The sequence below is a fragment of the uncultured Xanthomarina sp. genome, assembly GCF_963971605.1.
In the GTDB taxonomy this organism is placed as follows: domain Bacteria; phylum Bacteroidota; class Bacteroidia; order Flavobacteriales; family Flavobacteriaceae; genus Xanthomarina; species Xanthomarina gelatinilytica.
Genome location: NZ_CAXATZ010000016.1, coordinates 1 through 57549 on the forward strand (window position 1 = coordinate 1; position 57549 = coordinate 57549).

General features: G+C 35.6%; 51 protein-coding genes and 1 tRNA gene. 28 read left to right on the plus strand and 24 right to left on the minus strand.

Going from position 1 to position 57549, the window contains the following annotated elements:
- Window positions 1–252 (plus strand): peptide-methionine (S)-S-oxide reductase (locus AACY93_RS07620; RefSeq protein WP_287006437.1); only part of this gene is annotated, 252 nt, incomplete at its 5' end.
- 78 nt (window positions 253–330) lie between these two features.
- On the opposite strand, the gene AACY93_RS07625 is transcribed toward AACY93_RS07620, so the two are convergent.
- Both AACY93_RS07625 and AACY93_RS07630 read right to left on the minus strand, forming a co-directional pair.
- The gene (locus AACY93_RS07625; RefSeq protein ID WP_287006439.1) at window positions 331–1131 is read right to left on the minus strand and encodes a class I SAM-dependent methyltransferase; all 801 of its coding nucleotides are present in this window, start codon (window positions 1129–1131) and stop codon (window positions 331–333) included.
- A gap of 139 nt (window positions 1132–1270) precedes the next feature.
- The gene (locus AACY93_RS07630) at window positions 1271–1690 is read right to left on the minus strand and encodes a (4Fe-4S)-binding protein (protein WP_287006441.1); all 420 of its coding nucleotides are present in this window, start codon (window positions 1688–1690) and stop codon (window positions 1271–1273) included.
- 115 nt (window positions 1691–1805) lie between these two features.
- Here AACY93_RS07630 and kynU point away from each other — a divergent pair, with 115 nt between their 5' ends.
- From kynU to AACY93_RS07670, 8 genes are all read left to right on the plus strand, one after another.
- Window positions 1806–3077, plus strand: a complete 1272-nt coding sequence (gene kynU / locus AACY93_RS07635; protein ID WP_287006443.1) for a kynureninase — start codon at window positions 1806–1808, stop codon at window positions 3075–3077.
- A gap of 67 nt (window positions 3078–3144) precedes the next feature.
- Window positions 3145–4563 carry an NAD(P)/FAD-dependent oxidoreductase gene (locus AACY93_RS07640; RefSeq protein WP_287006445.1) on the plus strand — a complete coding sequence of 473 codons (1419 nt, stop codon included), beginning with the start codon at window positions 3145–3147 and terminating at the stop codon, window positions 4561–4563.
- Between the two features lie 2 nt (window positions 4564–4565).
- Window positions 4566–4973 (plus strand): RidA family protein, encoded by a 408-nt coding sequence (locus tag AACY93_RS07645; protein WP_286852719.1) that lies wholly within the window; start codon window positions 4566–4568, stop codon window positions 4971–4973.
- A gap of 74 nt (window positions 4974–5047) precedes the next feature.
- Window positions 5048–6487 carry an aldehyde dehydrogenase gene (locus AACY93_RS07650; protein ID WP_287006447.1) on the plus strand — a complete coding sequence of 480 codons (1440 nt, stop codon included), beginning with the start codon at window positions 5048–5050 and terminating at the stop codon, window positions 6485–6487.
- A 78-nt stretch (window positions 6488–6565) separates the two neighbouring features.
- Window positions 6566–7348 (plus strand): SDR family oxidoreductase, encoded by a 783-nt coding sequence (locus AACY93_RS07655; RefSeq protein ID WP_286852721.1) that lies wholly within the window; start codon window positions 6566–6568, stop codon window positions 7346–7348.
- A 131-nt stretch (window positions 7349–7479) separates the two neighbouring features.
- Complete coding sequence (locus AACY93_RS07660; RefSeq protein ID WP_287006449.1) at window positions 7480–8016, plus strand: 3-hydroxyanthranilate 3,4-dioxygenase; 537 nt, start codon at window positions 7480–7482, stop codon at window positions 8014–8016.
- A 37-nt stretch (window positions 8017–8053) separates the two neighbouring features.
- Window positions 8054–9142 carry an amidohydrolase family protein gene (locus AACY93_RS07665; protein ID WP_287006450.1) on the plus strand — a complete coding sequence of 363 codons (1089 nt, stop codon included), beginning with the start codon at window positions 8054–8056 and terminating at the stop codon, window positions 9140–9142.
- Window positions 9143–9228: 86 nt separating this feature from the next.
- Window positions 9229–9873, plus strand: a complete 645-nt coding sequence (locus AACY93_RS07670) for an O-methyltransferase (RefSeq protein ID WP_287006452.1) — start codon at window positions 9229–9231, stop codon at window positions 9871–9873.
- Between the two features lie 265 nt (window positions 9874–10138).
- Here the strand turns inward: AACY93_RS07670 and AACY93_RS07675 are convergent, their stop codons facing one another.
- The 6 genes from AACY93_RS07675 to AACY93_RS07700 form a co-directional block, all read right to left on the minus strand.
- Window positions 10139–10621, minus strand: coding sequence for a hypothetical protein (locus tag AACY93_RS07675; protein ID WP_287006453.1), 483 nt, complete (start codon window positions 10619–10621; stop codon window positions 10139–10141).
- Between the two features lie 150 nt (window positions 10622–10771).
- Window positions 10772–11059 (minus strand): twin-arginine translocase TatA/TatE family subunit, encoded by a 288-nt coding sequence (locus tag AACY93_RS07680; RefSeq protein WP_040492225.1) that lies wholly within the window; start codon window positions 11057–11059, stop codon window positions 10772–10774.
- A gap of 85 nt (window positions 11060–11144) precedes the next feature.
- A complete protein-coding gene (locus AACY93_RS07685) occupies window positions 11145–13451 on the minus strand; it encodes a M1 family metallopeptidase (protein WP_287006454.1) in 2307 nt (768 codons plus the stop codon).
- Window positions 13452–13601: 150 nt separating this feature from the next.
- A complete protein-coding gene (locus AACY93_RS07690) occupies window positions 13602–14105 on the minus strand; it encodes a DUF6702 family protein (RefSeq protein ID WP_287006456.1) in 504 nt (167 codons plus the stop codon).
- Window positions 14106–14174: 69 nt separating this feature from the next.
- Complete coding sequence (locus AACY93_RS07695) at window positions 14175–14939, minus strand: hypothetical protein (protein ID WP_287006457.1); 765 nt, start codon at window positions 14937–14939, stop codon at window positions 14175–14177.
- A gap of 152 nt (window positions 14940–15091) precedes the next feature.
- A complete protein-coding gene (locus tag AACY93_RS07700; RefSeq protein ID WP_287006459.1) occupies window positions 15092–15895 on the minus strand; it encodes a hypothetical protein in 804 nt (267 codons plus the stop codon).
- Window positions 15896–15990: 95 nt separating this feature from the next.
- Here AACY93_RS07700 and pepE point away from each other — a divergent pair, with 95 nt between their 5' ends.
- Window positions 15991–16698 (plus strand): dipeptidase PepE, encoded by a 708-nt coding sequence (pepE, locus tag AACY93_RS07705; protein ID WP_287006460.1) that lies wholly within the window; start codon window positions 15991–15993, stop codon window positions 16696–16698.
- A 209-nt stretch (window positions 16699–16907) separates the two neighbouring features.
- On the opposite strand, the gene AACY93_RS07710 is transcribed toward pepE, so the two are convergent.
- Window positions 16908–16980, minus strand: a tRNA-Gly gene (locus AACY93_RS07710).
- Window positions 16981–17044: 64 nt separating this feature from the next.
- Here AACY93_RS07710 and AACY93_RS07715 point away from each other — a divergent pair.
- The 3 genes from AACY93_RS07715 (at window position 17045) to AACY93_RS07725 (ending at window position 20067) form a co-directional block, all read left to right on the plus strand.
- Window positions 17045–17989 (plus strand): GNAT family N-acetyltransferase, encoded by a 945-nt coding sequence (locus AACY93_RS07715; RefSeq protein ID WP_339611623.1) that lies wholly within the window; start codon window positions 17045–17047, stop codon window positions 17987–17989.
- Window positions 17990–18076: 87 nt separating this feature from the next.
- Window positions 18077–19594: a 2,3-bisphosphoglycerate-independent phosphoglycerate mutase gene (gene gpmI, locus AACY93_RS07720; protein WP_286852728.1), complete on the plus strand. Its 1518-nt coding sequence runs from the start codon at window positions 18077–18079 to the stop codon at window positions 19592–19594.
- 59 nt (window positions 19595–19653) lie between these two features.
- Window positions 19654–20067 (plus strand): hypothetical protein, encoded by a 414-nt coding sequence (locus AACY93_RS07725; protein WP_007648430.1) that lies wholly within the window; start codon window positions 19654–19656, stop codon window positions 20065–20067.
- A gap of 77 nt (window positions 20068–20144) precedes the next feature.
- Here AACY93_RS07725 and AACY93_RS07730 read toward each other — a convergent pair whose 3' ends face one another.
- Complete coding sequence (locus AACY93_RS07730) at window positions 20145–21416, minus strand: acetyl-CoA hydrolase/transferase C-terminal domain-containing protein (RefSeq protein WP_286852729.1); 1272 nt, start codon at window positions 21414–21416, stop codon at window positions 20145–20147.
- A gap of 119 nt (window positions 21417–21535) precedes the next feature.
- Here AACY93_RS07730 and map point away from each other — a divergent pair, with 119 nt between their 5' ends.
- Together map and AACY93_RS07740 are read left to right on the plus strand one after the other, a co-directional pair.
- Complete coding sequence (gene map / locus AACY93_RS07735) at window positions 21536–22354, plus strand: type I methionyl aminopeptidase (protein WP_286852730.1); 819 nt, start codon at window positions 21536–21538, stop codon at window positions 22352–22354.
- Window positions 22355–22395: 41 nt separating this feature from the next.
- The gene (locus tag AACY93_RS07740) at window positions 22396–23169 is read left to right on the plus strand and encodes a class I SAM-dependent methyltransferase (RefSeq protein WP_286852731.1); all 774 of its coding nucleotides are present in this window, start codon (window positions 22396–22398) and stop codon (window positions 23167–23169) included.
- Window positions 23170–23216: 47 nt separating this feature from the next.
- On the opposite strand, the gene AACY93_RS07745 is transcribed toward AACY93_RS07740, so the two are convergent.
- Together AACY93_RS07745 and AACY93_RS07750 are read right to left on the minus strand one after the other, a co-directional pair.
- Window positions 23217–24248: an FAD:protein FMN transferase gene (locus AACY93_RS07745; protein WP_286852732.1), complete on the minus strand. Its 1032-nt coding sequence runs from the start codon at window positions 24246–24248 to the stop codon at window positions 23217–23219.
- Window positions 24249–24255: 7 nt separating this feature from the next.
- Window positions 24256–24633, minus strand: a complete 378-nt coding sequence (locus tag AACY93_RS07750) for a hypothetical protein (RefSeq protein WP_007648411.1) — start codon at window positions 24631–24633, stop codon at window positions 24256–24258.
- Between the two features lie 175 nt (window positions 24634–24808).
- Between AACY93_RS07750 and AACY93_RS07755 the strand changes: the two genes are divergently transcribed.
- The 5 genes from AACY93_RS07755 to AACY93_RS07775 all read left to right on the plus strand — a co-directional run bounded on the left by AACY93_RS07755 (window position 24809) and on the right by AACY93_RS07775 (window position 31178).
- Window positions 24809–25267 (plus strand): Na(+)-translocating NADH-quinone reductase subunit F, encoded by a 459-nt coding sequence (locus AACY93_RS07755; RefSeq protein WP_286852733.1) that lies wholly within the window; start codon window positions 24809–24811, stop codon window positions 25265–25267.
- A 91-nt stretch (window positions 25268–25358) separates the two neighbouring features.
- Window positions 25359–26501, plus strand: coding sequence for a hypothetical protein (locus AACY93_RS07760; protein WP_286852734.1), 1143 nt, complete (start codon window positions 25359–25361; stop codon window positions 26499–26501).
- A 102-nt stretch (window positions 26502–26603) separates the two neighbouring features.
- The gene (locus AACY93_RS07765; protein ID WP_286852735.1) at window positions 26604–27179 is read left to right on the plus strand and encodes a sigma-70 family RNA polymerase sigma factor; all 576 of its coding nucleotides are present in this window, start codon (window positions 26604–26606) and stop codon (window positions 27177–27179) included.
- A 4-nt stretch (window positions 27180–27183) separates the two neighbouring features.
- The gene (locus AACY93_RS07770) at window positions 27184–27921 is read left to right on the plus strand and encodes a tetratricopeptide repeat protein (protein WP_007648403.1); all 738 of its coding nucleotides are present in this window, start codon (window positions 27184–27186) and stop codon (window positions 27919–27921) included.
- A gap of 11 nt (window positions 27922–27932) precedes the next feature.
- Window positions 27933–31178: a CHAT domain-containing tetratricopeptide repeat protein gene (locus tag AACY93_RS07775; protein WP_287006464.1), complete on the plus strand. Its 3246-nt coding sequence runs from the start codon at window positions 27933–27935 to the stop codon at window positions 31176–31178.
- Between the two features lie 293 nt (window positions 31179–31471).
- Here the strand turns inward: AACY93_RS07775 and AACY93_RS07780 are convergent, their stop codons facing one another.
- The 7 genes from AACY93_RS07780 to AACY93_RS07810 all read right to left on the minus strand — a co-directional run bounded on the left by AACY93_RS07780 (window position 31472) and on the right by AACY93_RS07810 (window position 41895).
- Complete coding sequence (locus AACY93_RS07780; protein ID WP_339611632.1) at window positions 31472–35497, minus strand: HYR domain-containing protein; 4026 nt, start codon at window positions 35495–35497, stop codon at window positions 31472–31474.
- 113 nt (window positions 35498–35610) lie between these two features.
- Window positions 35611–36918: an NADH:ubiquinone reductase (Na(+)-transporting) subunit F gene (gene nqrF / locus AACY93_RS07785; RefSeq protein ID WP_040491558.1), complete on the minus strand. Its 1308-nt coding sequence runs from the start codon at window positions 36916–36918 to the stop codon at window positions 35611–35613.
- A 4-nt stretch (window positions 36919–36922) separates the two neighbouring features.
- Complete coding sequence (gene nqrE, locus AACY93_RS07790; protein WP_286853626.1) at window positions 36923–37696, minus strand: NADH:ubiquinone reductase (Na(+)-transporting) subunit E; 774 nt, start codon at window positions 37694–37696, stop codon at window positions 36923–36925.
- A 73-nt stretch (window positions 37697–37769) separates the two neighbouring features.
- The gene (locus AACY93_RS07795) at window positions 37770–38420 is read right to left on the minus strand and encodes an NADH:ubiquinone reductase (Na(+)-transporting) subunit D (protein ID WP_007648383.1); all 651 of its coding nucleotides are present in this window, start codon (window positions 38418–38420) and stop codon (window positions 37770–37772) included.
- 3 nt (window positions 38421–38423) lie between these two features.
- Window positions 38424–39218: a Na(+)-translocating NADH-quinone reductase subunit C gene (locus AACY93_RS07800; RefSeq protein ID WP_007648382.1), complete on the minus strand. Its 795-nt coding sequence runs from the start codon at window positions 39216–39218 to the stop codon at window positions 38424–38426.
- A gap of 3 nt (window positions 39219–39221) precedes the next feature.
- Complete coding sequence (locus AACY93_RS07805; protein WP_287006469.1) at window positions 39222–40421, minus strand: NADH:ubiquinone reductase (Na(+)-transporting) subunit B; 1200 nt, start codon at window positions 40419–40421, stop codon at window positions 39222–39224.
- 118 nt (window positions 40422–40539) lie between these two features.
- Window positions 40540–41895 (minus strand): Na(+)-translocating NADH-quinone reductase subunit A, encoded by a 1356-nt coding sequence (locus tag AACY93_RS07810; protein ID WP_007648378.1) that lies wholly within the window; start codon window positions 41893–41895, stop codon window positions 40540–40542.
- 191 nt (window positions 41896–42086) lie between these two features.
- Between AACY93_RS07810 and AACY93_RS07815 the strand changes: the two genes are divergently transcribed.
- Window positions 42087–43337: a DUF5103 domain-containing protein gene (locus AACY93_RS07815; protein ID WP_287006471.1), complete on the plus strand. Its 1251-nt coding sequence runs from the start codon at window positions 42087–42089 to the stop codon at window positions 43335–43337.
- A 94-nt stretch (window positions 43338–43431) separates the two neighbouring features.
- Complete coding sequence (gene apaG, locus AACY93_RS07820) at window positions 43432–43818, plus strand: Co2+/Mg2+ efflux protein ApaG (protein WP_286853632.1); 387 nt, start codon at window positions 43432–43434, stop codon at window positions 43816–43818.
- A gap of 46 nt (window positions 43819–43864) precedes the next feature.
- Here apaG and AACY93_RS07825 read toward each other — a convergent pair whose 3' ends face one another.
- The gene (locus AACY93_RS07825) at window positions 43865–44584 is read right to left on the minus strand and encodes an NRDE family protein (RefSeq protein WP_287006472.1); all 720 of its coding nucleotides are present in this window, start codon (window positions 44582–44584) and stop codon (window positions 43865–43867) included.
- A 145-nt stretch (window positions 44585–44729) separates the two neighbouring features.
- On the opposite strand from AACY93_RS07825, the gene pruA reads away from it, so the two are divergent.
- Window positions 44730–46355, plus strand: a complete 1626-nt coding sequence (gene pruA, locus AACY93_RS07830) for an L-glutamate gamma-semialdehyde dehydrogenase (protein WP_287006474.1) — start codon at window positions 44730–44732, stop codon at window positions 46353–46355.
- Between the two features lie 129 nt (window positions 46356–46484).
- Window positions 46485–48860: a T9SS type A sorting domain-containing protein gene (locus tag AACY93_RS07835; RefSeq protein WP_286853635.1), complete on the plus strand. Its 2376-nt coding sequence runs from the start codon at window positions 46485–46487 to the stop codon at window positions 48858–48860.
- Between the two features lie 69 nt (window positions 48861–48929).
- Here AACY93_RS07835 and rsmG read toward each other — a convergent pair whose 3' ends face one another.
- Window positions 48930–49559 carry a 16S rRNA (guanine(527)-N(7))-methyltransferase RsmG gene (rsmG, locus tag AACY93_RS07840; RefSeq protein WP_007648366.1) on the minus strand — a complete coding sequence of 210 codons (630 nt, stop codon included), beginning with the start codon at window positions 49557–49559 and terminating at the stop codon, window positions 48930–48932.
- A gap of 237 nt (window positions 49560–49796) precedes the next feature.
- Here rsmG and AACY93_RS07845 point away from each other — a divergent pair, with 237 nt between their 5' ends.
- Both AACY93_RS07845 and AACY93_RS07850 read left to right on the plus strand, forming a co-directional pair.
- Window positions 49797–50891 (plus strand): acyl-CoA desaturase, encoded by a 1095-nt coding sequence (locus tag AACY93_RS07845; protein ID WP_007648364.1) that lies wholly within the window; start codon window positions 49797–49799, stop codon window positions 50889–50891.
- A 33-nt stretch (window positions 50892–50924) separates the two neighbouring features.
- On the plus strand, window positions 50925–52112 hold the full coding sequence (locus AACY93_RS07850; protein ID WP_007648362.1) for a pyridoxal phosphate-dependent aminotransferase: 1188 nt from the start codon (window positions 50925–50927) through the stop codon (window positions 52110–52112).
- Between the two features lie 509 nt (window positions 52113–52621).
- Here AACY93_RS07850 and AACY93_RS07855 read toward each other — a convergent pair.
- Both AACY93_RS07855 and trkA read right to left on the minus strand, forming a co-directional pair.
- Window positions 52622–54115: a potassium transporter TrkG gene (locus AACY93_RS07855; RefSeq protein ID WP_287006476.1), complete on the minus strand. Its 1494-nt coding sequence runs from the start codon at window positions 54113–54115 to the stop codon at window positions 52622–52624.
- 9 nt (window positions 54116–54124) lie between these two features.
- Entirely contained in the window at window positions 54125–55474 is a 1350-nt protein-coding gene (gene trkA, locus AACY93_RS07860; RefSeq protein WP_286853639.1) for a Trk system potassium transporter TrkA, read from the minus strand.
- A gap of 234 nt (window positions 55475–55708) precedes the next feature.
- On the opposite strand from trkA, the gene ubiE reads away from it, so the two are divergent.
- Window positions 55709–56437, plus strand: a complete 729-nt coding sequence (gene ubiE / locus AACY93_RS07865) for a bifunctional demethylmenaquinone methyltransferase/2-methoxy-6-polyprenyl-1,4-benzoquinol methylase UbiE (RefSeq protein ID WP_286853641.1) — start codon at window positions 55709–55711, stop codon at window positions 56435–56437.
- Between the two features lies 1 nt (window position 56438).
- Window positions 56439–57152: a porin family protein gene (locus tag AACY93_RS07870; RefSeq protein WP_007648351.1), complete on the plus strand. Its 714-nt coding sequence runs from the start codon at window positions 56439–56441 to the stop codon at window positions 57150–57152.
- Between the two features lie 48 nt (window positions 57153–57200).
- On the opposite strand, the gene AACY93_RS07875 is transcribed toward AACY93_RS07870, so the two are convergent.
- Window positions 57201–57549: TrmH family RNA methyltransferase (locus AACY93_RS07875; RefSeq protein WP_339611642.1), on the minus strand; the 349-nt coding region annotated here is incomplete at its 5' end.

A 57549-nucleotide genomic window follows, 5' to 3' on the forward strand; every position in this document is an offset into this window, starting at 1 on the left:
TCCATTATTTTTTATCAGAACGACGAACAAAAACAAATTATAGAATCTAAAAAAACGGCTTTGTCTAAAAAACTAAATGCCAATGTTGCTGCTGAAGTATATCCTTTCATTAAATTTTGGATAGCTGAAGATTACCACCAGAACTATGAAAAACGGCATCCTGAAGATCCATATGTGCAAAATGTGTCCATACCAAGACTCAATAGATTTAAAGCAAAGTTCCCAGAATTATTGAAGGACGCTAAAAACTAACACAATGGCATGTTGTACTTATTGCCCTAACAGTATCTCCCTAAAGATGCTTCAAAAAAGCTTAACATAACAAGTAACTTAAACTTTAGTCGCTTTTATCTCAAAAATCAAAGGATAGAGTTTGTCTTTTGTCACAAACATTCCAGATTCACTTTCAACCAAATTTGGCAACACGTTATACGGACTTTCATCGTATTCATTTAAGTAATCAATGTGCAATCCTGCTTCAGTAAGAGCATTAATAACTTCGCTTAACCCATGGTTCCAACCATACTCTTTACTTTTCATTTTAGAGTTTGTATTGGCATAAGTACCTTCATATTCCTCATAAATCACTTCGTCTTGCATGTAACCATATTTCATGACAGGAGTTTCCTCTAAATAATCGAACATCCAAACTATGGGATGAAATTCAACCATATAAAACGTGCCTCCTTTATTTAATCTTTCTGCAATCATTTGTCCCCAAGGTCTTAAATCTGGCAACCAACCAATCACGCCATAACTGGCAAAAACAATATCGAATTCTTTTTCAACATATTTAGACGTGTCCAATACATTACAACATACAAATTGAGCGTTTAATTTCAGCTCCGCATTAAGCGATTTAGCCAAAGCAATGCCAGCATCACTTATGTCAATCCCAACACAGGTAGCCCCCAACCTGCTCCAACTTAATGTATCTTGTCCAAAATGACATTGTAAATGCAACAGACTTTTGTCTTTAACATTTCCAAGGGCTTTTAGTTCGTATGACATTAAAGACAACTTTCCTTTTTTGAAAGCTTCTAATTGATACATGTCGCTTTTGGAATGGATTTTCACTTTCTCATTCCAGGTGGCTTTGTTAGTGTTAAAATAAAAATCGTGATTTTGCATAGTTTAAATTATTGTTCATAAAAATAAATTAAAAACATCCAATACACCTTAATTAGACGTATATAGTATATAAATATCCCGCTTTATGCGTCTATATATATTTAAAGTGCTTCACCTAACAAGTTGAAGCACTTTTTCTTTATCCAACAAAATCATTTTTCACGTGTGTACCATCACAATATGGTTTGTTTTTTGAAGAACCACACCTACAAAAAGCAGTTGTTTTATTCTTAATTTCCTGGTTTCCATCTTTATGGGTTACATGCAAAGTTCCATAAACCAATAAGGGACCATTTTCAAGAACCTCAACTTTTGTTTCTAAAGTTTCTTTGGTCTTATCTTCTTTGTCATTCATAAAATAACTCAAAGCACCAGAAGGACAAGCTTTTACTTGTTTAACCAAATCGTCAGTTGGAGCTGCATCAATTTTAATCCAAGGTTTTTCTTTAGGTTTAAAGACATCTCCCAAGCCTCTCACACAAATTCCAGAATGAATGCATTTTTCTGGCTCCCAAACTATCGTTACCTCATTGTTTGTATAATTTTTTGTTTTACTCATGTCCTGATATTTTAATAAATATACAAAAATTACCTATTGAAATTATCTATTACTTAAGGCTTCCTTCCTAAAATTATAATTCTTATTTTTGTTGGAAACCGAAAAAACACACACTTTGTCCAACTATAAACCAGGTCTAGACTACGCTAAGGAACAGGACCAAAACGATGCATTGTCGCATTATAGAAGTCAATTCCATATTCCCAAAGACAATCAAGGGAACAATTGGTTATATTTTACAGGAAACTCTTTAGGCTTACAACCAAAAAGCACCCAAAAATACATACAGCAAGAATTGGACGATTGGGCCAATTTAGGAGTAGAAGGTCATTTTGAAGCCAAAAACCCATGGATGCCATATCATGAATTTCTTACCGATTCCATGGCGAAAATTGTTGGTGCCAAACCAATTGAAGTGGTTACCATGAACACCTTAACAACCAATTTGCACTTGTTAATGGTATCGTTTTACCAACCAACAAAAACCAAATACAAAATAGTTATTGAAAGTGATGCCTTCCCATCTGATAGATATGCTGTTCAAACCCAATTGGAATTTCATGGATTTGATGCTAATGAAGGTTTAATTGAATGGAAACCAAGACAAGGTGAAGAACTTTTAAATTTAGATGACCTGAAAACTATTCTTGAAGAGCAAGGAGACGAGATTGCTTTACTGCTTATTGGTGGCGTTAATTATTATACTGGACAATATTTAGATCTTAAAAAAATAGCCGAGTTGGGCCATGCCAAAAACTGTATGGTTGGCATCGATTTGGCTCATGGAGCCGGAAACATCAAGCCAGAACTTCACGATTCCGGAGTAGACTTTGCTGCTTGGTGTACGTACAAGTATTTAAATTCCGGACCAGGAAGTTTGGGTGGTTTATTTGTACACGAAAAACATGCACACAATAAAAAACTGAAACGTTTTGCTGGATGGTGGAGCCATAACAAAGCTACCAGATTCAATATGCGTCAACCTTTAGATGTAATTCCTGGAGCAGAAGGTTGGCAACTCAGTAATCCTCCCATTTTATCCATGGCTGCAATAAAAGCGTCTTTAGATATGTTTAATGAAGTTGGCATGGATGCTTTAAGGGAAAAATCTGAAAAATTAACCGGTTATTTCGAGTTTTTGCTCAATGAACTAAATAATGATAAAGTTAAAATTATCACACCTTCCAATCCAAAAGAAAGAGGTTGTCAACTCTCAATTCAGGTAAGGGATGCTGATAAAAGTTTACATAAAAAATTAACCAAAGCACATATTATCACAGATTGGCGAGAACCAGACGTCATCCGTTGTGCGCCTGTACCTCTATACAATTCCTTTGAAGATGTGTATAGAATGGTTGACAAATTGAAGCAAATATTAAACACATAATAATGTCTCCTCGAGCAGTCGAGAGGTTAATTAGGTCTCGATAGCGCTCGACCAGACAAAAACAAAAATGAATAAACAACAAAACATCCTCATTATCGGAGCTGGTCTTTGTGGAAGCTTATTAGCTTTACGTTTAGGGCAACGTGGTTACCATGTAACCGTTATGGAAATGCGTCCAGACCTACGAAAAGTAAATATTTCTGCTGGTCGCTCCATTAATCTGGCCCTTTCAGATCGTGGTCTTAAAGCCATGAAACTTGTTGGGCTTGAAGAAAAAGTAAAACCTTTATGCATACCTATGAATGGACGCATGCTTCACGATTTGGAAGGCAATACCGTATTGGCTCCCTACAGTGGAAGAACACATGAGTTCATCAATTCCGTTTCTAGAGGTCAATTAAATGGATTGTTGTTGGACGAAGCCGAAAAACATGAAAATGTCGCCATTCATTTCAATAGAAAATGCAAATCGGTTGATTTTGAAAATACCACAGCTTTGTTTATGGATTGCGACACCAATACCGAGTTTGTAGAAGATGCCGATGTTATTTTTGCAACAGATGGTGCAGGCTCTGCATTGCGACAAAGCTATTATTTGGAAAAAAAATTTTTATTTAGTTTCTCTCAAGAGTACTTATCTCATGGCTATAAAGAGCTAAGCATCTTTCCTGCCGAAAATGGTGCTTATAAAACCTACAAAAACGCTTTGCATATTTGGGGAAGGGAAGCGTTTATGCTTATTGCACTTCCAAATCTGGACGGAAGTTTTACAGTCACCTTGTTTTTAAGTTATGATGAAGGCGAATACAATTTCAACAACTTAACAACCAAAGAACGGGTTTTGGAGTTCTTTGGAAAGTATTTTAAAGATGCCTTGGAACTCATGCCAAATTTGGTTGATGATTTTTTTGAAAACCCAACATCGCCTCTTGGAACAGTAAAATGTTCTCCTTGGCATTATAAAGGAAACACCCTTTTAATGGGAGATGCTGCACATGCTATTGTGCCTTTCTACGGACAAGGCATGAATGCTTCCTTTGAAGATGTTACGGAATTTGACAATATCTTAGATAAAGGATATGCAGATTGGGAAACGGTATTTAAAGCATATGAAAAGTCCCGTAAAAAAGATACAGATGCCATTGCTGATTTAGCAATCGATAATTTCCATGAAATGAAAGGACATGTAAACCATGCCAATTTCAGGGAAAAACGTACATTGGAAATGGCTTTTGAAAAAGAATTCCCAAACGACTATTCCTCAAAATATTCGTTGGTCACTTTTAACGAAGACATCAATTACAGAGAAGCCATGTTAAAAGGCCGAGCCCAAGACAAAGCTATTTTAAACATGTTGGCAGATGGTGAGGTCTCGACCAGTCTCGACCTGAAAGACAAGGAAGTCTTAAAACCAATTTTAGAAAAAGTAAAAAAAGCAACCGAAGCCATTTTAGAAGACGATAGAATTGCTGGATTAAAATATTAATTATGAGCGAAAAAACAGTAACACCAAGAGGAGCCTATCCACATACTAAGCGAGTTGGCGATTTTATTTTTGTTTCTGGAACAAGTTCCAGAAGAGCAGACAATACCATAGCTGGTGTTGATATAATTGACGAAATGGGAACTAAACATCTAAACATTGAAGTTCAAACCCGTGAGGTTTTATTAAACATAGAAAAGAACTTAGCAAAAGAAGGAGCCAGTTTAAAAGATGTTGTGGATGTGACTACCTTTTTAGTTAATATGAACGACTTTGCAGGTTACAATAAAGCTTATGCAGAGTTTTTTAACAAAGAAACTGGCCCAACCAGAACCACAGTAGCTGTACATCAATTACCACATCCAGATTTGGTGGTGGAAATTAAGGTGATGGCTTATAAGAAAAAAGACTAAAAGAACCAGGACAAGAGAACAAAGACCCAAGACGTCTCTTTTCTTTTATCTTTTGTCTATGACCTGTAAATAAAATGCACATTCAAAACTACATAAACGGCAACTTTCACGACCCAATTTCAAATGATTGGTTGGACAATTTTAATCCAGCCATTGGTGAAGTTTATGGACAAATCCCAAACTCATCAAAAGAAGATGTTGAGAATGCCTATATCGCTGCCAAATCGGCTTTTCCTAGCTGGAGTCAAACCACTTTGGAAGAACGTAGTCGCATCCTCATTAAAATTTCAGAATTATTGGAAGCCAACTTGCAACGTTTTTCAGAAGCCGAAAGCAAAGATAATGGCAAACCTGTAAGTTTAGCTAAAGCTGTAGATATTCCTAGAGCAGCAAGTAATTTTAGATTCTTTGGAAATGCCATTACGCAATTCTACAGTGAAAGTCATGAGAGTGTTGGTCAAGATGCCATAAATTACACCTTACGCCAACCTTTAGGAGTTGTTGGTTGTATTTCGCCATGGAACCTGCCACTCTATTTATTTACTTGGAAAATTGCTCCAGCTCTTGCAGCTGGAAATTGTGTGGTGGCTAAACCTAGTGAAGTCACACCTATGACTGCTTTTTTATTAGGTGATATTTGCAGTCAAGCTGGACTTCCAAAAGGTGTTTTAAATATAGTCCATGGTTTAGGTGCCACAACAGGACAAGCCATTATTGAGCATCCAGACATCAAAGCCATCTCCTTTACTGGAGGAACAGCCACTGGAGCTCATATTGCCAAAGTGGCTGCTCCTATGTTTAAAAAATTATCTTTGGAATTGGGTGGAAAAAACCCAAACATCATTTTCGCAGATTGCGATTATGAAGATATGCTGGAAACAACTGTTCGCTCTTCTTTTGCAAATCAAGGACAAATTTGTTTGTGTGGTAGCAGAATTTTTGTTGAAGCCTCGATTTATGATACATTCAAAAAAGATTTTGTAGAAAAGGTAAAAAACCTAAAAGTTGGGCATCCTTCAGAAGCAACAACAAATATTGGTGCTTTGGTTTCCAAACCTCATCTTGAAAAAGTGATGGATTACATCCATATTGCTAAAGAGGAAAATGGCAAAATTCTTTGTGGAGGAAATAAAGTCATTGTTGAAGGTTTTGAAAATGGTTATTATTTAGAACCAACAGTTATAGAAGTTCCTAACGACGATTGCCGTGTGAATCAAGAAGAAATTTTTGGACCTGTGGTTACTATCATGTCTTTCAATAGAGAGGATGAAGTCTTACAAATGGCAAACAAAGTAAAATATGGCTTATCAGCCACATTATGGACCAATAATTTAAAACGAACCATGCGAATGAGCCAACAATTACAAGCTGGAATTGTTTGGGTGAACACTTGGATGATGCGTGATTTAAGAACCCCTTTTGGAGGTGTAAAAGCTTCAGGAGTTGGTAGGGAAGGTGGTTTTGAAGCCTTGCGCTTTTTTACCGAAGCGAAGAATGTTTGTATAAAATACTAAAGAACCAAGACTATAGAACTAAGAACCAAGACCGAAACTATCTTGATTCTTGATTCTTGAATCTTTTATCTAAAAAAAATGAATCTAAACTTAAACAACAAATACGCTTTAGTTTGTGGTAGCACAGCAGGAATTGGAAAAGCCACAGCTATGTCTTTAGCTGCTGAAGGTGCAATTGTGACACTAATTGCAAGAAACGAAGACAAATTAAAAACTGTTCTGGCTGAATTACCTCAACATAGAAACCACGATTATATTGTAGCAGATTTTTCTAATCCTGAAGAATTAAAAGCAAAAGTATCAAAGTATGTTTCTAACAAGCATGGGTTTCATATTCTGGTAAACAATACTGGAGGCCCAAAAGGAGGTCCAGTTTTTACGGCTGAATTAAATGAATTTGAAAGTGCTTTTACGCAACATTTAAAGTGCAATCACGTGTTAGCACAAGCAGTTGTTCCTTTCATGAAAGAAGCTGGTTATGGACGTATTATCAATATCATTTCAACCTCTGTTAAACAGCCTCTGGATGGTTTAGGTGTAAGCAATACCATTCGTGGCGCTGTAGCAAACTGGAGTAAGACCTTGGCTAACGAACTGGGTTCTTTCGGAATTACAGTAAACAATGTCCTACCTGGAGCCACAGGAACCGAACGCTTAACAGAAATCATTAAAAACAAATCGGCTAAAACAGGAAACACGGAAGAAGAGGCTGCAAATGCCATGAAACAAGCCGTTCCTGCCAAACGCTTTGCGAAACCAGAAGAATTGGCTTATGCAGTCACTTTTTTAGCTAGTGAATGTGCTAGTTACATTAACGGAATTAACCTTCCTGTGGATGGTGGAAGAACAAAATCTTTGTAACTTTATGGTTCAATTTAAATAACCTGTCATTACGAGGAATCCTGATAGCAATCGGGAGAGGTGGAAATATCTAAAAAAGATTGACACAGCAAATAAAAATTTACTTCACAATGACATTTAAAAGTATAATTATGAGCAAACTAGTTTCTCCTATTAATTTCAAAGCTTGGATTGAAGAAAACAGACATCTTTTAAAACCACCTGTTGGTAATAAAGTGGTTTGGAAAGATGGCGATTTTATCGTGATGGTTGTTGGTGGACCCAATAGCAGGAAAGATTATCACTACAACGAAACTCCAGAGTTTTTCTATCAAATTGAAGGCGACATGGTGTTAAAAGTGATTGATGATGGCAAACCCAAAGACATTCATATTAAGGAAGGAGACATTTTTTTATTACCACCAAAAGTCCCTCATTCTCCACAACGTGGAGCCAACACTGTGGGATTGGTAATAGAATATCCTAGAGAGAAAGGGGTTCAGGACGCCCTACTTTGGTTCTGCGAAAATTGTACCACCAAACTGTATGAAGAAGATTTTACAGTTGAAAATATTGAAACCGACATGCCTGTAATTTTTGATAAATATTATGGCGACAAAGACAAACGCACATGTCCTAATTGTGGCGAAGTCATGCAACCACCTAAAAAAGTACAGATTGAAGAATAAAAAACAATGAGGTCCTAACAAGTTTAGGATGACAACTATGAAAGAAAAACGCAAACTTCGTATAAACGGTCATTCTCACCTACTTCCCTATCCAGAGGAAATACCTCAGTTTATGAAAGATAAAGGCATTTTTTGGGTAGATAAAGACCGGAAATTTATGCTTCAAAAAGACTGGAATCGACCAATAACCGATTCAAGTTTTTTTCTGGATGAAAAACTGGCATGGATGGAACGCTTTAAAATAGATCATGCAGTGGTACTTAATTTATCCCAATTATACGGAAACGGCCTACGTGTGGAAGAAATGAAACAAGCCTTACGTTTTCAAAACGATTTTAATGCTAAAATCCAACGTGAAAACCCCAGTAAATTTACCTGTGGTTTTGTTGTGCATCCTGGTTTTGTTCGTGGAGCCTGTTGGGAAATTGAACGATGTGTGGAAGAATTAGGAATGCAACTCTTATGCTTACCAACCCATTACATGGACACCATAGGAACTTGGCGTTGTATTTTTGATGAAGAAAACGAACCCATTTTTGAATTGGCAAACAAATATAATCTGGCAGTTGAAATCCATCCTTACGATGGCGAAAAATTCATTAAACTAGAAAACACCTCTTGGCGTTTTCATTTAATATGGATGTTGGCTCAATGTGCTGACGCTTATCATTTTCTAACCTTAAACGGATATCAAGACAAATATCCAAACATGCGTACCTGTTTTGCCCATGGAGGACAACTGGCACAAATTAACTTAGGAAGACGTATTCAAGGTTTTGATGGCAGACCGGATTTATTTGAAGGAAAGAGTCATCCAAGAAAAGCCGTTGGCCATAAAAACATCTTTTTTGACACTTTGGTCCATGATACAGGAGGCTTACATTTGCTTATAAAAAACCAAGGCTCCAAACAAGTATTGATGGGACTGGACGACCCTTATCCTTTAGGTGAAATGGAAAGTGAAAAACAATCTTCTTATCCTGGTAAAATATTGGATTTGGCTGTTGAACAAAATATTATAAACAGTGATGAACGGGATGCCATTTGGGAAGACAATGTCATCCAATGGTTATGTGGTGATGACCAGGAAGCGAAGCAAAAACTGGTAAAACGCATTTTAAGCTAAGATTATCATTCAGAACGAAGTGATGAAACCAATAAATAGAAAGATGCTTTAAATGCGCTCAACCTGACAATAAAATATCTAACTATATGCACTTTTTACCAGAGAAAATAGACGAATATGTAGTGGCTCATTCAGAAAATGAACCCCAATTATTACAACAGTTAACACGGGAAACCTATCAAAAAATATTGCAACCACGCATGCTTAGTGGTCACTACCAAGGTCGTGTGTTAAGCATGATCTCGAAATTGGCGCACCCAACTTGCATTCTTGAAATTGGCACTTATACAGGCTATTCTGCGCTATGTTTAGCTGAAGGGCTTAAAAAAAATGGCTCCTTACATACCATAGATGTGAATGAGGAATTGGTGGATTTTCAACGTAAATATTTTGACTTATCACCTTATGGCAATCAAATTCATCAGTATTTGGGAAATGCTTTGGAAATTATCCCACAATTGAAAGACACTTTTGATATTGTGTTTATTGATGCCGACAAAGAAAATTATGCAAGCTACTTTGAACTTGTTATAGACAAGTTAAACCCTGGAGGCATCATTTTATCTGATAATGTATTGTGGAGTGGTAAAATATTGGAAACAAAACTAAAAAAAGAAGATAAGGCCACATCAGCTCTTAAAGCCTACAATAAACTATTAAAGGAAAACAAACGGGTTGAAACCATTATATTACCCATTCGTGATGGGCTAACTATAAGTAGAAAAAAATAGGATTGATCAATGTAATTTCTTTCCTGTCCATGAACAAGTATCGCAAAATATTATATATGTAGGAACATCACATTTTTCGCCTAACAGAACCTGTAAAGTCCTCTAAATCGTCTTTTACCTTATTGAGTTCGTCTTGCACATCTTTGGTGATACTGTTTATCAATGCTACTTTTTCGGAACTCTATGTGACTTCAAGAGTTAAATATGTAAAAAAACCTCACAAATAAAAAAAAACGAGGTTTAAATTTATAGACTAGAATTTTGTTTAACCTCCAGTAGTTGTTCTTTTACAGTCTCCTTTCAATCCATTGCTTCCATAACACTCAGTACAATAGGATCCATTTGGTATGCAACCACCACCACTAGCACATGCTTTTGATGTACAAACAGTCTTATCAACTCTATAATTATTTTGGTTATCTAAAACTAAAGCAACAGTTGAAACATAATCATTTTTACTGTAGATACGCAGGTATTTTTTAGCGTCTATATCTATTATTTTTATAGATTGTGGTTCAATATCTAAATCAAAGGTATTTGAATATTCTTTAACTGCTTTTAAGATTGTATTTTCGGCAACTGTAAATTCGAACTGTCCGTTTTTATCAATACCTATATTAGAATTAATAAAACTGTCCATTTTTTCGTTAGTAACATCTGAAGATTCCTGAATATTATCAGTTTCATTATCACAAGAAACAATAAACATAGAAAAAACAAATGTAAGTAATAAGAATATTTTTTTCATAACGTATAGATTTTAAAGTGATTAACGTTATTAAAGTTAAAAAAAAAAAAAATCACAAAACAAAAGATACATGGGAAAAGCAGGAATTATTTACCTTACATTTATAATAAAATCACGTTGAATAAAGAGATTCTCCTGCCTACTGGAATTTTACATTTTTCGTCTTACAGAGCCTGTAAAATCTTCTAGGTCGTCTTTTACCTTATTGAGTTCGTCTTGCACATCTTTGGTAATGCTGGTATCAATGCCATTTTTTTCGGCACTTTTGGTGATTTCGGTCTTAATGTCGTTTGATGCATCTTTAAGCATGCGCATGCCTTTTCCCAAACCTCTTGCGATTTCAGGAATTTTATCTGCACCAAAAACCATGACAACTATAAATAGTATGAACATGATTTCGGTAGTCCCTATAAATAATAATATGCTTGCTTGTATCACAATGCAAATATAGTGAGTTGCTAGTTGAGAATAAAAAAAGCCGACTCATTTTTATGGTCGGCTTTTAAATATTTAACGTTTGGTGTTAATCTCTTACTTCATTTTTAAATTTATCGAAATCACTTTCAGAAACTTCTTTTGGCCAGGAATTGTTTGATGTGTCCACATCTGCTGTTTCCAGGTTTGGATCTACTGTTATTTTAACAATTTCCTTATCTGATGCAACCGACTTACTAACCTCTTTATCATTCAACCTCCAGATTTCTGCTGGATAATGATCTGTTTTAGTGGTACCATCTGCATAGGTATACTCTACAATAATTGGCATAACCAGTCCTCCTGGTTTATCAAATGTTACATTATAGAAATATTTAGGTGTTTTAATATTGGCACGTTCAGCCTCAGTAAAATTATCCATAACATATTCCTTTAAAGGGATTGAATTGTCTAAAAGAGACCCATTTTTCATGTCTTCTTTAAACTCTTCACTTCCTTCTTCAACCATAAAAACCAATGGAGGCAAATCAGACAGTTCCATACCATAACGTTTGGCCATCATTTTAGCGTACTCGTTAGGCTCTGAAGACACATAAAATTTCTTTACTTCTTTTACCCCTATATCTACATAATCGGTTGTATAGAACCAACCTCTCCAAAACCAATCCAAATCGAAGGCAGAGGCATCTTCCATGGTTCTAAAGAAATCTTCTGGAGTTGGGTGTTTAAACATCCAACGGTTGGCATATTCTTTAAACGCATAATCAAACAACTCGCGTCCCATAACGGTTTCGCGCAATATATTAAGAGCTGTTGCTGGTTTTCCGTATGCATTGTTACCAAATTGATAGGTGTTTAAACCTTTGGTCATTATTGGCGCAATAAAATCCTGATCGCCTCCCATATAAGGCACTATGTTTGCAGCTGGGCCACGTCTTGATGGGTATTTATCATGTCCTGGCGAAAGTGCATCTGGATGCCATTCTCCAAAATCCTGTTCTGCCACATACTGCATAAAGGTGTTCAATCCTTCATCCATCCAGGTCCATTGACGCTCGTCACTGTTTACAATCATTGGAAAATAGTTATGTCCAACTTCATGAATAATAACGCTAATCATTCCATACTTTGTTCTGTCACTATAATTTCCGTTTTCATCAGGACGACCATAATTCCAGCAAATCATTGGATATTCCATCCCTTGATTTTTTGCATGAACTGAAATGGCTTTGTGATATGGATATTCAAAAGTCATCCTTGAATATGTTTTTAAGGTGGCTGCTACTGCATAAGTTGACCATTCTTCCCAAAGTGGATTTCCTTCTTTTGGATACATGGAAACAGCCATGACATCTTTATCTCCAATTTTAACAGCCATCATGTCCCAAATAAATTTCCTTGAGGTTGCAAACCCAAAATCACGCACATTTTCTGCGTACAGTTTCCAAGTCTTTGTTTTATCTGAAAAGCCTTTTTCGGCTGCTTCGGCTTCTTCTTGCGATACAATAATTACTGGTTTATCATAAGATTTCTGAGCTTTTTCGTAACGCTTCATCATTTCTTTTGTAAACACTTCTTTTCTGTTCATTAATTTTCCGGTACCATCTAGAATATGGTCTGCAGGCACAGTAATATTCACTTCAAAATTTCCAAATGGCAAAGCAAATTCATCACGACCCCAAAATTGTGAGTTTTGCCATCCTTCCACATCGTTGTACACAGCCATTCTTGGATAGAATTGAGCAATTACATAGGCTCTGTTTCCATCTTCTGGGAAGTATTCGTAACCAGAACGTCCTCTCCCATTCACATGGTCGTTAATGTTATACCACCATTTAATGGAAAATGAAAATTTTTCGCCTGTGTTTAATGGTTTAGGCAGCTCCACACGCATCATGGTTTGGTTAATTGTGTATGGTAAATTATTACCATTGGTATCTTTTACTTCTTGAATATTAAAACCTCCATCAAAACCATCTGTCATATAAGTACTTGCAAAAGTTGAAGCCTGTTGTGCTGGAGCAAAGCCTCCTCCTTCAATTAAAGGGGATTTTGAATCTTTGGCTCTCACGTTTTGATCCAGTTGCACCCAAAGGTATTTTAATTGGTCTGGGGAATTGTTTGTATACGTAATGGTTTCGAATCCAGAAATTTTAGCGTTTTTATCGTCTAAAACAATGTCCATTTTATAATCTGCCTGTTGCTGATAGTATGCAGGTCCTGGAGCTCCAGAAGCTGTACGGAACATATTGGGAGTGGAAAACTCATCATAAAGTTGTTTGAACTTATTGTTGTTTGTGTGTCCTGGTTTACGGACTGGCTTTTCTTGTTCTTGGGCATACACATTTACCGAAAGAAACAAAACAGAAAGAAAAAGATACTTTAGTGTTTTCATGCGTTGGATATTACTGTTTTAATTGGTCTTGTAAAACATTCATTTTTAATTACTTTAATGGTTTTTTTTAAAAAAGAATGTTATATGTTAAAAATTAGTTAGAAAAAATTGAAGGGAAAAATAACGATATTTTTTTAGGATTAATTCACTTTATTTAAAGTTTAACAAACCTTTATCATTTTCTTTTATCAGGATGAAGCTTTTGTTTTTTGAATTGATTTTGGTTCTTACAATATTCTGTTGTTCAGCATATAAATCAAAAAGAACCGTGTTTTCTATTTCAAAAGTATCAATGTTTTTAACACCTTCTATTTCCAAGTAGCACACTACAATATCGTTTTCGTATGCTTTACCAATAAAGTTAAGTGTTTTTTCTTCACCATTTATTTTCATGATCATTTTGGTTTTCAGGTATCTTTCTATATAAAAATTGGCGTCTTCTGTTTCCATTTGTGGTCCTAAAAACAGTTTTTCGTTGTAACGTGCTTGGAGCACATCTTCAAAATCGTCCAGAAAGATCCTTGAAATGATTTGAACCGACTGTTGTTTCTTTACATATTCAATTTGGGTAACACTTACATAATATTTATGAAAGGTTGTAAAAGCCAACAATGGCAAGAGTAAAACAAGAATGGTTTTTTTTATAAACAGCATATCAAAAATGTCATGTATGGTTAAGCAAAGCTAATCATTTTTAAAAGGTCAAAAAGTGTTCCACAACCACTAATTGGTTTCGGTTTTTATATTGGCTTTATATTGAACGAGTTTTTCTTTTAAAAATTCCAATATTTCCAGGTCACTTTTTGCTTTACAACGTCTAATGAAATCGGGGTCATCGGAACAAAAATAGAAAAAATCGGTTCTTAAAGTTTCTGAAAGCCTTGCATTGGAAAACAAAATGGTTTCTGTTCTTTTTCTAACATCATCCAACAAATCGTCTTTACGCTCCAGTTTTATTTGGTTTTTTAATTGTTTGGTTCTTCCTGTTATGGCATTTATGATAGGAAACAGAGGAATAAATCCTCCACCTGTGGTAGCTTCATTTAGTTTCCGTTCGCTTTGTGTCTTTAATTTTCCTTGATAGCTTGGAATACCCAATTGTTTGGCAGTAACAGGAGAACCTTCTACATCTGCAATATCTTGCATTAAATCTCCTGAAAGCATACGGCCAACGACCACTTCGTCCAAAGCATAGGTGAGTTCTTCCAGATGCACTTCCAATGCTTTCTCTAAAATTATTGTGGCATTTACAACCACTTCTTTGATTTTATACTGAATGGACGTAAACTGCAAAGTATCGTTTAGTTTTGCTGAAATTTTAAAACTCCCAAAGGCATTGGTGCTTGTAAAAACCTGAGCTGTTTTGTTGATAACATGAATATTTTCTGCATCTGAAGTTGTAGTTACTTTTCCTGTAATTTCAACTGTTTGGGAGAATGCTGCTTGAAAGCTTGTCAATAAAAACAAGAAAAAAATGTGCTGCTTCAAATTGGTTCGGTTTAGTTTGATAAAGAAAGGATATCAAATCTTAAAATAAATACAACACCAAACTAAACTTATGTTAAAACCCTGAACCTCATCCAACCATTAATTTAAACATTTTTAAAATAGGCAAAGGATTTACTAGACCTTGACCTGAACTAATTTTTAGACATTTTTGTATTTAAATACAACTTACTTTGATCTACCAAATACTGAATTAATTCAATATCTTTTCCTTCTTCATAAAGCGACATATCAGTATTGTTAGCTTCAGCAAAAGCTATAAAATCGGTTACCTGATCTTCTGGAATATTAAAATTTGTGCTTATAAAATCTTTCGTGTAAGTATCCCTTAAAACAGCGTAATTGGTATCTTTTTTATTGGTTTCCTTAGATGTACTTCCCGAATTAAAAAGAGGTTTTACCAACCAATTGGTAATTTTCACCAAATCTACACCATTGTAGAACCTGCCTTGTCTTAGAATGGTATTTTCAACCTCTTGATATTGTATATCTGTGTATTGATTTTCATTAGACAACACATTCCCAAAGTAAATGGTTTCAAATTTTGGGTTAAAAGTTCTCACTTTGGTCAGGTCTGTTTCCAGGTCGCCTGTAAGGTTAAAAGGTAAAATAACCACTTCATCCAAGGCAGTTACATGTTCATCCAGAAATACGGTCAACTGTTTGGATTTTAAAATCTCATCGGTAACTATTACAAGAATGGTATTGTATTGTAAGGCAGAGATTTTTATCTTGTCGTTTAACGCAACATCAATACGGAACTCGCCATTAAAATCTGTAACGGCAATTCTATTTGAAGTGATGTTGGTAACCGTAAGCCCTTCCACATCGTTGGAATCCACAATTACTTTTCCGGAAATTTCAATTCTACTATCGTTTTGGGCCATGCCAAAAGACAAGAACATAAAAAAGGCAATTAAAGGCAAAAATAATTTCATAGCTTAATTTTTTGAAGGTTAGCAAGTTAAAACACAAACCCATTTAACTTTTGTTACAGGCAGTATTTACTTAAATTTACAACAAATTAATGGAAATGAAAAACTTAATTATAGCAAGTACCTCAACCGTTCATGGGAGTGGTTATTTAGAATATTTACTGGATGAATTGGCCCTGTTTTTTAAAGATGCAAATACCATTGTGTTTATTCCCTATGCCAGACCTAGTGGCATTTCGCATGAAGATTACACCATCAAGGCTAGAGAGGCTTTTAAAAAAATCCATAAAAACGTCATGGGCATTCATGAATTTGAAAACCCCATTGAAGCCATCCAAAACGCTGAAGCCATTTTTACTGGTGGAGGAAATACATTTGTACTCTTGTATCAACTTTATAAAAACAATTTGCTGGAACCATTAAAAAAAAGTGTTCTTAAAGGAACGCCCTACTTAGGCACAAGTGCTGGAAGTAATATTTGTGGCTTGACCATAAATACCACCAACGACATGCCCATTGTTTATCCTCCCAGCTTTAAGGCTTTGAGCTTTATGCCGTTTAATATCAACCCACATTATTTAGACCCTATTCCAAACAACAAACACATGGGGGAAACCAGGGAAACGAGAATTAAAGAATTTCATGCTTACCACACACAACCTGTTATTGGACTTAGGGAAGGCAGTTGGTTACAGGTTACTGAAACTTCCATAAAATTAAAAGGCCCTTTAACAGCAAGGGTTTTTGAGTACAACAAAACACCTTATGAGATAGAAAGTGGTACAGAACTTAAAGATTTAAGATAATACACATTGAAATTCAAACATTTAAAACACAAATAAAATTGTAACTTATTGATGAACATAAAAAAAGCCTCATCAAACAGACAAGGCTTTAGAGCGAGAGACCGGGTTTACTTCGGCTGCGCTCAGTATAAACTTCTCACCTTAAATCTTGTTCCAATTCTAAACATGAGAAAAATAAAAAAAGCCTCATCAAACAGACAAGGCTTTAGAGCGAGAGACCGGATTCGAACCGGCGACATTCAGCTTGGAAGGCTGACGCTCTACCAACTGAGCTACTCTCGCCTTTCCGATGCAAATATAAATAAGTATTTCATCTAATAAAAGAAAAAAATTATAAGTTTACCTTATGAACATCATCATTAAAACCAAACGTCTCTATTTGAGGGAATTCAACGTTCAGGACGCCATTCATTTTTATAAAATGAATAAGGATCCTGATGTTATTAAATACACTGGCGACACTGCTTTCAAGTCTTTAGTTAACGCTAAAAACTTTCTTGCAGAATATAAAGATTACAAGCTTCATAACATGGGTAGATGGGCAGTTTGTTTAAATGAAAATGATACGTTTTTAGGTTGGTGTGGCTTAAAATACCATACAAATGAAAAACTAGTTGAAGTTGGTTACCGTTTTTATAAAAAATATTGGAATAAAGGCTATGCAACCGAAAGTGCCAAAGCTTCCATAACTTATGGGTTTGAAACCTTAAAACTGAAAGATATTTATGCACATGCTCACATTAAAAACACAGCTTCACATAAAGTCATTGAAAAGTGTGGTTTGCATGTTGTCAATGAATTCATTTACGATGGCATGCCTGCAAAACTTTATAAAATTGAAAATCCCCATTATGAAATCAAACAAATTTCTGCCGAAGAAACGTATTTAGTAAGACAACCTGTTTTACGTGAAGGAAAACCTATTGAGGCTTGCGTTTTTGATGGGGACACAGAGGAAGACACCTTTCATTTAGGTATATTCTTTAAATCCCATTTAATTGGTGTGGCTTCTTTTATGAAAAACAATTCGCCTATATTTTCTGAACCTCGTCAATACCAACTTCGTGGCATGGCCATTTTAAAAGAATTTCAACAAAAAGGTTTGGGAAAACAATTGATAGATGAAGGAGAAAACATATTAATTCAGAAAAAAGTGGATTTACTTTGGTTTAATGCTCGTGAAATTGCTGTAGAATTCTATAAAAGCAAAGGGTTTTTAATATCTGGCGATGCTTTTACAATCCCAAATATCGGCATTCATTATGTCATGCTTAAAAGATTCCAGTCCTAGTTATTTCAAGGACAAAGTCATTTTTTTTCTTCATTTCAAACCTAAAGCAGTTTAAACTTTTATCTTTGACTTATAAAGTAAATTACCATGAATAAAAAAGTTATTTTAATGATTTTAGATGGTTGGGGGAAATCTCCAGACCCTAAAGTTTCAGCCATAGATCATGCTCATACACCTTTTATAGACTCACTTTACGCAAAGTATCCAAATGCAAACCTGCGAACGGATGGTTTGCATGTTGGGCTTCCAGAAGGTCAAATGGGAAACAGCGAAGTTGGCCACATGAATTTAGGTGCTGGACGTATAGTATATCAAGACTTGGTTAAAATTAACTTGGCTGTAAAAAACAACACATTGGCTCAAGAACCTGCTTTAATTGCAGCTTTTAATCATGCCAAAACACATAACAAACCCATACATTTTTTAGGTTTGGTAAGCGATGGCGGTGTGCATTCACACATTAATCATTTAAAAGGTTTGGTTACTGCAGCTGAAACCTCTGGAGTAAAAGAATCATATATTCATGCGTTCACAGATGGTCGTGATGTAGATCCAAAATCTGGTTATGGTTTCATTACTGAATTGGAGGAGTTTATCGTGAACAAGCCTACCAAAATTGCCACCATTACTGGCCGTTATTACGCTATGGATCGGGACAAACGTTGGGATCGTGTTAAATTGGCTTATGACGCTTTGGTAAAAGGAATTGGTGAAGCTTCAAAAAATGCTTTAAAATCCATACAAAGAAGTTACGATAACAATGTCACAGACGAATTTATCAAACCTATTGTAATGGTTGATAAAAACAATCAGCCCTTAGCTAAGATTTCAGAGGGAGATGTGGTCATTTTTTTCAATTTTAGAACAGATCGTGGAAGACAACTTACCGAAGCGTTGTCCCAACAAGACTTCCATGAGCAAAACATGCATAAATTGAATTTGTATTATGTTACCATGACCAATTATGATGAAACATTTAATAACATTCATGTTGTGTATAACAAAGATAATTTAACAGATACCTTAGGGGAAGTACTGGAAAAAAACCATAAAACACAAATTAGAATAGCTGAAACAGAAAAATATCCACATGTCACTTTCTTCTTTTCTGGAGGGAGGGAAACTGTTTTTAATGGCGAAACACGAATCTTAAGACATTCCCCAAAAGTGGCCACTTACGATTTAAAACCAGAAATGAGTGCTTATGAATTGACAGATGCCTTAATTCCCGAAATAAAAAAAGCAGAAGTGGATTTTGTATGCCTAAATTTTGCAAATGGCGATATGGTTGGGCATACAGGTGTCATGGAAGCCGCCATAAAAGCATGTGAAGCTGTGGATATTTGTGTCAATAAAATTGTGACTACAGCTTTGGAACATAATTATACCACCATTTTAATTGCAGATCACGGTAATTGTGAAACCATGATAAACCCTGATGGCTCACCAAATACAGCGCATACCACAAATCCGGTTCCTATAATATTAATAGACAAAGATTTAAAAGCCATTAAAGATGGGGTTTTAGGGGATATTGCTCCAACTATTTTAAAACTTATGGGTATTGAACAGCCAGAAAAAATGACGCGACATGCGTTAATCTAAACTTAAAGGAAATAAAGATTACATTTTAATTTGCTTATTTTTGCCTGTAACTAAAACGTATGAATTTTAACGACAAACTTATTATAGCTGTAGATTTTGATGGAACTATCGTAGAGGATAATTATCCAAAAATTGGTAGACCCAAACTTTTTGCTTTCGAAACCTTAAAACGACTGCAGAAAGATGGTCACAGATTGATATTATGGACCTATAGAAGTGACATTAGACTGGAAGAAGCCGTTAATTTTTGCAAAGAAAACGGTTTAACCTTTTATGCTGTGAACAAAAGCTTTCCGGAAGAGCAATTTGATTATACCAAAAGCCGTAAAATTCATGCCGATTTATTTATAGACGATCGAAATATTGGTGGTTTTATTGGTTGGGGAGAAGTTTACCAAAGACTATCCAATCCAAATTACAGTCCACTTAAAAAAGAAAAAAAGAAAGGGTTCTTTTCGTTTTTTAAAAGGTAACAACCATAAATTCTTACCAATCTAAGCAAAAACTTATGTTTGTTGTTATATAAATAAGCTTCAATAAATTTCTTTGTTTAATATCCTATCAATTCAAAATATTGTTTGTCTATGGCTTCCCTATGATCTGGATGTGCTATGTTCACAAGTGCTTTTACACGTTCTTTAATGGTTTTTCCATATAAGTTGGCAATACCATACTCGGTAACAACATAATGCACATGCGCACGTGTTGTTACAACTCCAGCACCTGGTTTTAAAGTAGGTACAATTCTACTGATACCAGATTTTGTGGTAGATGGCAATGCAATGATAGCTTTACCACCTTCGCTTAAGAAAGCGCCACGAATAAAATCCATTTGACCTCCAACTCCAGAATACATATGAGCTGCAATTGAATCTGCACAAACCTGTCCAGTAACATCTACCTCAATGGCAGAATTTATAGCAACCATTTTTGGGTTTTGTCTAATTATGGACACATCGTTTGTGTAGTTAGATGCACGCATTTCTATAAAAGGGTTGTCGTCCACATAATCATACAAGCGTTTAGAGCCCATTAAAAAAGTGGTTAAAGCCCTTCCTCTATTTATGCCCTTATAATTACCATTAATGACGTCTTTTAATATCAAGTCAATAACACCATCAGAAAACATTTCGGTATGCAACCCCAAATCTTTATGATTGGTTAGCCTGGTCAACACAGCATTTGGAATATTACCTATACCCATTTGCAAAGTGCTTCTGTCTTCAATTAAGCCAGCCACATGGTTCCCTATTTTGTTTTCTATTTCAGAAGGTTCAACCATATCATGTGTAGGCAAAGGCACATCGCACTCCACAAACGCATTGATTTCTGAAATATGAATAATCCCTGCACCATGTGTTCTTGGCATTTGCTTATTTACTTGGGCAATCACATAATCGGCATTATCAATAGCCGCCAAGGTTGCCTCTACGGAAACTCCCAAAGAACAATACCCATGTTTATCAGGAACGGACACATGTATTAAAGCCACTTGCAAATCGACAATATTTCTTTTGAACAACAAAGGCAATTCACTTAAAAAAACAGGTGTATATGACCCATTTCCTGCTTTTAAAGTGTGTCTTACATTTTTTCCAATAAAAAAGGAATTCACATGAAAACTGTCTCTTAATTCCGGATTGGCATAAGGCGCTTCACCTTCGGTGTGTAGTTGACAAATTTCGACATTTCTTAACTCTTCATGTCTTGCTGTCATGGCATTTATCAACACTTGAGGTGCGGCTGCTGCTGCTTGAATATATACTTTACTGTTGGATTTAATGACTTTTACGGCTTCTTCGGCACTAATGGATTTGTACATGGTGTTTATTTTAGAGTACAAAAATATTCAATATTTACTAACTAAAAACTGTCTAAAGTCATGTTTCATAAAAAAGAATTCCATTTAATTTTAAGTATCTTTGCCCATATTTTTTTAAAATGATTAAAGTAAAAACAAAAGAAGAAATAGAATTGATGCGTGAAAGCGCTTTGGTTGTTTCACGAACTTTGGGCATGTTGGCCAAAGAAGTGAAACCTGGAGTCACTACCTTACAACTGGATAAATTAGCAGAAGAATACATAAGGGAGCAAGGAGCTATTCCTGGTTTTTTGGGCTTATACGATTTTCCGAACACCTTGTGCATGAGTCCCAACTCACAAGTAGTTCACGGATTTCCTACCAACGACCCTTTACAGGAAGGCGATATCATCTCCATAGATTGTGGTGCCATTAAAAACGAGTTTTATGGAGATCACGCATATACCTTTGCCGTGGGTGAAATTGATCCTGAAATCAAAAAATTATTGGATGTCACTAAAGAATCTTTGTATGTTGGTATTAGGGAGTTTAAATTAGGCAATCGTGTTGGTGATGTAGGCTTTGCCATTCAAAAATATTGTGAAGCTCATGGTTATGGTGTTGTAAGGGAACTTGTAGGTCATGGATTGGGACGAAAAATGCATGAAGATCCAGAAATGCCAAATTACGGAAAACGTGGTCGTGGGAAAAAGTTTATTGAAGGGATGGTTGTTGCCATAGAACCTATGATAAACATGGGAACCCATAGAATTAAACAACATAGGGATGGATGGACCATAACCACCTTAGATAACAAACCAAGTGCTCATTTTGAACACAATGTGGCCCTTGTAGATGGCAAACCAGAACTGCTTTCTACTTTTGCTTACATCTATGAAGCCTTAGGGATTGTTTCCAATGAAGAAGATGAGTTTAGACAAAAAGCCTTAGTGCTTTAAATTATTACACGGAACTTTTTGAGTCTCTCTGTGTATCAACCATGAAAAAACTATTCAAATTCATCCTAAACACCATTCCAAGACCCATACTTATCAGGTTAAGTTATGTGGCAAGACCTGTTTTAGCTTGGTTTTTAAAAGGCAACACATATTTAGATCCCATAGATGGTAAAAGCTTTAAAATGTTTTTGCCTTATGGTTACGGTAACCAACGCAACAATGTGCTTTCGCCTTCAACCTTGAGTTTGGAACGTCATAGACTTTTATGGTTGTATTTGAAAAACGACACAGAATTCTTTTCCAAAAATCTAAAAGTCCTTCATTTTGCACCAGAACAAGCTTTTTACAAACGCTTTAGAAAAATGAAAAACCTGGAATATGTGACAACCGATTTAAACTCGCCATTGGCTGATGTAAAAGCAGATATTTGCAAACTTCCGTTCAAGGATAATGAATTTGATGTCATTCTCTGTAACCATGTATTGGAACATATTCCAGACGACACCAAAGCCATGCAGGAACTATACAGAATTTTAAAACCAGGTGGTTTTGGTGTGTTTCAAATCCCTCAAGATCTATCCAGGGCAAAAACTTTTGAAGACAATACCATAACCAATAAAAAAGAGCGAGCTAAAATCTTTGGACAGTACGACCATGTTAGGATTTATGGTCGGGATTATTTTGATAAACTTAGAAGCATTGGTTTTAAAGTTGAAGAAGTGGATTACACAGCAACCCTTTCCAAAAGCGACATCATTAAATATTGTTTAGCCAAAGGCGAAATTATTCCTGTGGTATTTAAATTGTCATTCTAAATGAAATAACTAATGCTTCGACAAGCCCTGCACAGCATGATTAGATACTAATTTTCCGGAAACCCATTTAAGGACAAGGTTTCCAATTCCTTGCTGTCGTTTTCAAAAATTAAAAACACCTTTAATTCTGGATGTGTTTTTAAAAAATCCTTAACGGCATCAATTCCCATGGCCTTAAAAGCTGTGGCATAAGCATCTGCTGTCATACAATCCTTGGCAATAACCGAAACACTCAATAAATTGGTTTTGCTGGGATAACCTGTTTGCGTATCTATAATATGAGAGTATTTATGGCCATTGGCATCGGTTTTAAACTTTCTGTAAGTCCCAGAAGTCGCCATGGCTTCATTGTGAATGGAAATAGCTTTTAAAACAGATTGTGATCCATCAAAATGCGGTTCTTCCACACCTACTTTCCAAGCAGACTGTTTATCCACATTTTTTCCTCGAGCCCTAATTTCACCACCTATTTCCACCAAATAATTAGAAATGTTTTTACTTTCCAAAAACAGGCCTATAACATCCACGCCATACCCTTTGGCAATGGCGTTAAAATCAATAAATGTTTTGGGGTTTTGTTTTTTTACGCTTAGACCTTGCCTGTTTACCTTGTCCAGGCCAACACTAAGCATCAAGCTATCTATCTTTATACTATCCAAACGTTCTATATGTCCTTCAGGACCAAAATCCCAAGCATTGACCACTGCACCAATGGTTGGATCAAAAACACCATGGGTTTGCTTGTAAATGTCTTTTGAAGCATCAAATACCTTTGCAAAATGCTCATCTATCGCAAAAGCTTCATTCCTATTTACTTTTGAAATGTCTGAATTGGCCTGATATGTTGACATGGATTTGTTGATGACATAAAACAAACTATCAAATTGTTTTTGGTAATTTATTCCTGAATCGTAAATCACAGAATAGGATGTCCCAAAAACAGCTCCGGACAACTTGGTGTTTTTTGGTTCTTTATTACAGGAAACCAATAAAAAGAATGCCAGTAATACTAATGTGAAATAAGAAGATTTCTCGCTATGAGCGAAACAACAACGAGTCCCTAATCTTTCATTGTTCATCTTAAAGCTAATTTAAATTTGTTTCTACTACTTGAATGCCATTGTATTCAATCAAGTATTCTTCGTTTAAATAAATTGGCAAGTCTTCGCCTTGAGGGTTTCCCAGTCCTACACCTGCATACAAGACCTTGGCGTCTTTTTCCATGGCGTGTTTTTTAAAGGATTCCATCCAAACCACGTCATAATTATTAGGGTTTTCAGGTAAAATCACTGCACGAACAATTACAAAATAATATTGTTTGGTCTTGTCCATACATACAAATTGCGGGTGTTTTTTTAATTTACTGTTTACAGCTATAAATTCAAAACCACGAGCTTCCAATTCCTTCCCAACGTGGTTCATGGCCAGATAATGTAATTCCTGTGCTGAAAGTGCTTTTTTCATACCACAAAATTACTATTAAAAAATTTGTCTTCAGCAGATTTAAAAATAGTTTAACTCAAAATATTCATAAATTTCAAACGCTTTTTTCAATTACTTCTAGTTAAAGTTGTATTTAAACCGTTTCCTTTTCCATCAAAATTTGTATCTTATTGTTCCAAACTTTAAAGCTAAAACTATGACAACAACAAAAAGATTAGACTTAGCCATACAAAAACTATACACAGCTTTCCACAACAACACCTTAAATCCAGAGTGTTGCAAACAATGTGCCGTTGGGAATATTTTGGACCATACAGATGCTTGGAAACACCTTTCAGACAATCATGGTTCCACCACATTAAATTACATAGGAATGGTAAATCAAAAATTCGGCAAAACCTTCAATGGCTATTCCCCATTGGAATTGTTGCATATAGAAGCCCAATTTTTAAAAGCTTGTGGCTATCAATTGCCTCTTCATCATAATAACAAAAAACCTAAAAACCCTACAGATAAAGAGATTTTGTTTTTAGGGCTTTCGGCTGTAGTACAATTCCTGTGTAAACTAGACAACATGCCAGATGTTATGGATTGTAACCAATTATTTCAATTTCAACCTCAAATCAAAACTTCTAAAGCCTTGATGTTGTCATAAATTCTTAATTTGAAAAATATTTGTAAAATTTAAACTTCTTTTGTGATGACATTTGTAACGTGTTTCGATATGTTTATATAACACGAACATTATGAAACGCTTTAACTTCCTTTGGTTACTTTTTATCCTTATTTTACTAAATTCCTGTGGCGAAGATAAAGAGAACACCATACTGCAAGAATACAGTTTTGATACCGAAAACAAACTGAACGACCAAGCAGCCATTTCCGAACAAAACAACACTGGAAACCAAGGTTTGAAACCTTATTACGTGATGAACAAACAATTTGGGATGCCCATTGGAGTCATGCCAATTCCAAGCACCTGGATAAAACAAGAAGCAAATGCCGAAAACATTTTATTTGAAGCGCCCAATGGTGTGAAAGTTTACAACGAGATTTTCAATTCGTTCTTTTATTCAAACAGTCCACAAAGGAATCAATTTACCTTGCAAAGTGGAGGCAATGTAAAACCAATAAAAAGTTTACAGCTACTTATAAATGAAGAATTAAAACCCTTTATAGAATCTCAAGGAGGTAGATACATCAATCAATTTCCATTACCTCAACTGGCTCAATTTGACAAACAATTTAACAGTTATTTGTTTAAATCCACACCAGAACAAAGACAAACAGATTGTGTGGTTACAGAGTGGGAAGGTCCAGATGGCAAGTTATCCATGGTAATTGTTCGTTATTTCATAGCGCAATATACCAGCATTGGTGGATTGGATTGGGGCTACACCCTAAACAGTTTGGAAGCGCCAAAAGCTGAATACGAGAGTGCCAAAAACACCTATATAAATGCCTTGCTAAACTTCCAGATAAATCCGCAATGGGTCCAGACAAACAATCAATATTATGCGCAAGCAGCTCAACAAAGCAATGCTGCACACCAACAACGCATGGCAAGCATCCAGGCACAAGGACAGCAAATCCTGGCGGCAGGAAGAGCCAGAAGTCAGGCTATGGACAACCAATACAATGCTTGGAGAAGCAATCAGGCAGCATCTGATGCTGGTCATGCAAAATATATAGATGGTATTTACGAAAGAAGAAACATGACAGATGCCTCTGGAAACATTTATAAAGTAGATGGCTATGAAAACAATGTATGGATGAACCATAATAACGAATATATAGCAACAGACAATTCGTTATGGAATCCAAATACAGACAACACTACCAACAACTATAATTGGCAACACTTGGAAGAAACTGATAATGGTTATTAAAAATTTCATTTTAACTTAATAAAATACAGTTCGTCAAAAATGATGTGACATATTGCAACTTTCTACTATCTTTAATACAAGATACAGAAAATTGAAAATCACTTGAATACACTTACAGATATAAACAGCTCGCAAATTATAGAGCTCATAAAAAACAATGATGAGCGTGTTTTAAAACCACTGTATCAAAGCAATTTTCATAAAGTGGAAGCTTTTGTTTTAAAAAACAGTGGCACTAAGGAACATGCAAAGGATGTTTATCAAGAAGCTTTTATAACAGTTTGGAACAATGTAAAAACCAACAAGTTCATACCACAAAACAATCATTCCTTAAACGGTTATTTATACACCATTTCCAAAAACAAGTGGATGGACCATTTACGCTCTAAACATTATAAAAAAACAGTGGTTGCCTCTAAATTAAATCATTTTGAAATTTCAAACAAAGAAACCCAAGAATCTCATGATGACATTTTAAAAGAAAACCGATTACAAGGTGTCATGCAAGCCTTTAAAGATTTAGGCTTGCCTTGCAAAGATTTATTGACAAAATTTTATTTTGAAAAAAAATCCATGAACACCATTGCAGAAGAGCTGCAATTGGACGCAGCATCTACCAGAAACAAAAAATATAGATGCATGCAAAAATTAAGAGAATTGGCCTTGAAAAAGAGATAATAGCATGAACCCAAATTACAACATAACCCAAGAGGAATTAGAATACATTGAGCGTTATATCAATAATAATATGACACCTGATGAACTAGCCGGTTTTGAAGAAAAACTTAACAATAATCCCGATTTTAAAAATCAGGTGGAAGATATCAAAACTTTGCTTTTAGGGATAGAAACACAAGCTCTAACAGAGAAAATTGAGACATTCCATAACGAACTCCCAGATACCAAAAGCCCTATGGAACAACCTTCAAAAGTAAGACATTTGGACTTTAGGAAGTGGGTAGCAGCTGCAGCAGTAATAATTGCTGTTGGAAGTTTCTGGTTTTTCAACGGAAATTCCAACTCTAAATTATACAGCAAATATTACGCTCCAGATCCAGGTTTACCAACTACCATGAGCACTCAAGACAATTTTGTGTTTTATGATGCCATGGTAAATTACAAAAGACAGGACTACCAATTGGCCATTAACAAATGGCAACCCTTGTTAACAAACAAACCTGAAAACGATACGCTTAATTATTTTATGGGTTCGGCTTATTTGGCCAAGGGAGAAACAACCACAGCCATTAGCTACTTGGAAAAAGTAACGGAACTTAAAGAAAGTGCTTTTAAAAATGATGCTTTTTATTACTTGGGATTAGCCTATTTGAAAAATAACAAAATAGAACTTGCAAAAGAAACCCTTAAACAAAGCAATATGGCTGATAGCAAAACCATACTTTCTGAGTTAGAGGATTAACCTTACCTATTATGAAAACAATTTTTAAAGACGTAGTAACCATCTTTGTTGTTTTGCTATTTATAGGTAGTTTTCATACCACTTGGTCCCAAGGGTCAGACATTCAAAACATTGCTTATATTCAAAAACTTTTGGACAAAGAGGCAATGACAGAAGCTAGAATTGAGTTAGAGAAACAACTTGATAGGTATCGCACGGAAAAAAATACAGACAGTTTAATAAAATACATCGCTCTGGTAGGCAGTTTAAAATTGGCCAATGGAAATCACGATGTGGCCATAAAACGAGCCGAAACCTTTGGAAAAGAATTAAACCAGTATCAAATTCCTTTTGTGGATAAAGAGGTCCTCTTGGAATTGGCCTGGATTTATGATGATGCAGGTTATACCAAAAGAGCCTACACAACTGTTGAAAAAGCCCTTGAAATTGCCAAACAGATTGAAGACCCAAGGAAAGCTGACATTAGTGGCATATATCATAATCTTGGTTATTTGGCATCCAATCTTGGAGATATGGCAATGGCCAAAGCACTGTATACCATGTCCATTAAAACCATGGAAAAAGAGCAAACAAAAGACTATGAATCACTACATAAAACCTATAATGCACTTGGAGGCATGATGTGGTATTCGGCTAAACTGGATAGTAGTCTGTACTATTTTAACCAAGCATACAAAATGCTGGAACAGGTTGAAAAAAACCCTATGAATTCCTATTATCGTCCTGCATTGGTAAAAATGAACATGGCTGTTTTAAACCATGCCTTAGGCCATGTAGATGATGCCATTCAAGCATCAAAAGAAGTCATTGCCAGCTTTCAAACATTTATAGAAATTTCTACAGACGAATCCAAAAAATTAAGGGCTTTAAAGCATCAATTGGCTGCAATTGACAATTTAGGTTCCTTTTATCATTCCATTGGGGAATTTGAAAGAGCCGACGAGCTTATTTCCTACTCCTATCGAAAAAAACTGAAAACCTTAGCTCCTGAAGACAATAACATTACCATTTCACAAATTATTTCGGCACAGGCAAAAATGGGTTTAAGGGATTTTAATGCTGCAAACAATTTAATAGACCAGGCTCTATATAGAATTAACACGAGCAAAAACACTCAGTTTTATTGGCATGCCAGCGCCTTATCCACCAAAGCCACCATAAGTGATGAGCTAGGTGATTTTAAAAATGCCGACAAGTATTTTGTAGAAGCCGATTCCTTATACAGACAATCTTTGGGAAAAAACGAATATACAAGGGATTATTTGGACGAATTGATAGACATGTCCTTATTTTACGCCAAAATACAGGATACCGAAAAAGCCATATCTTTAGCTGAAGAATGCTACCATTTTATAAAAACAAGCGATTTCAACAACACATTGCAAGGTTTTCATCACATTCTAAATTTGGCCGAAGTTCATTTTAAACTAAAGCATTACAAAGATGCACAAGCGTACAGCAATGAAGCTTTAAACATGCTAAACAACAAAAATCTTACTACCACCAATTTTACGGATTCCATACAAATACAATACAGAAAACCCAAAGCGTTACTAATAAATGCCAAATCCAGTTATTATTTAAATACAAACAAAACCGACACTTTTTTAAAAGAACTGTTAAACCAATTAAATGATGGCATTGCGATATTAAATCAACGAAAAGAAATTATTAAATCTTACGACGATTTAAGTTTGCTGATAACTGAAAACAATGAGCTTTTTGATTTTTCCAAACAAATTTTATTGGACTTGTTCAACCTAACAGACAACCAAGCCTACCTTTCAAAGTTTTTAACCCTTCATGAGTCCAGTGTTTACAATCGTATAAGGTCCAGGTTGAACCTTAAAAACAATTTGGCTTTTGCTAACATCCCAAAAGAAATAATAGCTAGGGAAACTTATTTAAAAAGCAAAATGAATGCTTCCATTGAAAGTGCAACCGATGGTAGTTTTGAAACTTTCTTTAATACTAATTCCAATTGGAACTCTTTTTTGGATAGCCTGAAGAACAACTACCCTAAATACTATAAAATGCGATATGCCTCTATTGAGGAACCTTTGAATAAACTGCATAAACACATTCCAGAAAACACAACGGTTGTCCGCTATGTATTTAATGACAACAATCTATGTGCCATTGTTTTAACTGAAAACGGAAAACAAATTTTTAAACTAAACTACGAGACTGCAAAAAACAATATTTTAAAATTGACTGAAAATCCATTTCAGATAAAATCCAATGGCATACATCTATACAATCTATATAAAACACTATGGAAGCCTTTAGAACCTGCTATCGCAACCAAAAAAGTGATTATCATTCCAGATGGCGAATTATTTAACCTAAGTTTTGAAATGTTAACAGACAAAGCCATACAGTCCTATTCAGAATTTACCACTAACAGCTTGTTGGCTAAACACATAGTATCATATAATTACAGTTTGTTCCTGTTGGGCAACGAAACCAAAACCATAGGTTATAAAGAAAATTTTATTGCATTTGTGCCTGAATTCAACGATAAAATGAAAGAAGAGTATCAAATTAAAATCAAGGATTCTATAGATTTGGACAAAGCGTATTTAACCCTTTTGCCACAACCTTTTACCAAAGATTTGGCAGAAAAATCTTCACACCTGTTTAATGGCGACTCTTTTTTAAATGAAAACTCTACCGAACATATTTTTAAAAACAGTGCAAAAGAGCACAAAATCATCCATATTGGCACACATGCAGAATCCAATAACTTATCTCCTGAACTTTCAAGACTGGTTTTTGCCAAATCAACAGACGCGTCATCCAAAGAAGATGGTTATTTATATACCTACGAAATTTACAATATTAATTTATCATCTAATTTGGCGATACTTACGGCTTGTGAAACTGGAAAACCATCATATCAGGCTGGTGAAGGAATGATATCTTTAGCTCACGCTTTTAATTATGCCGGAAGCGAAAGCATTTTAACCAGCTTATGGAAAGTGGATGAGCAATCCAGTGCCGAAATTATTGAACTGTTTTACAAGAACATCAAAAATGGTATGGATAAAGACCTAGCTTTGCAACAGGCCAAATTAAGTTATTTAACTACAGCAAAAGGACGAACCATGAATCCACAATATTGGGCTGGATTGGTTCTAATTGGCGATACGTCACCCATCAATCTAACTACTTCCAACAATTATCTATATTGGATCCTTGGTTTCGCAATACTATCAATATTGCTAATAATCCTTAAAAGACAAGATAACAAATAATACAAATGACAATTTTACTTTTACTCAGTGCCTGAAAATATCCACGAATGTCTTAATTATGACTTGTGAGCATAGAAAAGGGCTGTCTTTTAAAACAGCCCTTTTCACCAAAAACTAAAAATAATTAAGAAATCCCTCATTAATAATTAATAGCTATAACAACATCGGAAAATTTAAAAAATGTGAGCATGGATATATTTTATATCCTCTTCATCAAATAATTTAATATAAAAGAGGCTATCACATACATGAACAGCCTCTTTCTGTAAACAAAGAACATGAAACGAACTTGTTTATTGTTTGATCAATCGTTTAACTATGGAAGAGGTTTCGGAGTAAATCTTTACAAAATAAACGCCACTTGCATAATCCTGCAACGAAATGGTTTGTTTTAGTCCCATAGCTTCCAAATTGATTTTTTGAATGACACTTCCTTTGACATCAATAATTGTAGCTGATTTTAAATTCACATGGCTATTGTTTTTTAGGGTTACCATATTTGTTGCCGGATTTGGATACAATACAATGTGGGATTCTGTTAATTCAAAGGCATTGACATTTAGGGTAAGGTCTTCAACTTTTATTTGAAACATACAACTTTTTGAGTTCCCAAAAATATCTGTAACAATAAAATCTATATCATAATATCCATCAGGTAAAATAGATCCTGCAGATGGTGTTTGAACCACACTACTAATACCACAGTTGTCGTCAACTGTAACGAGACCATCTAAATAATAATCAGGTAAAGTGAAATCTCCATTAGATTCTACTGTAATTCCAGAAGGACAATTTATGGTTGGAGCTATGTTATCCTCAACCGTCACTGTTGCTGAAGCTGAAGCACTATTGCCACTTTGGTCTGTAATTGTTAAAGTAACTGTATTTGCCCCTAAATTGGCACAGGTAAAATCGGTAACATCCAAGTCCAAACTTGCTATGGAGCAATTATCACTTGAGCCATTATCCACTTGTGCTGCCGTAATGCTTGCATTTCCCAAAGCATCCAATTGCACTGTTAGATCCTGAGTGGCCACAGAAGGAGACATACTATCCTCAACCGTCACTGTTGCTGAAGCTGAAGCACTATTGCCACTTTGGTCCATAATTGTTAAAGTAACTGTATTTGCCCCTAAATTGGCACAGGTAAAATCGGTAACATCCAAGTCCAAACTTGCTATGGAGCAATTATCACTTGAGCCATTATCCACTTGTGCTGCCGTAATGCTTGCATTCCCCAAAGCATCCAATTGCACTGTTAAATCCTGAGTAACAACCAATGGCAATATATTATCCACTACTGTAACTATTGCAGTGTTATTAGCTACATTCCCATTAACATCTGTAACTGTCAAGGTTACTGTATTAGCTCCTAAATTGTTACAGGTAAAGGTTGCCATGTCCAAGCTCATCGTGTCTATACCACAATTATCTGTCGATCCATTATCTATATCGTTTGTAGTAATACTGGCATTTCCAGTAGCATCAAGAGTTAAAGTTATATCTTGAGTTATAACAACAGGATTGTGTACATCTGCTTCATCTGAAACAGTTAACAAAACACTATCGTTATTTGGATAACTCACATCAAATGTATATTGCAAACAATCGTATTCTGCATAAATTGGAGATACAAGATTTCCTGTAGCGATTGTACCACTTACTGTTGCAATTGTAAATGTATCTCCTATACTTGGTTGAAATCCTAAGGTAACATCAACCATACCTTCAAAAATCACGTTTGTCCCTGAAATAGCAAGTACGTCATGCTGTGTATCAGGTGTAAGTCCGTTAAGTTCCATTTCTAAAACCGAATTGCTTGAAGACAAATAATTCCCTGAAAGCGTTAAGGTTCCTGGTGACAAACCTGGAGATACATTTCCATCGTTGGTTAAGTTAGCAATTGATGGTAGGTTAATAGTTCCAACTCCTGATAGTCTTCCTCCAATTTGATTGTCCAATGACGTAGAGATGCTCAATACACCTGATGTAGCTTCAATAGTACCCGAGTTTTCAGTTTCGGCACTAATAGTCACATTTCCTCCTGATGTGTTTTTTACCAATCCTTGGTTATTTAGTAGGTTAATTCCATTACCTGATGGTGTAATACCAGAACCATTTGTCTGAAAATCGATAAGACCTGAGGCATTATTTCTTAATTCAGCATCTGTATCAATATAAATATCTCCAGTTCCTATAAACTGTAATAAAGAATTATTTAATAGCAAGGACATATCGTATATAAATACGTTGCCAGTCAACAGATTAATTGTGGAGTTATTGACCAATGTACCTCCACCAACTAATGCCCCAGACACCCAACTAACGGTTGCATTTCCAGAAAAGTCAAAGGATGCCGTATCACTAGAGGCTACATGGGTATTGCCTCGCCAATTTAATGTACCGTCTAAAGTTCCTGATAGGCTTCCGCTTAAGGTGATGTTATTATCAAAATCTATCGTTCCTGTTGCTGCCACATTATAAATTCCATCGGTCAATACTTGAGCTGCTGTTATGCCATGGCTAAAATTCAAGATACCATTATTGACTTGAATGGTGCCATCATTATTTTGAAACTCGGTATTGATATAAACTTGGTCATTAACAACTGGAAGGTCAACAACAATGAGTCCATGGTTGGTCAATAAGTTTGTGCCATTTCCCGATTCTGAAAAATTACCACCATCCGCCAAAAATGAAATAATCCCCAAAGCTGTGTTGTTAACCAAGGCATCAACACTTATGTAGATATCACCTGTTCCCGTAAATCGTAAATCTGAATTATTTTCTAGGGATGATGCATCAAAAATAAACACGTTACTTGCCAAAACATCAATTGTGGAGTTATTGGTCAACGTACCTCCACCTACTAATGCTCCAGAAACCCAACTTACGGTTGCATTTCCTGTAAAGTCAAAAAATGCCGTATCAGCTACTGCTACATTGGTATTGCCTCGCCAATTTAAGGTACCGTCTATTGTTCCCGTTAAACTTCCGCTTAAAGTGATGGCACTATCAAAATCTATAGTACCTGTTGATGTTATATTATAAATACCATCTGTTAATACTTGGGCTTCTAAAACACTATGACTAAAATTCAAGATACCATTATCAACTTGCATGGTTCCATCATTGTTTTGAAACTCAGTATAAATATAGACTTGGTCGTTAGCATCAGGAAGATCAACAACAATTAGTCCGTCGTTTGTTAAAATGTTCGTACCATTTCCTGATTCTACAAAATTACCTGCATGTGCCAAAAATGAAATGGTACCTAACGAAGTGTTGTTAACTACGCCATCAGTACCAATGTAAATATCGCCTGTTCCCGTAAACCGAATCTCTGAATTATTCTCCAATATTGAAGCATCATTTATAAAAACATTTCCTGTCAACAGATTGATTATGGAATTGTTGGTTAAAGTGCCTCCACCAACCAATGCTCCAGATGTCCAATTTATGGTTGCATTTCCAGTAAAATTAAAATATGCATTATTTCCTAAAGCTACATTGGTATTATTTCGCCAATTTATAGTACCGTTCAAAGCCCCAGATAAACTTCCATTTAAGGTGATGGCATTATCAAAATCTATGATGCCTGTTGATGCCACATTATAAATCCCATCAGTCAATACTTGAGCATCCAGACTTCCATTGCTAAAATTCAAGATACCATTGTTGACTTGAATGGTTCCATCATTGTTTTGGAACTCGGCATTAATAAAGACTTCGTCGTTAACATCAGGAAGGTTAACCACAATAAGACCATAGTTAGTTAATAGGTTGGTACCATTCCCAGATTCTGAAAATCTACCTCCATCTGCCAAAAATGAAATGGTACCAGTAGTGGCATTGTTCAAAACGGCATCTGTTACAATGTAAATATCGCCTGTTCCAATAAAGTTTATTTGTCCATTATTAATAAGTGTTGTCAAGCTGCCTAGAAAAACATTGCTATTGAATACAGCTATTGTTCCATTGTTGGTAAGCGAAGTAGAAGTTCCTGTTATATAACCTGAATTCCAATTAATTGTTGTGCCACCAGCAAAATTTGAAGCCTGAGTAAACGTTAAATTATTTCCAATATTTAACGTTGAATTTTCTTGTAACTGAATGGATTTAATGGAGGCTGATACATTAACATCAACTGTAAATCCTGCTGGAATAATCACATCATCAGTAACCGTAGGGACAATATTGGTGTCCCAGTTATCTGTATTGTTCCAATTAGTGTTGGTTCCTAGCCCTGACCATGTGGTTTGAGCCATTGCTAATGTGCTTGCCAGCAACAATAGCGTGAGTAGTAAAAATCGTTTCATGATTAATAGCTTTTTAAGTTAATATACTATGTCATCGAAACAATTATAAAATGTGAGCATAAAAAAACCCAACACTTTCGTATTGGGTTTATGGTTATTATAGATTGGAAGCTTTATCCTCCAAAATCATCAAATCTGATATTCTCGTCTGGGATTCCAAAATCTTCACCCATTTTTTGAACAGCTTTGTTCATTAATGGTGGGCCACAGAAATATAATTCAATATCTTCTGGTGTTTCATGATGATTCAAATAATTATCAATAACACAATTATGAATAAACCCAACAAAACCATCTCCAGGAGCATCAATACTTTCTTTCACTTTCCAGTTATCTTCTGGTAATGGTTCTGAGAGTGCCAAATAGAATTTAAAGTTTGGAAAATCTCTTTCCAACTCACGGAAATGTTCTAAGTAGAACAACTCACGTTTTGAACGTCCACCATACCAATAGGTTACTTTTCTACCTGTTTTTAAGGTTTTGAATAAATGATATAAGTGAGAACGCATAGGTGCCATTCCTGCTCCTCCTCCAACATAAAGCATTTCAGCTTCAGATTCGTTTATAAAGAACTCACCATAAGGACCAGATATGGTTACTTTATCTCCTGGTTTTTGAGCAAAGATATATGATGAAGCTACACCTGGATTTACATCCATCCATCCGTTTTTATTTCTATCCCAAGGTGGTGTAGCGATACGAACGTTAAGCATAATTTCTCTTCCTTCTGCTGGATAAGAAGCCATAGAGTATGCTCTTTCTACTGTTTCATCGTTTTTCATAACAAGTGGCCAAAGACCAAATTTATCCCATTCTGCTTGAAACTTGTCTGGTGTATCGTGCTCTTCTGGATGAGCTGTAATATCAATATCTTCATATTTAATAGTACATGGTGGGATTTCAATTTGAATATATCCACCTGCCTTATAACCCATGTCTTCCGGAATCTCCACTACAAACTCTTTAATGAAAGACGCCACGTTATAATTACGTACAACGGTTGCTTCCCATTTCTTGATTCCAAAAACTTCTTCTGGAATGGTGATTTCCATGTCCTGTTTCACCTTTACCTGACAAGATAAACGTGCTCCTTGCTGTAATTCTTTACGTGTAAAATGAGGTGTCTCTGTTGGTAACGCTTCGCCTCCTCCAGATAAAACATGACACTCACATTGAATACATGTTCCACCACCACCACAAGCAGATGGTAAGAATATTTTTTCTGAACCTAGAGTTGATAATAAACTACCTCCAGATGCTACTTCAATTGTTTTTTCTCCATTGATAGTGATTTTTACTGGACCTGATGGAGATAATTTTTGTTTTACCACTAATAACAACGCAACTAATAACAATGTAATTATTAAGAAAGCGACTACTGTTATAATGATTGTTCCTAATGTACCTGCTGCTAATACTATCATGTTACTCATTTATTGTGTTGTTGGCTAAAGTTTTTTGTTCCATATCAGACATGCCATTTTCCTCTGTATTGTTCTCTTCTTCTACAAGGGAAACATCTTTTGTTTCAGGTTGATCCTGTACTTGAACCGTTTCTGTTTCCGGTTGGGCAGCATCGTCTCCTCCTGTTAACATACCACCAAAGCTCATGAAACCTATTGCCATTAATCCAGTGATTATAAAGGTAATCCCTAGGCCTCTTAATGGCGCTGGAACATTTGAATACCTGATTTTTTCACGAATGGCAGCAATGGCAAGAATGGCTAAGAACCATCCTATTCCAGATCCTATTCCGTAGGTTGTTGCTAATCCTAAAGTAGCTATCTCTCTAGATTGCATAAATAAGGAGCCTCCTAAAATAGCACAGTTTACTGCAATTAGTGGTAAAAAGATACCTAGTGAATTATATAATGAAGGTGAAAATTTCTCTACTATTATTTCTACTAACTGTACCATGGTTGCTATGGTAGCAATAAACATAATAAACGATAAGAAACTTAAATCATAATCGGCATATTCTGCGCCCAACCAAGTTAAGGCTCCAGGCTGTAAAAGGAATTGATCCAATAACCAGTTTAAAGGCACTGTAATTGCCAATACAAAAATTACTGCAGCTCCTAAACCTACAGCCGTTTTTACTTTTTTAGATACAGCCAGATACGAACACATTCCTAAGAACGTAGCAAATACCATGTTATCTATAAATATCGATTTGAAAAATAATTCTATATGTTCCATATTCTTTTAGTTTTCAGTCTCAGTCTTAGTGAACAGTTTGTGCTGTAAACTGTGACTGTACACTGTTTCCTTATTAATCTTCTATTAATGCTTTATTTTTGCTACGTTGTACCCAAATGATGATTCCAACAACAATCAAGGCCATTGGAGATAATAACATAAATCCATTGTTTTCATAGCCTAATGCATATAGCCCAGAAAGTTCTCCTGGAATTGGATTCCCCAATACTGGATATCCCAATAAGGTTCCAGATCCCAGTAACTCCCTAAAAAATCCTACAATAATCAATATAACACCATAACCTAGTGCGTTACCAATTCCATCCAAGAAAGATCGCCATGGACCGTTTCCTAAAGCAAAAGCTTCAAAACGTCCCATAATGATACAGTTTGTAATAATAAGTCCTACGAATACAGACAAGGTTTTACTTAATTCGTAAGCAAAGGCCTTAAGGACTTGATCTACAATAATTACCAAAGCTGCAACTACAACAAGTTGCACAATAATTCTAATTTTTGAAGGGATAATGTTTCTTATTAAAGAAATAACCACGTTCCCAACTCCTAATACAAATATTACAGAAATAGACATCACAATTGAAGCTTTTAACTCTGCTGTAATTGCCAAAGCTGAGCAGATACCAAGTACCTGTATGGTAATTGGGTTGTTATCTGCTAATGGATCTGTAATTAATTTCGTATCTTTTTTTGATAAAAGTCCCATAGGTTAATTGTTTTTTAAATTATCAAAATAAGGCTTGTAAAGCTTTAAATCGCTTTTTATCATTGCTGTTACACCATCACCTGTAATGGTTGCACCTGCAATGGCATCTACCTCATTATCGGTTTTGTCTACGTTTTTAGGATCGGCATTACCTTTGGCAACGGTTATCCCTTTAAAAACACCTGCTTCATTTAACAAATGCTCTCCATAAAAATCATCCATAAAGTAACGCTGTTTAATGTTTGCACCTAAACCTGGTGTTTCTCCCTTGTGATCAAAATAAGCACCTTGAACTACCATGTTTTCATCCATGGCCACGTAACCCCAAATGGCATCCCAAAGACCTTTGCCGTAAATTGGCGCTACATAAACGGTTTTACCTTCCGTATTTTGACCAACAAATAAAGGTAATTTTCTTGGCTCACCTTTCTTTGCATTTGCTTTTTGTTTTTTAACATCAATTAAGTAAGGCTCTTGTTTGGTTTCGTTAAAATATTCATCACGTGTTTGTGTTTTCAATATTTTCCCACTACCATCTACAGTAATGACCAATTGATCTGTAACATTATTTTTAAAAGCTTCAGGGGCTTTATCTGTAGAGATAAACACAGCACTGGACTCGTCGTTATCGTTAATACCCATAGCATACAAAATATTTTGTTGCTTTTCCAAACGTTGGTTTTCTATAATGTTTGGTTTTAAAGATGACGCTGTAAATGCCAATAATGCACCAACAACCAACACCATTCCAATGGCAAAAATAATGGTATATGAATTTTTATCTGTTCTCTTTTCCATTTCTTATGCGTTTTTAACTTTAAGACGTTTCATTCTTTGTTTCACGTTACCTTGAACCACATAATGATCGATGGTTGGCGCAAACACGTTCATTAATAAGATCGCTAACATAACACCTTCTGGATACGCAGGATTGAATACACGAATCATGATAGAAATAAAACCTATTAAGAATCCATAAATCCATTTTCCTTTATTTGTTTGAGATGCTGTTACAGGATCTGTTGCCATAAATACAGTACCAAAAGCAAAACCTCCAATTAACAGGTGTTCCCAATATGGAGTACTCATCAACCCGTAAAATTTACTTCCTTGCGATATAACCTCTGCATTTACAAGACCATTAAAAATTAGTCCCATGACAATGGCTCCTAACACTGAAGACAACATGATTCTCCAGCTACCTATTTTTGTGAATATTAGGAATAAACCTCCCAATAGTATCAATAAAGTAGAGGTTTCCCCTACTGAACCTGGAATAAATCCATAAAACATATCTGCAACGGAATAGACTGTTTCTTTACCTTGAGCCAAAGCTCCCAAAATGGTTTCACCAGAAATAGCATCTAAATTTTCTCCTGCCGCAATGGCTTTATCTCTTGCAACTGCACCATGAACCCATACTTTATCTCCAGACATCCAGGTTGGATATGCAAAGAACAAAAAGGCGCGAATGGTTAAGGCAGGATTTAGGATATTCATCCCTGTTCCTCCAAAAATTTCTTTCCCAATAACAACCCCAAAAACTACTGCCACTGCAAGCATCCATAGAGGCGTGTCTATAGGCACAATTAAAGGCACTAGCATTCCAGTTACCAAATAGCCTTCTTCAACTTCATGACCCTTGATAATTGCAAATAAAAATTCTATTCCCAATCCAACCCCATAAGATACAATTACCAGTGGCAACACTTTAATCAATCCTATATAAAAAGCGTCCCAGGACAAGAAATCCACAGGAGTTCCTAGAGCTGCGAAATGTTGATATCCAGCATTAAAAATTCCAAAAATCAAACAAGGAATCATTGCCATGATTACCGTATTCATGGTACGTTTTAAATCGTCTGCCACTTTTATATGAGTTCCGTTATGCGTGGTCTCATTTGGCAAGTATAAAAAAGTATGTAGCGCATTGAACGCTGGAGCCATTTTGGTTCCCTTATACTTTTCTTTTAAGTTATGTAATGTGCTTTTTAAACCCATGGTTCTTTTTTTAAAAATTTTTCATTTCGTAACACAAAATGAATAAAGTTGTATTTTTCATTTCGCTACACGAAATGAATAAAGTTGTATTTTTCATTTCGCTACACGAAATGAATAATTATCCAATTTCTTTAATCATTACGTCTAAACCCTTTCTTATAATCTCTTGATGAGGTTGTTTAGATACACAAACAAATTCTGTTAAGGCAAAATCTTCAGGAGCTACTTCGTACATACCCAAAGCTTCCATTTCATCTAAATCTGTATACATGCAAGCTTTTAAGATTTGTAACGGATAAATATCCAACGGAAATACTTCTTCGTAATTTCCTGTTAGCACAAAAGCTCTATGCTCCCCATTTGTATTGGTATCCAACTCATATTCTTTGTTTGGTGTCATCCAAGAGAACGTAAGGGCTCTAGAGGTGGAAACCTTATTGAATACGGGTTTGTTCCATCCAAAAAACTCATAATCATCTCCTTCAGGGATTACAGTGATTATATTGCTGTAATAATCCAAACACCCATCTGGACTAACTTGTTTTCCAGTTAAAACATTGCCGGAAATAATCCTATCATTGCTGTCTTTATCAATACCATTATCATAAACCATGGTTGCTATTTCGCTACCTATTTTGGTTTTAAAGTATCTTGGCTTTTTTATGGAAGATCCTGCCAAAGCAACAATACGTTCAGCATTGAATGTTCCGGTTAAAAGCAATTCCCCTATAATAACCAGGTCTTGAGCATTTACAGTCCAAACCACTTCGCCTTTATTAACTGGATCAATTTTATTGATTTGGGTTCCAACATTTCCAGAAGGATGTGGCCCAGAAACTTTATGTAAAGTAATTCCAGACAAACCAGCTAAAGGTGAAGTGCTATTTTTGCCTACAGATACATGCACCTTACCTTCGGTTAATTTCCCTAAGGCAGTGACTGCTGCTTGCAACTCTGCTTCTTTTCCTTTTAAGGTGTAATCCAAATCTGCTGCCAATGGTGCAGAAGCATAACCCGAAATAAAAATGGCTTTAGGCGTTCTGTTTGGCTTAGCAATAATATCGTAAGGACGTTGTTTTATAAATGGCCAACAACCAGAAGCCAACAAATGTGCTTTAACAGCTTCACCATTTGCCGATTGGACATCAAATTTTCCAAAATCTTGGTAAACCTGCTCCTTGTCTGCTTGAAGTTTTATAGCTAATATCCTTCTTTTTTCTCCACGTAAAATCTCTATAACTTCTCCAGAAACAGGCGAAGCAAATTTAACAGCTTCGTTGGATTTATCGTAAAAAACAGCTTCTCCTGCTTTCACTTTGGCACCAACTTTTACTAACAATTTAGGGATAACTCCATGGAAATCTTCTGGCCTTAAGGTACAGTAGTTGCTAACAATAGCGTTTTCAGTCGCTTTTTCAGCTTCACCTTTAAGTTTAATGTCCAGACCTTTTTTAATCTTAATGTCGTTTGACATGTTTATAAATCTATTTGTTAATAGTAAATGTGATTAAGATATTTGATCTACTCAAAAATCCGTGCAAATTTACGAATTTCTATATGAAAAAATACTACAGTTACACGAAGTTTGTTATTTATATCAATTCTAAATAGTTAAAAATGCTTAGGCATAAAAATTGTTTATATTTACAGAAGAAATAAAACATTATGACAAGAATCCACAAATATTTCCTGCTTATTGCTTTCATACCTTGTTTGTTTTTTGGACAAGCTGTAGAAGTGGCTCCTCCTGATTACATTAAAACCATCATCTTTACAGGGGAAACACCTGAAAGCCAACTTCCCATAATTAAATTGGGAGACAGGATTGCTTTAGGTTTTGATGCTTTAAATGGCAACGAAGAAGATTTCTATTATAAAATTGAACACTACGATTATGATTGGACCCCTTCAAACCTTACCAAAGCCGAATACATGAATGGCTATGACAACCAACGTATAAGAAACTACGAAAACTCTTTTAACACCTATCAAATTTATTCTCATTACAATTTAATTATTCCAAATGATAGGACTCGTGGACTCAAAAAATCAGGGAATTATATGATTCATATTTATAACGAATATGATGAAATAGTTTTTTCAAGAAAGTTTATGCTCTACGAAAATAGTGCAAATGTAGGTGTGTTTATAAGGAAAGCAAGAGACGTTAAATATCTGGATGAAAAACAAACTGTGGATATAAACATCAGTTCTTCAAGTATCATGTTCAACAACCCAACTGAAACGGTTAAGGCATTAATTATCCAAAACAACAATTTAAACACCGCCATTTCCAATGTAAAACCACAGTACACCTTGGGCAATGAGCTTATTTACAAATACACTTCTGAAACCACTTTTTGGGGAGGCAACGAATATTTGTCTTTTGAAAATAAAGATGTAAAAGGTGCCAACGTTGCCATAGAGCATATTCAATTGGACGACCTGTACAATAATTACCTGTTTACTGATGTGGTAAGGGCAAACAAACCTTACACTTACAACCCAGATATTAATGGAAATTTTGTAATAAATGCGTTATACACCGAAAAACCTTGGATTGAAGCAGATTATGTTTGGATACACTTTTCGTTATTACCCACACCAGAGCTATTAAACAAATCCATTTATGTCTATGGGAATTTCAATAATTATGAATTGACACAAACCAATAAAATGTATTTTAATGAGGCTAGAGGCGTTTACGAAGTTCCAATATTATTAAAACAAGGGTTCTACAGTTATAAATACGTGTTGGTAGATGAAAACAACCAACTACAGGAAGGAGCCATTAGTGGCAATCACGATGAAACGGAAAACAACTATAAAGTACTGGTTTACTATAGGGATCTAGGAGCCAGATACGACAGACTTATAGGTGTTGGCGAGTCGAGTTCTATAGATATTACCAATTAAACCCTGTTAAACATGCACATGGTCTAATATTTTGTGATACTAAGCGTTTAATTTTTTATTTTAGCACTTTCCAATTAATAGAAACCCAATAAAAATGGTTCAACAGGTTACACAAGGGATTAAAATTTCGGCAGAGACCAATTTTGAAGGCACTTTTTATAAAAATTATAAGATCCAATTTGCCTTTGGTTACAAAATCACTATCGAAAACCAGAGCAAAGACTCTGTACAGTTGTATGCAAGACATTGGACCATATTGGATGCCTTGAACAATTTAGAAACAGTTTCTGGAGAAGGTGTTATTGGGAAAAAACCTGTTATAAAACCTGGAGAATCGCATACCTATACATCAGGATGCTTGCTGTCTTCACCTTTTGGAGCCATGTATGGATTTTATAGCATGATCAATCTTAACACATCCAAAAAATTTGAAGTCACAATTCCAAGGTTTAAATTAAGCACTCCTTATGCTTTAAATTAGCCTTCGCTATAACTTTCTTAAGTTTTTATTTATTCTAAACTCCTGATTATTTAGACGTATCAACATTAAAAGTTGCTTGAGACAGTTGGTCATTCAAAAGATTTAAAAACATCATGTTTACCATGCCGTTGCTCTTTACCACTTGTGTAATACTGGTTGTTTTAACAAAGCCACGATCCATAACAACACCATAATCCTTTTGTTGGGCACCAGCTGTTTGATGAAATTCCAAAATACTCTCAGGATTTGGGCTGTTTTGCTTCTGAAACTCCTGAAACCAATTGTATCTGGATTGTTTCATCGCTTTTGTATACAGTGCAGACGATGACCAAATATGAGGTTCCATAGGGAGTTTTTTAACATGCTTGGCTGTTCCATCCCAAACCAGCTCAAACAATTGCAGCTCCTTTTGCCATTCAATCATAACAACTGTAAAAGGTTCAATATCCATTAAATTATATGTTTCAATGGTCTTTAAAACAGAATCTGAGGTCAATAAATCTTTAACAACCACACCTCTACTCAATCTATAACTGTCCTGTCGTTCATGTTTGGTAAAACCACCATTTAACAAACAAACAAGACGCTTTTTGCTGCTAACCCCAATCCAGGTTCCGCCAGCAAGTTTATCTTTTGGATACAAAAGTTTGGAATCCCCTTCCATATAAAAATCTGGAGACAAAGTCTCTCTGCTTGGGGCTTCGTCTCTATTGGATGTCAACACAAAATTGGAATGCCCTAAAGGAACTACTGTTACTGTACACATAAAATCTAGAGTCTGGTTACCAAAGCACAACTTACAAAAAAACCAATACTTTAACTTGTCTTTAGCATAACAAAGAAAAGATAATCGGTAAAAATATTGTACCTTTGCAGCTGAAATTTTTACAAATTACAAAACCAAAACAATCATGGGAAAAGGATTTTTTAATGTACCAATAGCTGTTAACGAACCTGTTAAAAGTTATGCTCCAGGATCTCCAGAAAGAGAGGCTGTTTTAAAAGCCTATAAAGAAATGTATAACAGTCAAGTGGATGTACCAATGTACATTAACGGAAAAGACATAAAAACTGGCAATACCAGAACCATGTCTCCTCCTCATGACCACAAGCATATAGTTGGAACCTTTCATTTAGCTGAAAAATCTCATGTAGAGGAAGCTATTGCCACAGCTCTTGAAGCTAGAAAATCTTGGTCCCAAATGCCTTGGGAACAACGTGCTGGTATCTTTTTAAAAGCTGCCGAATTAATTGCAGGTCCTTACAGAGCTAAAATTAATGCAGCAACTATGATTGCACAATCTAAAACCATTCATCAAGCTGAAATTGATGCTGCGTGTGAGTTGATAGATTTCCTTCGTTTTAATGTCCAGTTCATGACAGATATTTACATGGAACAACCAGAAAGCACAAGCGACGCTTGGAACCGTGTTGAATACAGACCTTTGGAAGGGTTTACCTATGCCGTAACTCCTTTTAACTTTACGGCTATTGCTGGAAATCTACCTTCTTGTATGGCTTTAATGGGTAATGTGGTGGTTTGGAAACCAAGTAACAACCAAATCTATTCAGCCAAAATTATCATGGATGTATTTAAAGAAGCTGGAGTTCCTGATGGCGTGATTAACGTTGTTTTTGGAAACCCAGGAATGATAACAGATACAGTTATGGCAAATCCACATTTCTCAGGATTACACTATACTGGTTCCACTCCAGTTTTCCAAAGTTTATGGAAACAAATTGGGAACAACATTGAAAACTATAAAACTTACCCAAGAATTGTTGGTGAAACAGGTGGAAAAGACTTTATAATAGCTCATAAATCGGCCAATACAAAACAAGTGGCAACTGCCATTTCCAGAGGAGCTTTTGAGTTCCAAGGACAAAAATGTAGTGCTGCATCTAGAGCTTACATCCCTAACAATATTTGGGAAGATGTTAAAAAATACGTGGTAGAAGATGTGAAGTCTTTTAAAATGGGATCTCCGGAAGACATGACCAACTTTATAACAGCTGTTATCAATGAAGGTTCTTTTGACAAATTGGCGAAATATATAGATGAAGCAAAAGCTGCTTCTGATGCTGAAATTATTGTTGGTGGTGGATATGACAAGTCCAAAGGTTACTTTATTGAGCCTACTGTTATTGTTACCACAAATCCTAAGTACGAAACCATGTGCACTGAACTATTTGGGCCAGTAATCACCATTTACGTATACGATGAAAACAAATATTCCGAAACTTTAAAACTGGTTGACGAAACAAGCGAATACGCCCTAACTGGAGCTGTTCTGGCAACAGACAGATATGCCATAGTTGAAGCAACCAATGCCTTACAAAACAGTGCTGGAAACTTCTATATTAACGACAAGCCAACTGGAGCTGTTGTTGGGCAACAACCTTTTGGTGGCGCAAGAGCTTCCGGAACTAACGACAAAGCTGGATCTGCACAAAACTTAATGCGTTGGGTGTCTCCTAGATTGATTAAAGAAACATTTGTGACTCCTGTAGATTACAGATACCCTTTCTTGGGATAAACAACAGACAACCTTATACAAAAAACCCTTAAGTTTACTTCTTAAGGGTTTTTTTATGCCTTTTATCTTACAATTATCCGGTTAAAAATAGAACTTATTATATTTATCTACTAACCAACTATATTGAAGATGAAAAAAATCTACTTCCCTTTACTTTTACTTTTATCTGCTAGTGTGTTCGCACAAGACAAAATGCAAGCACTTCAAAAATTTGATGTTTCAGACATGGAAACTTCGGTTTTAATTACAAGTTCACCAATTTTTGAACTTGAAACCTACAATGAAAAAACCATAAACAATTACAATTTTTATCAAGCTTACAAAGCCATAGCACATGGCGACCTACAAAATCGTTTTCTTCCTTTGGAACATTTAAAAGAACAAAGCAAACAAAGTTATTTTACCAAGGTGATTCCCCTTGCCATCATTCATAGTGATTATGAATCGATTACAAACGAAGCATTCCAAAACAATACCATAAGAAAAGATGCCGATGGTTTTTTAACAAGAACCAATAACAATCCTGTTTTCGAGCAGAAACACATCACTTTAACAGCTCCTCTAAGAAGCAGTAGCAAAGGTTTGCAAACCAGCTTTGTGTTATCGGCTTCAAACATTTTTAACACAACAGATCGGGTTATTGAAAGCATACAAGTGGATTTTAATGATGGAGCAGGGTTTAGAAACATCGTACTGGACCAAAACATCGTTGTTGATTATTTGGAAGCTGGAAAAAAAGAAATCACGTTTAAATTAACCCTTGATTCCGATGAAACAATCATACGCCATTCAAACATTGAAATCACTTATTCCAATGCTGATTTATACGCCCTTTTCAATCGTGTCATAACCACTTTTAATGCCAGTATCACGCCAGACCTATCCCCTTATGGTGAAACTGTTTCGTATCCTGGCACTGGTGAATATGAAGTGTATTTAAGTGCAGATAATGTTTTGGACAAGCCTATTTTTCTGGTTGATGGTTTTGATCCTGGAGACGGAAGGGACATTACAGGACTTTACGATCTATTGGGTTTTGACGACAATGGCACTACCTCAAATCTTGGCGACCTAGTGAGAACTGAAGGATTTGACGTGGTTATTTTAAACTTCCCCATATACACAAGAACGGCAGATGCAGCAGTTATTGATGGAGGAGTCGATTTTATTGAACGTAATGCCATGCTCTTGGTGGAATTGATAAACACCATAAATGCCCAAAAAGTTGGCACAGCCGAAAATGTTATTATTGGCCCTAGTATGGGTGGATTGATTTCCAGATATGCCCTTAACTATATGGAAAACCAAAACATGAACCATGAAACAAGACTATGGATTTCTTTTGATGCGCCTCACCATGGTGCTAACGTGCCAATAGGATTTCAACATCAATTTAATTTTTTAGCGTTTGGACTGGATGATTTTTGGGTACTTGGAGACCAAAACGTGGAAGAACTGCAACCTATTATTGATGGGATGCTGAAATCTTCGGCTGCCAGACAAATGCTCACAGACCAATTTGAACCACATATAACCAATAGCGACGGAGTAACCTTTAACAGTTCACTTGCCTTGCCAAGAGCACATCCTTTTAAAGCTGTTTTAGACGCCAGGATGAATGGCTTAACGGCTTCTGGATTTCCCGAGTTAACAAGAAACATAGCCATAATTAATGGAAGTGGAGTCAATAATCGCTATCCAGACAACACAGCCAACGCGAATAACCTAAATCCAGGCACCAGAATTCTTAATGCAAATATTAATGTGATGACAGGAGCCGATTTGAAAGTTGAAACTTTTTTCACCCCAAACGCTAGCACACAAATTCAAACCAGTAAAGTCCATTTGGATTTTGCGTGGTGGTTCCCTCTGGCCAACGATAGAATCAACAATGCAGATTCCAGGGCTTTCACTTATTCAAATGGTGTAGATGCTGCTTCTGGTGGTTTGTTCGATATACTGAAATTAACTGAAGATTTATCTACAGATGGTTTGGTAGGCGAATTTTTAGCTTCGTTAAGTACCGATTATTTTAATTTTATTCCAAGTGTAAGCGCCATGGCTTTTGAAATTACCAATAATGAAATTGATTGGTTCCACACGCCAAATGGAATAACAACTGCTAGAGCAACTACCAGTGTCACACCTTTCGACGCATGGTTTATGCCAACAGACAACGAACCTCACGTAACCCTAACCGAAGGGAATGTTGCATTTGCCCTAGACGAAATTTTACTTGAAACCTTAGTAACGGAATCGTATTTGGAAAACAGCATCAAACTAAAGCAAAATCCAATTACAAGCACTTTAACCTTGTTGAGTACGAAAGTATATCCAAACGCAACTATTTCCATAATGGATTTAACAGGAAAAATGGTTTACCATCAAAATTCAAACCTAAGCAACAAAACAGCCATTCCTGTAAATGCTGCTTCTGGAATGTATATTTTAAATGTGGACACTCATACAGGTTTAACATGGAGAACAAAACTCATTATAAAATAAAAGAGTTGTGAATAACCAATAAAGCCTTTCAATATTGAAAGGCTTTATTGGTTATATATATTCTGCAAATCAACCTTTATATTTCATGGGCAAATGCACCACTTTTTTGGTTTCAAAAAAGTCTTCTTGAAAAAAATCTGTAATGTTATAAATGCGAACGGTTTTATAGTTCTGGAGTTCTTCGGTTAAATCGCCTCCTTTAAGATAAATAATCCCATTTTTTAATTCATGGTTTTGTTTTTTAGCAATTTTTCCTTTTACCCAATGCACAAAAGTTGGCATGGCAGCTACTGCCCTACTTACAATAAAATCGTAAGTACCATGAATGTCTTCCACGCGCTTATTGGTAGTTTTTACGTTTTCCAAGCCCAAACCTTCAACAACCTCATCCACAACCTTCAGTTTTTTTGCAATGCTATCAACCAAATGAAAGGAACATTCTGGAAACAAAATGGCTAAAGGAATACCAGGAAAACCTCCTCCAGTACCAACATCCAGTATGTTTGTTCCAGGCTTAAAATCTATCACTTTTGCTATGGCCAGGGAATGGAGCACATGCCTTAAATACAATTCGTCTATATCCTTTCGCGACACCACATTTATCTTTAGATTCCAATCTTGATACAAGCCTTCCAACCTAGTAAATTTATCTATTTGATCGTCTGTAAGCTTAGGAAAGTACTTAAGGATTAGTTCCATGAATTTGTAATTTTGGACAAAAATAGATAAATTATTGTGCTTTTTTATGAAAACTTTATTAAGATACACATCATTATTATTTATATTTGGCACCATATATGATACTCGTATATAAAACGTACTATTATTGTTAAGTACCTCAGGACAAACCCATGAGGCATTTCAAAAAAAGCATTTATATTACGAGGCAAACCCCAAAGAAATTTTAAATCTCCATTATTGAGTAAAAACAATAGCATGACAAAACAAACATTATCGTTCTCAAGAACAGACTCTGCAAAATTTTTCAGGACACTGAACAAACGTGTCAATGATTATTTTAAAGAAAATAACATAAAAAAAACAGGCAACTGGAAACTGTATTTAAAAGCAGTTTTCATGTTTACCTTACTCTTAGGTCCTTTGATCCTTTTATTAACAGTAGACTTACCTACTTGGCTGCAAATATTGTCTATGATGGTCATAGGTGTTGGTATGGCTGGTGTAGGTATGAACGTGATGCACGATGCCAACCATGGCTCTTTTTCCAGTAAAAAATGGGTTAACAAACTCATGGGAAGCAGTATACATATCTTAGCTGGCAACGATTACAACTGGAAAGTACAACACAATGTGTTGCACCATACTTATACAAATATTCAAGGTCATGATGAAGATATTGATGCTGGTAGAATCATTCGTTTTTCCAAGCATTCCAAATGGTTGAAAATACATCAATACCAAAAGTATTATGCTTTTTTACTATATGGTCTTTTAACTGTAAATTGGGCAATTACCACAGATTTTAAACAAACATATGTGTATTTGAAAAGAAAGTTGTCTTATGGCGATTTTCCTAATCCAGCCACACAATGGACCAAGTTAATTATAGGAAAAATTATATATTATTCCATTTGGGTTGTTTTACCGTTAGCCTTGGGTTACGCTTGGTGGCAAGTGTTGATAGGGTTTTTAATCATGCATTATACAGCAGGAATCATTTTAAGTGTCATTTTTCAATTGGCACACGTGATGCCAAATACTGAAATGCCTTTACCAGACGAAAACGGTAACATGAAAAACACTTGGGCCATCCATCAATTGTTTACCACCTCAAATTTCTCACCTAAAAGTTGGATTGTTGAATTTTATACTGGAGGCTTAAACAGACAGGTGGAACATCACTTATTTGCGCACATCAGTCATATTCATTATAAAAACATAGCAAAAATCGTTAGGGAAACAGCACACGAATTTAGCTTGCCATATAACGAATATCAATCCATATGGCAAGCCATAGCAGAACACTACAACCAATTGAAAATGTTGGGAAGAAAGCCTAGCATGGCATAATCCCTTTTTTGCACCACATAACAACCAAACAGCATGAGCTTACTTTCAGAAAGAGTTTTAAACATGTCTACCTCTGCCACATTAGCAATGGCAGCAAAGACCAGGGAACTTAAAGCACAAGGAAAAGATATTATTGGACTGAGTCTTGGCGAACCAGATTTCAACACTCCAGATTACATAAAAGAAGCTGCTATTCAAGCCATCAACGAGAATTATAACTCATATTCTCCAGTAGATGGTTATGTGGAATTAAAGGAAGCCATTATCACCAAATTTAAACGCGATAACAATTTAAGTTACACCTTACCTCAAATTGTTGTTTCTACTGGTGCCAAGCAAGCCTTGGCCAATGTAGCTTCCGTTATGATAAATAAAGGAGACGAGGTGATATTGCCTTGCCCATATTGGGTTAGCTATGCTGATATTGTGGAGCTTTTTGAAGGTGTTCCTGTAGAAGTAAAAACGACTATCGATACCGATTTTAAAATGACTCCAGAACAGCTGGAAGCTGCCATCACACCTAAAACCAAAATGATTTGGTATAGCTCTCCTTGCAATCCCAGTGGTTCTTTATATAGTACCGAAGAATTGAGAGCACTAGCCGACGTGCTTCAAAAACACCCAGACATTTACGTGGTTTCCGATGAGATTTATGAACACATCAATTTCACAACCGATGGTCATGCCAGCATGGCTCAATTTGAAGATATGTTTGATAGGACCATAACTGTCAATGGTGTTTCCAAAGCGTTTGCCATGACAGGTTGGAGAATTGGTTATATAGGAGCTCCAGAAGTGATTGCACGTGCTTGCAACAAGATGCAAGGACAAATTACAAGTGGCGCGAACTGCATTGCGCAACGTGCCACCATTACCGCTTTAAACGAGCCTCCTTCCAAGGTTAAATACATGATAGACGAGTTTAAAATCCGTAGGGATTTGGTTCTCGATTTATTATCAGAAATTGAAGGCTTTAAAACAAACACACCTGAAGGTGCCTTTTATGTGTTCCCAAATATTTCTTATTACTTTGGGAAAACCTTAAGAGGAAAAACCATTCACAATGCCACGGATTTTTCTTTATACCTTTTAGAAGAAGCTCTTGTGGCAACCGTTACTGGTGACGCTTTTGGAAACCCAGATTGCATTAGAATAAGCTATGCTGCGAGTCAGGCTCAAATTATTGAAGCCATTAAACGCATCAAGGAAGCCGTTAGTTAAGAAAACAATTCATAATAAAAATATAAATCCACTATTTCCAGTGGATTTTTTTATCAATGAAAATAAATAAACACGCTTATCAATACAAACATAAAAACACAAAACACTAGGATTGTTTTTACTTGCTTTTGTTTTCTTTCCTTTTGAAGTTTTAATCTTATTTCCAACAAATCTTTTTCTGTTGACGTATTGTGAAATTCAAGTTTTTTTTTCCAGAAATGCTTGTATTGACAACACGTCTGTCTTTTCTTTTATTCAACATACTTTTATTGTTTCTCAAAGTATGAATCATTTGCATCATTGATCCTTCTCCACCCATAATATGTGTTTTGTAATGAAACGTAGTAACTTTAAAAACCCATCAAATCATTTGTATGATTTCGATTTTGGCAACATATAAAAGATAGTTTTATTGAGATCGCACTCAAAGATCATCAGTTAACAATCTAAAAAAAACGCTTTACTTATTAGTAGAAAAAACTTACAAAATGTTACATTAGAAAAACTGTCTATCGATTACGCCAAAAGAAAGGGGTTAATAAAATAAGAACCGTAAACAATTCCAAACGTCCAATAAGCATTAAAAACGAAGCCCACCACTTGCCAAGAGATGGCAAAGCTGCATAATTGTTTACTGGCCCAAAATTACCCAAAGCTGGACCCACGTTCCCCAAACTAGAGGCCGAAAGCCCAATGGACGACATAAAATCGATGTTAAACATAGAAAACACTAAGGCTCCTACTATAAAAGACAACATATATAGAATAAAAAAGGCCAGAATATTAAATACAATATCTCCAGTTACCGCTTTATTGTTATACCTAACAGGCAATACAGCATTGGGATGCAAAGCTCTTTTAAATTCCAAAAACCCATTTTTAATAAGGATTAAATGTCTTACCACCTTGACACCTCCTGAAGTACTTCCTGCCGAACCTCCAAGAAACATGAGCCCAAAAAGGAAAACCAATAACAAAGGAGTCCATAAGGTATAATCTGCAGTGATAAAACCGGTTGTAGTAACCACAGAAATAACTTGAAACAAAGCATGCCTAAAAGAACTTTCAGCTTTTCCCCAAACCATGGGATGTTCAATTGTTGAAGTTGTTAAATCTGCTTTAAAATAAATGATCAAAGCTGCTATTATGGTAAAAATGGCAATGAATTTGAAATATAGCTTAAGTTCTTCGTCCCTTAAAACCCTCTGGATTTTACCTTTAAAAGCAAAGTAACTCAATACAAAGTTGGTTCCTGCCAGGAACATAAAAACAATTATAATGTATTGTATTCTAGGGTGTCCATTCCAATAAGCAATACTGGCATTTTTTGTTGAAAAACCACCTGTTGACAGTGTACACAAGGAATGGTTGATGGCATCAAAAAAAGACATACCTGCAACTTTCAACAAAATGGTTTCAGCAGCTGTATAACCAAAATAAATCAACCACAAACGTTTAGCTGTATCTGTAATTCTTGGATGCAATTTATCTGCACTTGGCCCAGGAGCCTCAGCTGCAAACATTTGCATGCCGCCAATACCCAACAAAGGCAATATAGCAACTGCCAGCACAATAATTCCCATACCACCAATCCAATGGGTTAAACTTCTCCAAAATAAAACCCCTTTGGGTACTATCTCTATATCGTTTAAAATGGTTGCACCTGTAGTGGTATACCCAGACATGGTCTCAAAAAAAGCGTTCGTAAAACTGGTAATGCTTCCTGTTAACAGATAAGGAATGGTTCCAGACAAGGTCATTACAATCCAGCCAAAGGCAACAACTATATAACCTTCTCGTTTGTTCATTTCCTTGTTGTGGTCTTTGGTGTTGAACATAACTAAAAGACCAACCAAAATAGTGATTCCTCCTGAAAGAAACAGGTTGAATGTAACACCATCTTTATAGATCAAGCTGATTAAAGAAGATAATAGCATAAACCCTCCATTAAACAATAACAGAAGCCCTAAAAAATGAAAAATTATTTTGTAGTTAAGTTTCACAGACAGTAATTATAGGAATAATTTTTCTACTTGTTTTATGGACCTTGGCAAGCAACAAACCACTACTTTATCTTCTACACCTACCCTAAAATCACCAAGTGCAATATGCCCTTTTCCGTTTCTTATAATCCCACCAATTATGGCAGATCTAGGAAAATCGATATCCTTTATTAATTTGTTGCAAATTTTGGAAGTTGGTTTTACCTTAAACTCCAATAATTCGGCATTCATATTATTGAGTTTTGTCATGGCTATAACCTCACCTTTTCTAATATATCTAAAAATATTGTTGGCTGCCAATAGCTTTTTATTGATTAAAGTGTCAATTCCAATGGAATGTGACAGTTCAAAATAATCCATATTTTCAACCAAGGCAATGGTTTTCCTAACACCTTTGGATTTTGCCACAAGACAGGACATGATATTGGTTTCGGAGTTTCCGGTTACGGCAATAAACGCATCCATGTCTTTCAAGTTTTCCTCATCCAGAAGGTCTACATTTCTCCCATCACCATTAATTACAAGAACATCAATCAATTCATCTGCCAAATCAAAGGCACGATCTTTATCTTTCTCAATAAGCTTGATGTTTGGATATTGTTTGCTCAAGTCCCTTGCTGTTTTATAACCAATTTTACTTCCACCAAGAATCATTACGTTCCTTATCTCGGTATTGATTTTTCCGGTTAAGGTACAAAGCTCCTGTCCACCACCTTCCGAAGTAATAAAAACCACATTATCACCTTCCTTGAATTGGGTATCACCTCTTGGAATAATGGTATATTGTGTTCCAAAACGTTGTATCGCTATTGGAACGAAATGTATTTCAGGATAAATTTTAGCGGCTTCCTGCACTGTTTTTCCAACAAAAAGTGCTGTTCTGGATAGGTTTAATCCTACCATGGTTAAGGCACCTCCATCAAATTCGTAACTATCATTGAATGCCGATTGACTTAATAGCAATTCTATTTCAGAGGCTGCCAAGGATTCTGGTGATATAAGTTCGTCTATACCAAGCTTGGTAAACCCTATTTCGTCTTTATAGTGTACAAATTCGGTATTGGATATTCTGGCTATCGTTCTATTGGCACCAAGTTGTTTGGCCAACACACAAACTGTTATGTTTGTTGTTTCAGAAGAGGTAACCGCAATCAACAAATCACTTGATTCTATTTTGGCATCTTTTAAAATGGTTATGGAAGTGGCATCTCCTCTTATAACTTTGATATCCAAATGATTGTCTGCATAAGTTAGACTCTCTTTATTGGTATCTATTAAGGTAATTTCTTGAGATTCGTAAGACAATAATTTTGCTAAATGAAATCCTACTTCACCAGCTCCAGCAATAATTATTTTCATGTGTTAAATAGTAATAAAGTAGTGCAAATATACTGTAAATTAGATTTATTAAAGGAAATATCCAGATATAATTATTTGATTTTAAGTTACCATAATCCTAAAAAAACTTTCTGTTTTCTCTCATGCTCCTTAATTTTAGATGATACAAAATAAAAACCCACAAATACGCATTTTGAGTTTCACGGACTCAATTAAATTGAAAATAAATATGTAGGTTTGTGCAAAAATTTCACATTGACAAAAGTTAAGCCATATAAAAATAGTGAGCTAGGTAAAAAAGAACAAGTAACCAAAATGTTTGATACCATTTCCAAGGAATACGATGGATTGAATCGTGTTATTTCTTTTGGTATAGATATTAAATGGCGAAAAAAAGCTGTTCAATTGGTTGCAGACACAAATCCAAATATCATTCTAGACATTGCTACAGGAACAGGTGATCTGGCCATTAATCTAGCTGAAACCAATGCCGAAAAAATCATTGGATTGGATATTAGCGAAGGCATGCTGAATGTTGGGAAAGAAAAAATATTGAACAAGTCTTTGCAGGATAGAATTGAAATGGTGGTTGGTGACTCTGAAAATTTACCTTTTGAAGACAACACATTTGACGCCATTACAGTAGGATTTGGAATAAGAAATTTTGAAACCCTGGAAAAAGGTCTGGTAGAAATACTTCGCGTACTCAAACCTGGTGGCATCTTTGTTATCTTGGAAACCTCTGTTCCCACAAAAACACCTTTTAAACAGGGCTACAATCTCTATACCAAAAACATTATGCCGCTTATTGGTAAATTGTTCTCCAAAGACCGAAGCGCCTATAAATATTTAAGCGATTCTGCTTCCGTTTTTCCTTATGGCGAAACTTTAAACAATATTTTGCGCGAAATTGGGTTTATAAATGTTGTAAACAGACCACAAACTTTTGGAGTGGCTACAATTTATACATCATCAAAAAAATAATATGAAAAACATCATTTTTCTGTTCGCTTTTTTATTCATGTTCCAGTTGGCTTCGGCACAACTGTTTTCAAAAGAAAAAATATTAAACGATGAAAATGTTGATAAGGCTTTTTTAAGCTATGGTTATTTTATTGGTTTTAACAGTTACGATTTCAATTTTGACTACAAACAGGACAAACCAGACATTCAAGTCGCAAAATCTACAGGTTTTAACGTAGGACTTGTAGGAAACATGCGAATAAACGATTATCTGGATTTAAGGTTGGAACCTGGCTTATACATAACCACCAGAACCTTGGAGTATCCTGAATCTTATTTTAACGGAATAGACTTTTCTCCTTCCGATTTAGAAAGGGAAGTGAAATCCACATACATACACGTACCTTTGCTGTTAAAAGTCTCCACCAAACGTTTAAACAATTTTAAACCCTTTATTGTAGGTGGTATCTCTACGGCTTTAAACCTGTCCAGTAACGAAGATAACCCAGACGACAATAGTGCTGGGAAATTTAGGACCAAGAAAAACATGTACTTTTACGAAGTAGGTTTTGGTATCGATTTTTATCTCTATTACTTTAAGTTTACGCCATCCATTCGTGGAGTTTTTGCCATTAACGATGAACTGGTTAGAGATGCAGACCCTAATTCCCCTTGGACTGGAAACATAGAATCCATGAAAACACGTGGTGTGTTTATTAACTTTACGTTTCAATAAGATCTAGCTGTTAAGTTGGTTTGCCACAACCGGATAACAAACAGCCCATTACCTTTCACTTCTGCGAAACTCACTCAACAAAATGGCTGCTGCAGTAGCTACGTTTAAACTTTCGGTGGATTGTAATTGGCCAAACCTGGGAATACTTATTTTGGTGGTAATTACCTGCTCTATCTCTCTGGAAATACCATTCGCTTCGTTACCAAGCACAAGAATACCCTTGTTTGGCAACTGGCTCTTATAGATGTTATCCCCTTCCATAAAAGCTCCAAAAATTGGCATATGGGTAGTTTTTAAAAAATCTGTCAAATTTAAATAACTCACATTTACCCTGGTTATTGAGCCCATTGTGGCTTGAACCACCTTGGGATTATAACAATCTACCGTTTCTAGGTTG

Excerpts from the sequence above, each read along its gene's own strand:
- AACY93_RS07625 (WP_287006439.1), bottom strand. The coding sequence starts at position 1,131 with ATGCAAAATCACGATTTTTATTTTAACACTAACAAAGCCACCTGGAAT.
- AACY93_RS07630 (WP_287006441.1), bottom strand. The coding sequence starts at position 1,690 with ATGAGTAAAACAAAAAATTATACAAACAATGAGGTAACGATAGTTTGG.
- AACY93_RS07640 (WP_287006445.1), top strand. The coding sequence starts at position 3,145 with ATGAATAAACAACAAAACATCCTCATTATCGGAGCTGGTCTTTGTGGA.
- AACY93_RS07645 (WP_286852719.1), top strand. The coding sequence starts at position 4,566 with ATGAGCGAAAAAACAGTAACACCAAGAGGAGCCTATCCACATACTAAG.
- AACY93_RS07650 (WP_287006447.1), top strand. The coding sequence starts at position 5,048 with ATGCACATTCAAAACTACATAAACGGCAACTTTCACGACCCAATTTCA.
- AACY93_RS07655 (WP_286852721.1), top strand. The coding sequence starts at position 6,566 with ATGAATCTAAACTTAAACAACAAATACGCTTTAGTTTGTGGTAGCACA.
- AACY93_RS07660 (WP_287006449.1), top strand. The coding sequence starts at position 7,480 with ATGAGCAAACTAGTTTCTCCTATTAATTTCAAAGCTTGGATTGAAGAA.
- AACY93_RS07665 (WP_287006450.1), top strand. The coding sequence starts at position 8,054 with ATGAAAGAAAAACGCAAACTTCGTATAAACGGTCATTCTCACCTACTT.
- AACY93_RS07670 (WP_287006452.1), top strand. The coding sequence starts at position 9,229 with ATGCACTTTTTACCAGAGAAAATAGACGAATATGTAGTGGCTCATTCA.
- AACY93_RS07675 (WP_287006453.1), bottom strand. The coding sequence starts at position 10,621 with ATGAAAAAAATATTCTTATTACTTACATTTGTTTTTTCTATGTTTATT.
- AACY93_RS07685 (WP_287006454.1), bottom strand. The coding sequence starts at position 13,451 with ATGAAAACACTAAAGTATCTTTTTCTTTCTGTTTTGTTTCTTTCGGTA.
- AACY93_RS07690 (WP_287006456.1), bottom strand. The coding sequence starts at position 14,105 with ATGCTGTTTATAAAAAAAACCATTCTTGTTTTACTCTTGCCATTGTTG.
- AACY93_RS07700 (WP_287006459.1), bottom strand. The coding sequence starts at position 15,895 with ATGAAATTATTTTTGCCTTTAATTGCCTTTTTTATGTTCTTGTCTTTT.
- pepE (WP_287006460.1), top strand. The coding sequence starts at position 15,991 with ATGAAAAACTTAATTATAGCAAGTACCTCAACCGTTCATGGGAGTGGT.
- AACY93_RS07715 (WP_339611623.1), top strand. The coding sequence starts at position 17,045 with ATGAACATCATCATTAAAACCAAACGTCTCTATTTGAGGGAATTCAAC.
- gpmI (WP_286852728.1), top strand. The coding sequence starts at position 18,077 with ATGAATAAAAAAGTTATTTTAATGATTTTAGATGGTTGGGGGAAATCT.
- AACY93_RS07725 (WP_007648430.1), top strand. The coding sequence starts at position 19,654 with ATGAATTTTAACGACAAACTTATTATAGCTGTAGATTTTGATGGAACT.
- AACY93_RS07730 (WP_286852729.1), bottom strand. The coding sequence starts at position 21,416 with ATGTACAAATCCATTAGTGCCGAAGAAGCCGTAAAAGTCATTAAATCC.
- map (WP_286852730.1), top strand. The coding sequence starts at position 21,536 with ATGATTAAAGTAAAAACAAAAGAAGAAATAGAATTGATGCGTGAAAGC.
- AACY93_RS07740 (WP_286852731.1), top strand. The coding sequence starts at position 22,396 with ATGAAAAAACTATTCAAATTCATCCTAAACACCATTCCAAGACCCATA.
- AACY93_RS07745 (WP_286852732.1), bottom strand. The coding sequence starts at position 24,248 with ATGAACAATGAAAGATTAGGGACTCGTTGTTGTTTCGCTCATAGCGAG.
- AACY93_RS07750 (WP_007648411.1), bottom strand. The coding sequence starts at position 24,633 with ATGAAAAAAGCACTTTCAGCACAGGAATTACATTATCTGGCCATGAAC.
- AACY93_RS07755 (WP_286852733.1), top strand. The coding sequence starts at position 24,809 with ATGACAACAACAAAAAGATTAGACTTAGCCATACAAAAACTATACACA.
- AACY93_RS07760 (WP_286852734.1), top strand. The coding sequence starts at position 25,359 with ATGAAACGCTTTAACTTCCTTTGGTTACTTTTTATCCTTATTTTACTA.
- AACY93_RS07770 (WP_007648403.1), top strand. The coding sequence starts at position 27,184 with ATGAACCCAAATTACAACATAACCCAAGAGGAATTAGAATACATTGAG.
- AACY93_RS07775 (WP_287006464.1), top strand. The coding sequence starts at position 27,933 with ATGAAAACAATTTTTAAAGACGTAGTAACCATCTTTGTTGTTTTGCTA.
- AACY93_RS07780 (WP_339611632.1), bottom strand. The coding sequence starts at position 35,497 with ATGAAACGATTTTTACTACTCACGCTATTGTTGCTGGCAAGCACATTA.
- nqrE (WP_286853626.1), bottom strand. The coding sequence starts at position 37,696 with ATGGAACATATAGAATTATTTTTCAAATCGATATTTATAGATAACATG.
- AACY93_RS07795 (WP_007648383.1), bottom strand. The coding sequence starts at position 38,420 with ATGGGACTTTTATCAAAAAAAGATACGAAATTAATTACAGATCCATTA.
- AACY93_RS07800 (WP_007648382.1), bottom strand. The coding sequence starts at position 39,218 with ATGGAAAAGAGAACAGATAAAAATTCATATACCATTATTTTTGCCATT.
- AACY93_RS07805 (WP_287006469.1), bottom strand. The coding sequence starts at position 40,421 with ATGGGTTTAAAAAGCACATTACATAACTTAAAAGAAAAGTATAAGGGA.
- AACY93_RS07810 (WP_007648378.1), bottom strand. The coding sequence starts at position 41,895 with ATGTCAAACGACATTAAGATTAAAAAAGGTCTGGACATTAAACTTAAA.
- AACY93_RS07815 (WP_287006471.1), top strand. The coding sequence starts at position 42,087 with ATGACAAGAATCCACAAATATTTCCTGCTTATTGCTTTCATACCTTGT.
- apaG (WP_286853632.1), top strand. The coding sequence starts at position 43,432 with ATGGTTCAACAGGTTACACAAGGGATTAAAATTTCGGCAGAGACCAAT.
- AACY93_RS07825 (WP_287006472.1), bottom strand. The coding sequence starts at position 44,584 with ATGTGTACAGTAACAGTAGTTCCTTTAGGGCATTCCAATTTTGTGTTG.
- pruA (WP_287006474.1), top strand. The coding sequence starts at position 44,730 with ATGGGAAAAGGATTTTTTAATGTACCAATAGCTGTTAACGAACCTGTT.
- AACY93_RS07835 (WP_286853635.1), top strand. The coding sequence starts at position 46,485 with ATGAAAAAAATCTACTTCCCTTTACTTTTACTTTTATCTGCTAGTGTG.
- rsmG (WP_007648366.1), bottom strand. The coding sequence starts at position 49,559 with ATGGAACTAATCCTTAAGTACTTTCCTAAGCTTACAGACGATCAAATA.
- AACY93_RS07845 (WP_007648364.1), top strand. The coding sequence starts at position 49,797 with ATGACAAAACAAACATTATCGTTCTCAAGAACAGACTCTGCAAAATTT.
- AACY93_RS07850 (WP_007648362.1), top strand. The coding sequence starts at position 50,925 with ATGAGCTTACTTTCAGAAAGAGTTTTAAACATGTCTACCTCTGCCACA.
- trkA (WP_286853639.1), bottom strand. The coding sequence starts at position 55,474 with ATGAAAATAATTATTGCTGGAGCTGGTGAAGTAGGATTTCATTTAGCA.
- AACY93_RS07870 (WP_007648351.1), top strand. The coding sequence starts at position 56,439 with ATGAAAAACATCATTTTTCTGTTCGCTTTTTTATTCATGTTCCAGTTG.